Origin of the sequence: Nonomuraea sp. NPDC048882 (assembly GCF_040649755.1) — a bacterium.
GTDB classification, from domain to species: Bacteria; Actinomycetota; Actinomycetes; order Streptosporangiales; family Streptosporangiaceae; genus Nonomuraea; species Nonomuraea maheshkhaliensis.
In genome coordinates this window covers 57672-110597 of record NZ_JBEZGB010000029.1, presented here as the reverse complement: position 1 = coordinate 110597, position 52926 = coordinate 57672, and the positions used below count along the sequence as shown (strand labels likewise).

28 protein-coding genes (1 of these 28 cut by a window edge) are annotated in these 52926 nt (G+C 69.1%); 11 read left to right on the top strand and 17 right to left on the bottom strand.

Annotated elements, in window-relative coordinates:
• Positions 1–157: 157 nt before the first annotated feature.
• From AB0C27_RS52345 to AB0C27_RS52305, 9 genes are all read right to left on the bottom strand, one after another.
• Positions 158–1417 carry an arginine deiminase gene (locus tag AB0C27_RS52345; protein ID WP_357862152.1) on the bottom strand — a complete coding sequence of 420 codons (1260 nt, stop codon included), beginning with the start codon at positions 1415–1417 and terminating at the stop codon, positions 158–160.
• Between the two features lie 36 nt (positions 1418–1453).
• Positions 1454–2899: a basic amino acid/polyamine antiporter gene (locus AB0C27_RS52340; RefSeq protein WP_357862150.1), complete on the bottom strand. Its 1446-nt coding sequence runs from the start codon at positions 2897–2899 to the stop codon at positions 1454–1456.
• Positions 2892–4409, bottom strand: coding sequence for a Na+/H+ antiporter NhaC (nhaC, locus tag AB0C27_RS52335; RefSeq protein WP_357862148.1), 1518 nt, complete (start codon positions 4407–4409; stop codon positions 2892–2894). Before nhaC ends, AB0C27_RS52340 begins: the two co-directional genes overlap by 8 nt.
• Before the next feature lie 150 nt (positions 4410–4559).
• Positions 4560–5234, bottom strand: coding sequence for a M15 family metallopeptidase (locus AB0C27_RS52330; RefSeq protein WP_357862146.1), 675 nt, complete (start codon positions 5232–5234; stop codon positions 4560–4562).
• Positions 5235–5321: 87 nt separating this feature from the next.
• A complete protein-coding gene (locus tag AB0C27_RS52325) occupies positions 5322–8336 on the bottom strand; it encodes a BTAD domain-containing putative transcriptional regulator (protein ID WP_357862144.1) in 3015 nt (1004 codons plus the stop codon).
• A 131-nt stretch (positions 8337–8467) separates the two neighbouring features.
• Positions 8468–9886, bottom strand: coding sequence for a VCBS repeat-containing protein (locus AB0C27_RS52320; protein WP_357862142.1), 1419 nt, complete (start codon positions 9884–9886; stop codon positions 8468–8470).
• 68 nt (positions 9887–9954) lie between these two features.
• Positions 9955–11388: an FG-GAP-like repeat-containing protein gene (locus AB0C27_RS52315; RefSeq protein WP_357862140.1), complete on the bottom strand. Its 1434-nt coding sequence runs from the start codon at positions 11386–11388 to the stop codon at positions 9955–9957.
• Positions 11389–11671: 283 nt separating this feature from the next.
• A complete protein-coding gene (gene dnaE, locus AB0C27_RS52310) occupies positions 11672–15223 on the bottom strand; it encodes a DNA polymerase III subunit alpha (RefSeq protein WP_357862138.1) in 3552 nt (1183 codons plus the stop codon).
• 110 nt (positions 15224–15333) lie between these two features.
• Entirely contained in the window at positions 15334–16065 is a 732-nt protein-coding gene (locus AB0C27_RS52305) for a sigma factor (RefSeq protein WP_357862136.1), read from the bottom strand.
• A gap of 297 nt (positions 16066–16362) precedes the next feature.
• Here AB0C27_RS52305 and AB0C27_RS52300 point away from each other — a divergent pair, with 297 nt between their 5' ends.
• Positions 16363–16683 (top strand): cupin domain-containing protein, encoded by a 321-nt coding sequence (locus AB0C27_RS52300; RefSeq protein WP_326636598.1) that lies wholly within the window; start codon positions 16363–16365, stop codon positions 16681–16683.
• A gap of 60 nt (positions 16684–16743) precedes the next feature.
• On the opposite strand, the gene AB0C27_RS52295 is transcribed toward AB0C27_RS52300, so the two are convergent.
• Positions 16744–18186 (bottom strand): PLP-dependent aminotransferase family protein, encoded by a 1443-nt coding sequence (locus tag AB0C27_RS52295; RefSeq protein ID WP_357862134.1) that lies wholly within the window; start codon positions 18184–18186, stop codon positions 16744–16746.
• A 231-nt stretch (positions 18187–18417) separates the two neighbouring features.
• Here AB0C27_RS52295 and AB0C27_RS52290 point away from each other — a divergent pair, with 231 nt between their 5' ends.
• From AB0C27_RS52290 to AB0C27_RS52275, 4 genes are all read left to right on the top strand, one after another.
• Positions 18418–19644 (top strand): alpha/beta fold hydrolase, encoded by a 1227-nt coding sequence (locus AB0C27_RS52290; RefSeq protein WP_357862132.1) that lies wholly within the window; start codon positions 18418–18420, stop codon positions 19642–19644.
• A gap of 145 nt (positions 19645–19789) precedes the next feature.
• Entirely contained in the window at positions 19790–20740 is a 951-nt protein-coding gene (sigJ, locus tag AB0C27_RS52285) for an RNA polymerase sigma factor SigJ (protein WP_357862130.1), read from the top strand.
• 149 nt (positions 20741–20889) lie between these two features.
• Entirely contained in the window at positions 20890–22053 is a 1164-nt protein-coding gene (locus AB0C27_RS52280) for an FAD-dependent monooxygenase (protein ID WP_357862128.1), read from the top strand.
• A 16-nt stretch (positions 22054–22069) separates the two neighbouring features.
• On the top strand, positions 22070–22285 hold the full coding sequence (locus AB0C27_RS52275) for a hypothetical protein (RefSeq protein WP_357862126.1): 216 nt from the start codon (positions 22070–22072) through the stop codon (positions 22283–22285).
• Here the strand turns inward: AB0C27_RS52275 and AB0C27_RS52270 are convergent.
• From AB0C27_RS52270 to AB0C27_RS52260, 3 genes are all read right to left on the bottom strand, one after another.
• Entirely contained in the window at positions 22257–23855 is a 1599-nt protein-coding gene (locus tag AB0C27_RS52270) for a chitobiase/beta-hexosaminidase C-terminal domain-containing protein (protein WP_357862124.1), read from the bottom strand. The genes AB0C27_RS52275 and AB0C27_RS52270 overlap by 29 nt on opposite strands.
• A 128-nt stretch (positions 23856–23983) precedes the next feature.
• Positions 23984–27970, bottom strand: coding sequence for a ThuA domain-containing protein (locus tag AB0C27_RS52265; protein ID WP_357862122.1), 3987 nt, complete (start codon positions 27968–27970; stop codon positions 23984–23986).
• Positions 27971–28106: 136 nt separating this feature from the next.
• A complete protein-coding gene (locus AB0C27_RS52260; protein ID WP_357862120.1) occupies positions 28107–29087 on the bottom strand; it encodes a multicopper oxidase domain-containing protein in 981 nt (326 codons plus the stop codon).
• 612 nt (positions 29088–29699) lie between these two features.
• Between AB0C27_RS52260 and AB0C27_RS52255 the strand changes: the two genes are divergently transcribed.
• The 5 genes from AB0C27_RS52255 to AB0C27_RS52235 all read left to right on the top strand — a co-directional run bounded on the left by AB0C27_RS52255 (position 29700) and on the right by AB0C27_RS52235 (position 46022).
• A complete protein-coding gene (locus AB0C27_RS52255) occupies positions 29700–38765 on the top strand; it encodes a SpvB/TcaC N-terminal domain-containing protein (RefSeq protein WP_357862118.1) in 9066 nt (3021 codons plus the stop codon).
• A gap of 65 nt (positions 38766–38830) precedes the next feature.
• Positions 38831–39187 carry a hypothetical protein gene (locus tag AB0C27_RS52250; protein WP_357862116.1) on the top strand — a complete coding sequence of 119 codons (357 nt, stop codon included), beginning with the start codon at positions 38831–38833 and terminating at the stop codon, positions 39185–39187.
• 496 nt (positions 39188–39683) lie between these two features.
• On the top strand, positions 39684–42116 hold the full coding sequence (locus AB0C27_RS52245; protein WP_357862114.1) for a SpoIIE family protein phosphatase: 2433 nt from the start codon (positions 39684–39686) through the stop codon (positions 42114–42116).
• 73 nt (positions 42117–42189) lie between these two features.
• The gene (locus AB0C27_RS52240; protein ID WP_357862112.1) at positions 42190–43071 is read left to right on the top strand and encodes a TIGR03854 family LLM class F420-dependent oxidoreductase; all 882 of its coding nucleotides are present in this window, start codon (positions 42190–42192) and stop codon (positions 43069–43071) included.
• 221 nt (positions 43072–43292) lie between these two features.
• Entirely contained in the window at positions 43293–46022 is a 2730-nt protein-coding gene (locus tag AB0C27_RS52235) for a CARDB domain-containing protein (protein ID WP_357862110.1), read from the top strand.
• Between the two features lie 9 nt (positions 46023–46031).
• Here AB0C27_RS52235 and AB0C27_RS52230 read toward each other — a convergent pair whose 3' ends face one another.
• From AB0C27_RS52230 to AB0C27_RS52215, 4 genes are read right to left on the bottom strand one after another with little or no spacing between them, the layout of a single operon-like run.
• Positions 46032–48035, bottom strand: a complete 2004-nt coding sequence (locus AB0C27_RS52230; protein WP_357862108.1) for an ABC transporter ATP-binding protein — start codon at positions 48033–48035, stop codon at positions 46032–46034.
• Positions 48036–48050: 15 nt separating this feature from the next.
• The gene (locus AB0C27_RS52225) at positions 48051–48929 is read right to left on the bottom strand and encodes an ABC transporter permease (RefSeq protein WP_346102968.1); all 879 of its coding nucleotides are present in this window, start codon (positions 48927–48929) and stop codon (positions 48051–48053) included.
• Positions 48926–49885, bottom strand: coding sequence for an ABC transporter permease (locus tag AB0C27_RS52220; protein ID WP_357862106.1), 960 nt, complete (start codon positions 49883–49885; stop codon positions 48926–48928). Before AB0C27_RS52220 ends, AB0C27_RS52225 begins: the two co-directional genes overlap by 4 nt.
• A 3-nt stretch (positions 49886–49888) precedes the next feature.
• Positions 49889–51631 (bottom strand): peptide ABC transporter substrate-binding protein, encoded by a 1743-nt coding sequence (locus AB0C27_RS52215; RefSeq protein ID WP_357862104.1) that lies wholly within the window; start codon positions 51629–51631, stop codon positions 49889–49891.
• A 213-nt stretch (positions 51632–51844) separates the two neighbouring features.
• On the opposite strand from AB0C27_RS52215, the gene AB0C27_RS52210 reads away from it, so the two are divergent.
• Positions 51845–52926 carry the 5' portion of an ROK family transcriptional regulator gene (locus tag AB0C27_RS52210; protein ID WP_357862102.1) on the top strand. 55 nt of this gene lie beyond the right edge of the window, so only the first 1082 of its 1137 coding nucleotides appear in the window; its start codon is at positions 51845–51847; its stop codon lies off the right edge, out of view.

Sequence of the window (52926 nt, the reverse complement as noted above, 5' to 3'; positions counted from 1 at the left end):
GGTCGACGTGGTGCACGGCAAAATCACCAAGAAGCGCTCGTTCTACCAGGACACCGCACTCCTTCGCGACATCTCACTCGAACGCGAGGCGGCACTGACGCGGAAGGCCGCGGAAGCCTGATGGAAGCGCGTACGGCGTGATGATCGGCTGCGGCGTTCAGACGGCGTCCCGTTGGATGGGGCAGGTCATGCAGTGGGTGCCGCCGCGGCCCTTGCCGAGTTCGAAGCCCTCGATCTCGATGACCTCCACACCGTGCTCGCGCAGCTTGCGGTTGGTGAACTGGTTCTTGTGGTAGCCGACCACCACGCCCGGGGCCAGGGCGAAGAAGTTGTTGCCCGAGTCCCATTGCTCGCGGGCCTGCTGGTAGTCGTCGCCGCCCGTGGGCACGATGTCCAGGCGTGAGATGCGCAGCGCGTCCTGAAGGGCCTGGCGCAGGCCCGGCTCCCGGTGGACGTCCAGGGTGCCGCTCTTGTCGCCCGGCCGCAGGCTGAAGGCGACCGCGGCCTCCAGGAACGGCGGGTACGCGCTGGCCTTGTCGGCGTCCAGGAAGGTGAAGACGGTGTCCAGGTGCATGTACGAGCGGGCCTTGGGCACCTCGATGGCGATCACCCGCTCGGCGGCCCCCGCGGCGAAGAGCGACAGGGCCAGGTGCTCGATGGTGCGCGGGTTGGTGCGCTCGCTGATCCCGATCGCCACCGTGGCGTTGCCGATGGGCATCATGTCGCCGCCCTCCATGGCGGCGTTGCCGTAGGACTCCTCGTCGAAGCGGTCGTCCTCGCCCGCGTACGGGTACCAGTAGGCGAAGTCCTCGCCGGCGAACATGGGATGGTGGTGGTAGATGGTGGACTGGTTCATCGTCTCCAGCAGCCGGACGTGGAAGTACATCGGGTTGAGCGACACGCCGCCGTACAGCCAGGCCGCGGGGTCGCGCTGGTAGAGCGAGTTGGGCAGCGCGGGCAGGATGAACTCGCGCGGGTGGCAGGAGGCGGCCACCAGCGAGTGGCCGTCCAGCTCCGCCACCCCGAACTCCTCCTTGGTCAGGCCCCCGATGAGGTGCCTGGCCAGCTTGTCCCCCCGCCACCCGGCCAGGGTCTCGCGCACGCTGTCCACGAGGGCCGGGCCGACGGTGAGATGGGTGACGGCGTGCTCGACGGCGTGCTGCTTGGCCTCGAAACCGGCGTCCAGGGCCTGGGCGAGCAGCTCGTGGTGGTAGTAGACCTCGATCCCGCGCTCGCGCATCACCTGCACGAAGGCGTCGTGCTCGGCCTGCGCCTGCTCCACCCACAGGATGTCGTCGAAGAGCAGCTCGTCGTTGTTGGACGGGGTGAGCCGGCGCAGGCTCAGGTCCGGCCGGTGGACGATGACCTTGCGCAGGGTGCCCACCTCGGAGTGCACCCCGTAGGGCTGATCGGTCACGGTCGCTCATCCTTCCTTGCTGTGCTGCGGGCGGGTCTAGATCGTGATGCGGCCGGTGACCAGGCCGGCGATGCCGAGGAGGGCTCCGGCGGTGACGACGGCGAACAGGAGCAGTTCGGGACCGGAGAAGGGACGCAGGCCGCGTTCCCTGCGGGTGAGGACGAACAGGATGGTGCCGGGGGCGTAGACGATGCACGACAGCAGCAGGAACTTCAGCCCGGCCGCGACGATGAGGAAGGCGGTGTAGAAGGTGGCCAGCGCCGCGACCGCCAGATCCTTGCCCCGTCCGCCCGGCTCGGCGTCGTACGTCTCGCCGCTCAGCGTCAGGCGCAGCGCGTACCCGGCCGCCAGCAGATAAGGGATCAGCGACAACGCGCTGGTCAGCTCCAGGGTGAAGGTGAAGGCGTCGTCGGAGAACAGGGTGATGAACAGCACGGCGGTGATCAGGGCGCTGGTCATCACCAGGGCCGCGACCGGGGTGTTCCGGTCGTTCTCGCGGGTGAGGAAGGCCGGCATGTCGTCGTCCTTGGCGGCCACGAACAGCACCTCGGCCGCCATCAGCGTCCAGGCCAGGTACGCGCCCAGCACCGACACGATCAGCCCGACCCCGATGAGCCCCGCGCCCCAGGCGCCGACCACGGACTCCAGCGCACCGCCCATGGAGGGCTGGCGCAGCCCGGCCAGGTCGTCCTTGGGCAGCACGCCGTAGGACAGGATGCTCACCGAGGCGAACAGCGCCAGCACGGCCAGGAAGCCCAGCACGGTGGCCCGGCCGACGTCGGCGCGGCGGCGGGCGTAGCGCGAGTAGACGCTGGCCCCCTCCACGCCCAGGAACACGAAGACGGTCACCAGCATCGTCGCCCGGATCTGGTCGAACAAGGTCCCGGCGGAGTCCCCCGTGCCGCCCCACAGGTTCGCGCCGAAGACGTCCGCGCGCAGCGCGACGGCCACGATCACGACGAACAGCAGGATCGGTATGAGCTTGGCGACCGTGACGATCTGGTTGATCTTGGCCGCCTCCCGTACGCCGCGCAGGATGACGAAGTGGAAGGCCCACACTCCGGCCGTGGAGATCACCACCGCCGCGATCGTCGCGCCTTCGCCGAAGGCCGGCACCACCAGGCCGAGGGTGGACTTGATCAGCACCCAGTAGGTGACGTTGCCGACGCAGGCACTGGCCCAGTAGCCGAAGGCGGAGAAGAACCCGGGGTACTGGCCGAAGCCCTCCTTGGCGTAGGCGTACACGCCGGCGTTGAGGTCGGGCTTGCGCACCGCCAGGCTCTGGAACACGAAGGCCAGCATCAGCATGCCCACCCCGGCGATCACCCAGGCGATGACCGCGCCCAGCACACCGGTCGCCTGGGCGAAGTTGCGCGGCAAAGAGAACACCCCGGCGCCGACCATGGATCCGACCACCATCGCGGTCAGGACGGGCAGCGACACCGCGCGCGTGGCTCCGGTCTTCGTCGCGGTCTCATCCATCGTGCGGCCTCCCGTCCTCGCGCCGGCCTTCCGGAGGTACGTGTTCGATCCTGAAGCCGGTGAACCCGTACACGACGCTGAGCAGTGGACTGGCGATGTTGAAGAAGCAGAACGGCAGGTAGGCCAGCGTCGGCACGCCCAGCACCGCGCCCATGAACGCGCCGCAGGAGTTCCACGGCACCAGCGGTGAGGTGACCGTGCCGCTGTCGGCGGTCAGCCGCGACAGGTTCGTCGGCGCCAGGCCGCGCTTGGCGAACTCGGCCCGGTACACCCGCGCAGGCAGCACCAGCGCGATGTACTGGTCACCGGCGATGATGTTGAGCCCGAACGCGCTGGCGAACACCGCCACGAACAACCGGCCGGTGCCCTTGGCCGCCCGCACCATCGGGTCGATCAGCCGGTTGAGCAGCCCGAACTCCTGCAGCAGAGTGCCGAACGTGACCGCGCCGATGATCAGCCACAGCGTCGGCAGCATGCTGTCCATCCCACCGCGTGACAGCAGCCGGTCCACGTCCGCCAGGCCGGAGCTCTTCACGTACCCGTTGGCCATCGCCCGCCAGATCGCCTTGATCCCGGCCACGACCGGATTCAGCCCGGGCTCGCCGACGAACGCGCGGATCACCGCGGGCTGGGTGAGGATCCCCATGATCCCGGCGAAGACCGCCGCCGCCATCAGCGCCAGCGCCGGCGGCACCTTGCGCGCCGACAGCACGACCAGCAACACCAGCGGCAGCAGGTTCAGCGGCGTGATCCAGTAGATGTCGCCCAGAGCGTTCAGCTCGCTGCCGGTGTCGCCCAGGTCGGTCGCGGCCGGCCCCCACACCCAGCCGATCAGCAGGAACAGCACGAAGCCGATCAGGAACGCCGGGATCGAGGTCCAGGCCTGCCGCTTGATGTGCTCATAGACGTCGACCCGGACCATCTGCGCGGTCAGCACCGTGGTCTCCGACAACGGGGACAGTTTGTCCCCCAGGTACGCGCCCGAGATCACTGCGCCGGCGGTGATCGGCGCCGACACCCCCAGCATGGTCGCGATGCCCACCAGCCCGACGCCGATCGTCGCGGCCGTGGTCCACGAGCTGCCGATCGACATCGCCACGATGCCGCAGAGCAGCGCGGCGGCGGCGTAGTACCAGCCCGGCGACAGCACCTGGATCCCGTAGTACACCAGGGTCGGGATCGTCCCTGACATGTTCCACGTGCCGATCAGGGCGCCCACCGCCAGCAGGATGAAAACCGCGCTGGTGATCGACGACAGCGCGCGCTGCCCGCTGGCCTCGACCTCCTCCCAGCGGTTGCCGTTCTTCAGCACCACCAGCATCGCGACCATCGCGCACAGCACCAGCGCCACCTGGATCGGCCCGTCGAGCGCGTCCAGGCCGAACAGCGCCAGCGACCCGCCGATCAGCACCACCAGCGTGCCCAGAACAATCACCAGATCGGCCGCCGACGGCGGGCGCACCGACCTGCCCGTGTCCTGCCGCGTATCGCCTTCTGTGCTGTCGCTCATCGCCTTGTCGCCGGCGTGCCCGCCGTCCTCGCCTCTCGCCGTCCGCCGGTCTCACCCGGGTGGTGCGTTCACCGATCGTGTCCACGGGGACACCGCGGGACATGCTGGGCGATCTACCCCAACGGCCGTGGCGGCAAGGTTCGCGGCAGGTCAAGTTCGTTCTATGTCGGCCGTCAGGTCCTCGACGATGCCGTAGCGGGCATAGCGGGCCTGCGTGATGAACGCCCAGTAGCGCTCGCCGAAGGACCAGTGCCACCACTCCGTGCGGTAGTTGACGAAGCCGGCGGAAATCAGGGCGTCGCCCATGATGCGGCGGTTACTCCTGGCCTCGGGTGAAATGTCGGGCGCGTCGGTGTAGCAGTTCTCGTCGCTCTCCGGAGGTGTGGCGTTGACCGCCGTGCCCATGTCCAGCTCGACGCCGCCGGAAGTGCGCAGGGTCAGATCGACCGCGCCGCCGGTGGAGTGGGGGGCGACTTCGGGCGGAGAGACGTACCTGCTCGCCTCGATCCGGGCGCGGGCGTCGTCCCAGTCCGGATGCGCGGCCCGCTGGCGGGTGACGGCCGAGGCGAAGTAGCGCCGCTGCAGGGCGGCGGGGCGGAAGCCCTCGATGATCAGGAAGCGCAGCTCGCGCGGCAGTCGCGTCTGCGCGACGACCAGGCGGTCGGCCACGCTCTGCCGGACGTGCGCGTACGCACTCGCCTCGTCGGCGAGGCGCGGATCCACCCGGACGGCCTCCAAGGTACGCAGATCCACCAGTGGTTCCGCACATTCCTTGACGGGGACCTCGGCGATCCGCGAATCGGACAGGAACACGATCTCCCGCATGGAGCCCTCCGTTGCCGGCCATGGACGCTCTGACCTGAGACGTCAACGCCATGGTGCGGCGGTCTGCTCCAAAAACGCTGCAAACGATCAGTAGGGCTTGTCCTTCAGCAGCTCGTCGTACTCACGGCAGCCGTGTAATCGGAACGTCTCCAGCGCCTGCGACCAGATGGCCTCGGCGGTGACGTCGTCGCCGAACGCCCGGTGCACCAGCGCCAGGTCACGCTGGGTACGGGCCTGGAAGGGGCGGATCCGCAGCGTCTCCCACAGCCCCAGTGATTCCTCCAGCCGGCTCTTGGCCTCGTACAGCCGCCCCTCGGCCAGGTCGAGCTCACCGAGCGTGCGCAGGGTGCAGGCCTCGCCCCAGCGATCCTGCAGGGCGCGCATGGTGGCGAGCACGTCTTCCAGCGGTTGCCGCGCTTGGTCGTGCTTGCCGAGCCGGAGCCACGCCTTGGCCAGCGAACGGGTGCAGTAGGCCACCATCAGCCGGTCGCCGAGCGGACGGAAGATCTCCAGCGCCTGCTCGCACAGCTCCGCGGCCTTGTCGTGCTCGCCCCTGGCCCGGTGGTACAGGGAGATGCTGCGCAGGGTCAGCCCGGCGCCGCGGCGGTTGCCCACCTGCTGGTAGAGCTCCAGCGAAGCGGTCAGATCCGTCCAGGCCGCCGGATAGTCCCCGCGTTCCAGGCGTACCGTGCCCGACAGCCGTTTGACGTGCGCCAGGGCCGCCGTGTCGGCGAGGTCGTGCAGGAGCGTCCCTGCCTGAGCGAGGAAGTGCAGGGACTCGGCGAGATATCCCTGCTCGCGGCAGGCCTCGCCGAGCCCGGCGAGGGTGGTCGCCTCCCCCCGGACGTCCTTGGCGGTACGGAACAGCGACAGTGCCTGGCCGAGATACTGGCGGGATTCGGCGAAGGAGTCCCGCGCATAGTAGAGGTGGCCCAAGCCGGCCAGCAGGGCCGCCTCGCCCGGGACGTTGTCCATCCGCCTGGCGACCGAGAGCGCCGCGTCGTTCATCCGGCGCCAGGCCGCGAACGGGTCGTCGAAGATGTACTGGCTGCCTTCGAACGCCGCCGCCGAGACGGCGCAGGCGAGCTGGATGGCCAGTTCGTCCAGCTCCATGGCCGCCGCCAGCTCCACGCTGGCGATCAGGGCCTCTTCCTCGCTGCGGAACCAGGCGTGCGGATCGGCCAGCGCCGACCTGGTGGCCTCGTCGTCCACCGGACGGGCCAGGCCGGGCGCGGCGCGCATGGGGATCGCCCCGGTGGGGGCGGCCTGGCTCAGCCGCTCGATCAGCCACAACCAGCCGCCCAGGACCCTGCCGACCGTGGCCGTCAGCTCCTCCGCCGGCTCCTCCGCGTGCGCGCGTTCGGTGGCGAACAGCCGGATCAGGTCGTGCAGCCGGTAACGGGCCTGGCCGGCCGCGTCCACGTCCGCCTCCTCCAGCAGCGAGGCGTCCACGAGATGCTCCAGCAGCTGCTCGGCCTGGCGCGGGCCGGTCTCCAGCGCCGTCGCGGCGACCCAGAGAGGGAAGCCGGGCAGGCCGAGCAGCCCGAGCCGGCGCAGCGCCGTCTTCTCCGCGTCGGGCAGCATGGCGTAGCTGAGCGCGATGCTGGCCCGCACTTCCTGGTCTCCTGCGGCCAGTTCGTCGAGCCGGTGCTGTTCGTCTTCCAGCCGGTCGGCCAGGCGCCGGGCCGACCATTGACGTCGTGAGGCCAGCCGGGCGCCGGCGATGCGCAGAGCGAGGGGCAGGCCACCGCAGCGCACGACGATGTGCCGGGCCGCGTCGAGGTCGACGGTGATCCGCTCCTGTCCGGCGATCTGGGCCAGCAGCTCGACGCTGGCCTCGGGAGGCAGGACGCCCAGGTCGATGAGGGTGGCGCCGTCCAGTCCCGCCAGGCGGTTGCGGGAGGTGATGATCACGCCGCAGCCGGGACCACTGGGCAGCAGGGGTCGTACCTGCGCCTCGGAGCCGGCGTCGTCCAGCACGATCAGCTTGCGCCGGCCGGCCAGCAGGGTCCGGTAGTGGTTGACGCGTTCTTCCAGGGTGGAGGGGAGCTGCGTGCCGGGTGGCTGGAGTTCGCGCAGGAGGCGGCCCAGGATCTCCGCCGGGTTGGCCGGGGTGTGCGTCGTACCGCGTAGTTGCACGTGGAGCTGGCCGTCGGGGTAGAAGCGCGCCAGCTCGTGTCCGGCATGCAGCGCCAGGGCGGACTTGCCGATGCCGCCCTGCCCGCAGATCACGCAGACCGGCGTGGTGTTCGGCCTGGTGAGCCGGTCGCGTAAGGCGGCCAGCTCCTCCTCGCGCGCGGTGAAGTCGGGGGGCGCGGAGGGCAGTTGCCGGGGCGCGACGGTTCTGGCCGCGCCCAGCAGCGCGGGGTCGGAGTGCAGGATCGCCTCGTACGTACGCCGCAGGTCCGGCCCCGGCTCGATGCCCAGCTCCTCGATCAGCGCCCGCCGGCCCTGCTGGTAGATCGTGAGCGCGTCCGCCTGCCGGCCGGCCCGATAGAGCGCCACCATGAGGTCCCGGCGCAGCCGCTCCCTGATGGGATGGACCGCGACCAGCCGGGTGAGCTCGTCGATCAGCCCCTCGACCCCGCCGGCCGCCAGGTCGGCCGCGATCCGCTCTTCGAGCACCGCGAGCCGCAACTCCTCCAGCCTGATGGCGTCCGGGCGCAGGCCGGTGTCACCGGTCCCGCCCAGGGCCGGGCCCCGCCACAGGGCCAGCGCCGTACGGAAGAGGCCGGCCGCCTCCTGGTGGCCTCCCGTGCGCGCCGCCTGCCGTCCCTGCTCCACGAGCCGCTCGAAGACGTCCTTGTCCAGGGCGTCGGGTGGGATCTGCGCCAGATAGCCCACGCGATGCGAGGCGATGATCTCGGGGAGGCCCGCGCCGTCGAAGGCCCGGCGCAGCGAGGCGACATAGGTCTGCAGCACGCCACGGGCGGTCGGCGGCGGGTTCTCCTGCCAGATCGCCTCCATCAGCCGCTCGACGCCGACCGCGCGGCCGGCGTCGAGGAGCAGGGTGGCGAGCAGGGCGCGCGGCTTGGGGCCCCCGAGAGCGACCTGCCGCCCGTTGTGCCACACCTCGACCGGGCCCAGGAGCCGGAACTCCATCGGTTTCCCCCCACAGGGTTCGGCGGACCTTGAACCAAACCCTATGGGCACGGTGGTGAGGCTTTCCAGAGGCGGCGCCGGACAGCGCGAAGGACCCGGCCTGTGCCGGGTCCTCGCGCCTTTCTTTACGGTCAGGCCATGATCTGCGCGAAGCCGCCCCAGCCGTGGCCGACTTCCCGAGGCTCGCTACCCGTGTACGGCTGGCCGTTGTCCCGGACGAAGTTGTTGCTGTACAGCATCAACTTCCCGGCCGAATTCAGCGCCAGCAGATCCGTGAACCCGTCGCCGGTGACATCGGCGGGAACGACCTTCGAGAAACCGCCCCAGCCGTGACCGACCTCACGAGGCTCGCTGCCCGTATACGGCTGACCGTTATCCCGGACGAAGTTGTTGCTGTAGAGCATCAGCTTCCCGGCGGAATCCAGCGCCAGCAGGTCCGTGAAACCGTCCCCGGTCACATCCGCAGGAATGATCCTGGCGAAACCGCCCCAGCCGTGGCCGACCTCGCGAGGCTCGCTGCCGGTGAACGGCTGACCGTTGTCGCGGACGAAGTTGTTGCTGTAGAGCATCAGCTTCCCGGCGGAATCCAGCGCCAGCAGGTCCGTGAAACCGTCCCCGGTGACGTCAGCGGGAATGACGTTCGAGAAACCGCCCCAGCCGTGGCCCACTTCCCGAGGCTCACTCCCCGTGTACGGCTGACCGTTGTCCCGGACGAAGTTGTTGCTGTAGAGCATCAACTTGCCGGCGGAATTCACCACGAGCACATCCGTGAACCCGTCCCCAGTGACATCCGCAGGAATGGTCCGCGCGAAACCACCCCACCCGTGGCCCACTTCCCGAGGCTCACTCCCCGTGTACGGCTGACCGTTGTCGCGAACGAAGTTGTTGCTGTAGAGCATCAGTTTCCCGGCCGGGTCCACGGTGAGCAGGTCGGCGTACGGGTCACCCGTCACACTGTTGCCGGGCAACTCCGCGGGCTCCGACATCGACCACACCGCGTTCGCGATGGCCACACCGTCCGGCGTCTCTTCCGTGTACCTGTTGGGATAGGCGGAGACCTGCACCTGCTGGCAGACCTTGCCGATGGGATCGTTGCGCCAGTCGAACCGGAGCATCTTGCTGAGGAACTTGTTCGTCGCGTAGACCGGGTTCAGGATCTGGTCGACCGTTCCCCAGCCCTGCGAAGGACGCTGCTGGAAAAGCCCGACACTGTCGTCGGCGCCGTAGGTCAGGTTGCGGATGGTGGATTCGACGATGGTGGTGGTGATGGCGATCTGCGCGGCCCGGACCGGCAGGCCCCGGCTTTTCACGGTGGCGATGATGACGCGGGCGCAGGACACCCGGTAAGCCGTCATCGAGCCGCGCAGGTCACCGGGTAATTCTCTGTTCAACCGCGTCGCCATGCTGGCGTCGGCCGAAGTGGTTCCGTTCCTGTCGCAGGGCACGGTGTCCGCGGCGTGCGCGGGAGCCGAAGCCATCAAGGTGACGGGCACCGAGAGGCACAGGGAGACAAGCAGGCCGGTCAGGGATCGGATGAGGGCAGGTCGCATGGGTTGCTCCACGAGTGATGAGGAGGGCCCCGTGCCGGCCGCCTGGGCCGGCACGGGCGGGGAAGCGGTCAGGCCAGGATCTGGGCGAAGCCGCCCCAGCCGTGGCCGACCTCGCGAGGCTCGCTGCCGGTGAACGGCTGACCGTTGTCGCGGACGAAGTTGTTGCTGTAGAGCATCAGCTTCCCGGCGGAATTCACCGCGAGCAGGTCCGTGAAACCGTCCCCGGTGACGTCAGCGGGAATGACCTTCGAGAAACCGCCCCAGCCGTGGCCGACCTCGCGAGGCTCGCTGCCGGTGAACGGCTGGCCGTCGTCGCGGACGAAGTTGTTGCTGTACAGCATCAGCTTCCCGGCCGAATCCAGCGCCAGCAGATCCGTGAAACCGTCCCCGGTCACATCGGCGGGCATGATCTTCGAGAAACCGCCCCAGCCGTGGCCGACCTCGCGAGGCTCGCTGCCGGTGAACGGCTGGCCATTGTCGCGGACGATGTTGTTGCTGTAGAGCATCAGCTTGCCGGCAGTGTCCACGGTGAGCAGATCCGTAAATCCGTCGCCGGTGACGTCAGCGGGAATGACGTTCGAGAAACCGCCCCATCCGTGGCCCACTTCGCGAGGCTCACTGCCCGTGTACGGCTGGCCGTTGTCGCGAACGATGTTGTTGCTGTACAGCATCAGCTTCCCGGCCGAATTCACCGCCAGCAGATCCGTGTACCCGTCGCCGGTGATGTCGGCGGGAATGGTCCTGGCGAAACCGCCCCACCCGTGACCGACCTCGCGTGGCTCACTACCGGTATACGGCTGACCGTTGTCGCGGACGAAGTTGTTGCTGTAGAGCATCAGCTTGCCGGCGGCGTCCACGGTGAGCAGGTCGGCGTACGGGTCGCCCGTCACGCTGTTGCCGTCCCTCGGCTCCTCGGAGGTCCCTCCGACGGGAGCGCTGTAGCCCACGATGTCGATGTTGGAGCGGCTGTAGGAGTTGGCCTTGATCCGGTCGCCGCTGTTGCCCTCGATCGTGTAGACGGTGCTCCCGTTCGCCGAGCTCACGATGCCGACGTGGTCGATGTCGCCGCTCTGGTCCCAGTCGAAGACGATGGAGTCACCGGGCTGGGGCGTGTAGCCGCTGCCGCGGGTGTGCCACGTTCCGTACTTGACGCCGTAGTCCTTGAACGACGACGCCCATCCCGTGAGGATGCCGCCGCCGGTCTCGGGCACGTTGGCGTGCGGAACGCGGGCCCGCTGCCAGACGTATTTGACGAAGTCGGCGCACCAGTCGCTGTCGCGCCACTGGACGCCGTCACTCGACGGGCAGCCGCCGGCGGGCTTCCACGTACGGAAATAGCCGGTGTAGTAGTTGCAGCCGCTGCCCATCGGCGATTCGTGATTACGCGACGAGTTGCCGAGCTGATCCTGGGCCGCGGCGACGATGGCCGGGCGGGAGACCGCCGACGCCTGCGTCGCGGAGAGCGCGACCACGCCCAGGGCGACGACGGGAACCGCCAGCATCGAACGGAGGGTACGGGATAAGAACGCGGTGTGCTGTTTCATGCTGCGAAGCCTGCGCCGGGCTTCTGCAAACCCGGTTCAAACGCGCTTGAACGTCTTTTCCCGCACCCGGCCCGTGGAGACCGCCGCCCTGTCACGCACCGTTTCCACCGGCCATTCGCCCGTGGCAGCACCGGCGCCACTTGCGTCGCCGGCGCTGCCACGGAGGGCGCCTCAATGCTTCATTGGACGCCGGTTACAGCGATTTTCCAGCGGCGTGGGCGACCTTCTCCCATCCGCCGGTTCACAGGGAAAGCGCCTCCGGCCCGAGCAGCGCCTTGATGTCGGCGGCGAAACTCGGCTCGGCGTTGACCGGCCACTCCGGCAGCGCCATCACCATGACCTTGCCAGCCGGCCGGCGCAGGTTGACCTGCAGCGGCACCTGGCCCTGGTGCATCTTCAAGACCTGCCGCAGCTCGTCCAGCAGGGTCGGTGTGATGCGTTCCTCGCGCAGCAGCAGGGTGATCGGAGCGCCGGACTCGCTGACGCCGGACACGTCGATGATGGTCATCTCGTTCGCGAAGATGCTGATGGCGCCGTCGCGGTTGTTGATCTGGCCGCCGACCGACACCACGATGTCCGGCCGCAGCTCAGGCCCGTACAGCTCGTAGGCGCGGGGGAAGAACAGGCATTCCACGGCGGCGTCCATGTCCTCCACCGTGAGGATGGCCCATGTGTTGCCCGCCTTGTTCACCCGCCGGTCCACCTTCGTGACCAGTCCGGCCACGCGGACGTCGCCGCGGTCGTCGCGCCCGGAGTCGAGCAGGTCGACGATCGTGGTGTCCCGGTTGCGGGCGAGCAGCCGTTCGGTGCCGGCCAGCGGGTGGTCCGACACGTACAGGCCGAGCATCTCCCGCTCGAAGTCGAGCTTGGTCTTCTTGTCCCACTCCATGTCGGGGATGGCGATCGTGAACGCCGCGTCGTCGCCGGCGTCGTCCATCCCGCCGAACAGCGAGTCCTGGCCGTGGGCCTCGTTCTTCTTGATGTCGATGACGGACTCGACGGCCTGCTCGTGGATCATGAGCACGCCCTTGCGCGGGTGGGACATGGAGTCGTACGCGCCCGCCTTGATCAGCGACTCGATGACGCGCTTGTTGCAGGCGGTGAGCGGCACCTTGGCGAGGAAGTCGTTGAAGTCGGTGAAGCGGCCCTTCTCCGTGCGGGCCTTCACGATGCCGTCCACGACGTTCTCACCGACGTTGCGGACCGCGCCCATCCCGAACCGCACCTGCGTGTCGCCGACCGCGACGAAGTCGAGCTGGGAGTCGTTGACGTCCGGCGGGAGCACCTGGATGCCCATCTTGCGGCATTCGGCCAGGTAGACGGCCGCCTTGTCCTTGTCGTCACCCACGGAGGTGAGCAGGGCGGCCATGTACTCGGCCGGGTAGTTGGCCTTCAGGTAGGCGGTCCAGTAGGCGACGAGTCCGTAGCCGGCGGTGTGGGACTTGTTGAACGCGTACCCGGAGAAGGGCAGCATGACGTCCCACAGCGCCTGGATGGCCTCGTCGCTGTAGCCGTTGCCGCGCATGCCGGCCTGGAAGTTCGCGAACTCCTTGGCCAGGATCTCGGGCTTCTTCTTGCCCATGGCGCGGCGCAGCAGGTCGGCGCCGCCGAGCGAGTAGCCGGCCAGCTCACGGGCGACCGCCATGATCTGCTCCTGGTAGACGAGCAGGTGGAAGGTCGGCCCGAGGATCGGCTCCAGCGCCTCCTTCAGCTCCGGATGGATCGGCTCGATGTCCTGGCGGCCGTTCTTGCGGTGGGCGTAGTTGGTGTGCGCGTTGGCCGCCATCGGGCCGGGCCGGTAGAGGGCGAGCACGGCGGCGATGTCCTCGAACCGGGTCGGCTCCATCAGCTTCAGGAGCGAGCGCATGGGGCCGCCGTCGAGCTGGAACACGCCGAGCGTGTCGCCGCGGGCCAGCAGCTGGTACGTCTTGGCGTCGTCGAGCTCCATCGTCAGGGTGTCGAGCTCGACGCCCCGGTTCTGCTTGATGATCTTGATGGCGTGGTCGATGATGCCCAGGTTGCGCAGGCCCAGGAAGTCCATCTTGACCAGGCCCATGTCCTCACACGACGGGTAGTCGAACCCGGTGATGACGACGCCGTCCTTGTCCCGTTTATGCATGGGGATCAGGTCGAGCAGCGGGGTGGAGGACAGGATGACGGCGGCGGCGTGCACGCCGGTGCCGCGGATCAGCCCCTCGATGCCGCGGCCGGTGTCGATGACCTTGCGCACGTCGGGGTCGTTCTCGTACAGGGCGCGCAGTTCGGTGCCCTCGTTGTAGCGCGGGTGGTCCTCGTTGAACATGTCGGCGAGCGGGACGCCCTTGCCCATGACGTCCGGCGGCATCGCCTTGGTGATCTTGTCGCCCATCGCGAACGGGTAGCCGAGGATCCGGCTGGCGTCCTTGACGGCGGCCTTGGCCTTGATGGTGCCGAACGTGTTCACCTGCGCGGTGAACGCGCTGCCGTACTTCTCGGTGACGTAGGCCACCATGCGGTCGCGCTGGCGGTCGTCGAAGTCGAGGTCGACGTCGGGCGGGTTGATCCGCTCGGGGTTGAGGAAGCGCTCGAACAGCAGGCCGTGCTCCAGCGGGTCCAGCTCGGTGATGCGGGTGGCGTACGCCACGATGCTGCCGGTCGCCGACCCTCGTCCAGGGCCGACCGGGATGCCGTTGTCGCGGGCGTACTTGCAGATGTCGGCGACCACGAGGAAGTAGGAGGAGAACCCCATCGGGCCGATGACCTTCATCTCGGTCTCGTAGCGCTCCATCACCTCGGCGGGCACCGGCTCGCCGTACCGCATGACGAGGCCCTGCTCGCACTCCTTGCGCAGCCAGGACTCCTGTGTCTCCCCCTCGGGCACGTCCGGGTAGTCCGGCATCCGGTCCACCTGCTTGAACACGTCGCCGTAGTCGCCGATCATCTCGGCCACGAGCAGCGTGTTGTCGCACGCCTGCGGCAGCTCGGGAAACAGGCGGTACATGTCGTCGGCGGACTTGAGGTAGTAGCCGGACCCGTTGAACCGGAACCGGTTGGGGTCGTCCTTGTTCTTACCCACGCCGACGCACAGGAGGCTGTCGTGCGCGTCGGCCTGGTCCTCGGTCACGTAGTGGGAGTCGTTGGTGGCGAGCAGCGGGATGTCGAGCTGCTTGGCCAGCCGGAGCAGATCCTCGCGTACGTCACGCTCGATGTCGATGCCGTGGTCCATCAGCTCCAGGAAGTAGTTCTCCTTGCCGAAGATCTCCTGGTATTCGCCGGCCACCTTGACGGCCTCGTCGTACTGGCCGAGCCGGATCCTGGTCTGCACCGCGCCGGACGGGCAACCGGTCGTGGCGATGATCCCGGACGCGTGCTGCGAGACCAGGTCCTGGTCCATGCGGGGCTTGGAGTAGTAGCCCTCGAACGAGGCCAGCGACGACAGCCGGAACAGGTTGCGCAGCCCGTCGGCGTCCTTGGCCCACATCGTCATATGGGTGAACCGGCCGCCACCGGAGACGTCCTTGCCACCCTCGCCGTCCGCCACGCCGGTCTCCGCGCGCTGCCCCCAGAACACCGGCTTCTTCACGAACCGGCTGTGCGGCGCCACGTACGCCTCGATCCCGATGATCGGCTTGACCGGGGAACCCGCCGCGACCTTCTGGAACTCGTACGCACCGAACATGTTGCCGTGGTCGCTCATCGCGATCGCCGGCATCTCCAGCCGCTCGGCCTCCTTGAACAGCGGCTTCAGCTTGGCCGCACCGTCCAGCATGCTGTACTCGGTGTGCACGTGCAGATGCACGAACGACTTGCTCACCCGGTCCCCTTAACGCTCGCCCCGGCAGACTTACCGCACGAGCCTATTCCGTCTTGTGGGGCTGATGGGGCATCGCGGGCCCAGTCGGTCGAGAGGGACGCGGGCCCGCGTCATCGTGTCCGCGTTGTGTCCTGCGGGGGGTCCTCGTGTTCCTGCCACGCGCGGAGTTTTTCGGGATTCATCACGATCCACACGTCCTGGATGCTGTCGTCGCAGGTATGCAGCATGACGACCGCGGCCGTGGTGCCGGCCACGCGGACGACGAGCCCCGCCCCGCCGTTGATCGACGCCTCCACCAAGGTCACGTCGTCCTGCCCGCCGAACAGGCAGACGACGAAACGCGCGACCTGCTCGGCTCCGGTGACCGGCCGGACAGGTGCGCGTACCCGGCCGCCGCCGTCCGTGATCAGGGTGACGTCGGGAGCGAGCAGTACGGTCAACTCGCCGACGCCGTCCGTTCCCTCGCAAGCCCTCTTGAACGCCTGGACGATGCGGTCATACCGGTAGACGGGCACCCAGGGCGTCATCGGCCCGCCACGGGGCGCGCGTTCGCCAGGGTGACGGGATTCGGCCAGGAGGGGCGGACTCACCCTCGCCCCGTTCAGTCGTTCGAAGCACAGGCGGCTCGCGACGCTGGTGAGCCATGCGGTGGGCCAGCCGGCCTCGTCCTGCAGGTCCTCTGGCATCGCGTACCAGCGGGCATAAGTCTCCTGTACCACGTCCTCGGCTTCCCGCGCCGAGCCGAGCAACCGCTCAGCGACCGCGGTCAGCAGCCGCCGCTCGCTCACGATCGTGCTGATGCCCACGCAGGGCCGGCGCCAGGGCCGTCCGGGCTCAGACATGACGGACGGAACGACGGCGGACAGCCCGGGGGTGCGTGACGTTCATACCTCTACGACGACGTAGGGGCGTTCCTGTGTGAGGCGGACACCGCGGGAATCAGCCGGTGCGGTGTCCACAGGAGAAGGGCGGACCGTCCGCTCGGCTGAGGCAAGTGGTACAGCCAGGAAGCCGACAAGTGGACTAGTTCACTGGTCCGTTCTCCGCCTAGCGTCGATGGCATGGATCTGAAAAGCAATTCCGAACTCACTCTGCTTCTTGACGGGACGCCGCTCCAGCTTCCCGATCCTGCCCATGCGATGACTGTGCTCATCGAGCTGCCGCCCGGCGACTCCGGTTCCCCGCCACACCGGCACTCGGGCCCGGTTTACGGGTACATGATCGAAGGGGAGATGATTTTCGAGCTTGAGGGTGAGCCGGAACGGGTGATCCGCACGGGCGAGGCGTTCTGGGAGCCCGGCGGCGACGTCATCCACTACCAGGCGGCCAACAACCTGTCCGACCGGTGGAGCCGGTTCGTCGTGGTCATGTTCTGCGTGCCCGGTGAGCCGATGCTCAGCTACGTCGGCGACGAGGAGCTCGCGGCCCGCCGTGACCGCCGCGTCCCCCGTCCGTCCTGAGGCCGGCCGGCGGCCGTCCCGGGAGTGGGTGCCCGCTCGCGGCGTTCGCCGGTGGCACCCCTACCCGCTTGTTCCTGACAGGCCGCTGACCAGCGAGACCAGCAGGTCGAGTGCCTGACGCCAAGCGTGCTGCGGCGGTGTGGCGTAGCCGATGAGCAGGGCGGCGGGCCGCTCCTGGTCTGTCGGATACCAGTAGTCCGCCGTGTGCAAGCCCTGCAGGAGCAGGCCCGAGCGCTCCGCCGTGGCGACCAGTTCACGTTCGGCGGCTTCCGAGGCGAGCGGCAGTAGCGTGTGCAACCCGGCGGCGACGCCCGTGAGCGGTGCGTCGGTGACCACCGCAAGCCGTTCGGCCAGCTCCTGGCGGCGCCGCCGGTAAGCCAGCCGGGCCCGCCGTACGTGCCGGTCGTAGCTCCCGCGGGAGAGCAGGTCAGCGAGCACGAGCTGATCGATCACCGGTGGCGCCGAGCCGGTCTCTCGCACGGTCCGTAGCAGCGGGCCGCGCAGGGAGGCGGGCACCACCAGCCAGCCGAGCCGCACCCCCGGGGCCAGGGTCTTGCTGGTGCTGCCCGCGTAGATCACCCGGTCGGGTGCCAGCGGCTGCATCGCGCCAACCGGTTGCCGGCCGTAGCGGAACTCGCCGTCGTAGTCGTCCTCGATCACGTAGGCGTCGTTCCGCCGGGCCCAGTCGATGAACGCCGAGCGCCTCCCGGGCGCCAGCACGACGCCCCACGGGTGCTGGTGCGCGGGAGTGAGCAGCGCGAACCCCGCGTCATCCGGCAAGTGCGCCGGATCGGACCCGCCGGCGTCCACCGCCAGCGGCATCGGATCGATCCCCGCCGCGGCCAGCAGTTCGCGGTGCACCGCGAATCCCGGGTCCTCGGTGGCCGCGCTCCGGGCGCCGAGAGCACGGAAGGTGCGCGCGAGCAGCGCGAGCGCTTGGGTGAACCCGGCGGTGATCACCGTCGATCCGGCGCTCGCAGACACTCCACGGGTCCGCGAGACGTACTCGGCGACTGCCGAGCGCAGCACGGGCATGCCTGCCGGATCGGGGTAACCCAGCTGCTCGGACTCCATCGCCGACATCACCCGACGGACGCCGGCGACCCAGTCCGCGCGCGGAAAGGCGCTGACGTCGGGCCGGCCGGGACGCAGGTCGCCGAGGGCCGTGACGCCCGGCTCCGGAGGAGCGTGGTCGGCGGCCTGGCTGGTACCGGACTCCGGCAGCACGTCGGCCACCCGGGTGCCGGATCCGCGCACGCCTGTCAGCCACCCTCCAGCGATGAGCTGCGTGTATGCCTGGACGACCGTGCCTCTGGACAAGCCGAGGTCGGCGGCGAGGGTACGGGTGCCGGGCAGCCGGGTGCCCGCGGTCAGCCGCCCCCGTCGCACGGCCTCGCGCAGGGCGCTCTCCAGCGACCGTCCGGCCCCGCGGTCGCGGGTCAGGTCGAGATGCAGGTCGAGACCTGACCCGCAGTCAGCCTCATCGTCCGGCGAGTTTCGCACCTGCCGACCCCCTCTGGTCTCGCGTCGCATGCCCCCATCCGCGAGCGCCGGCGAGAACACCCAGCTTCCCACCACGGGGACGGACTGCCGCTACAGGCCTCTTCGCGTGTGGCCTCGCTCACAGTTCGAGGTGAATCATCACACCGGTCCCGTCCCTGTCGTCGAGACAGTCGTAGCCATCAGTACTCCTGGCCTGCCGCAACGGCCGGGAGCGATCGGGGAGTGTCATCGATGCAAGCAACGAAGTTTCGCAGTCTCGCCTTCGGGGCGGCCGTGACCGCGGCACTTGCCGCGGGAACGCCGCTCGCCGCCCAGAGCAGCGGCGAACAGACCGTGACCGCGCAGCGGCCTGCGGCGCAGGCACACGCGGCAACCGGACCCCAGGGCGCAGGGGAGCTGATCTCGGCCAAGGCCCTCGCCGCCTTGGACCCGGCGCTGGCGTCGGTGGCCGGACGGGCGGATCGGCTCACCTATCGCTCCCGGTCGCTGAACGGTGATGACATCGTGGTCAGTGGGGTGCTCCTCAAGCCGAAAGGCAAGGCGCCCAAGGGAGGCTGGCCCGTGGTGTCGTGGGGGCACGGGTCCTCCGGCACCAGCGACCAGTGCGCTCCGTCCACCACGGCGAACAAGGACGGCAAGGTCGACCTGTACGGCTACAGCGGTTTCATCGTCGAACTGCTCAAGGCCGGCTATGCGGTGGCCGCGACCGACTACGAGGGCCTGGGCACCCCTGGTGAGCATCCCTACATCGTGGCTGACAGCGAAGGCCGTGGCATGATCGATGCCGTTCGCGCCGCGATCCAGGCCGAGCCCTCGCTGTCGAAGTCGTGGTTCGCCGTCGGGCATTCCCAGGGCGGGCAGGCCGCCATCGCCGCCGGGGAACTCTCCAAGACCTGGGGCCGGGGCCTCGATTTCCGGGGCACGGTCGGGATGGCACCGGTGACCGACGTCGGTCAGGCCTACAACTACGGTTCGCCCGGCCCGGTGGACCGCGGCTTCTATCTGCTGGCGCTGCAGGGTTTGAAAACGCTGCACCCCGGCTTGCGGTACGACGACTACCTCGGCGACCAGGCCATGCGCATGCTGTCTGTAGCCGAGAAGGAGTGCACCGCGAAAATCTGGGAGTACTTCTCCACCGACCTCGGCGACAAGCTGAACGACTTCCAGTTCACGCCTCAGACCCCGCAGGCCGCGCTGAAGCTGCAGCCCTTGCTGGACGCGCAGAGCGTGCCTCGCGGAAAGACCCCCGGCCCGATGCTGCTGCTCCAAGGTGATCAGGACCCGTCCATCAAGATCGCGGTGACCAAGCAGGCGGCTCGCGACGCCCGCGCGGCCGGCACCGCGGTCAAGCTCCGCGTCTACCCGGGCAAGGACCACTACTCCGTGCTGACCCCGCACGACGAAGGCGGCGCGGCCACTGACGTCATCAACTGGCTCAACAGCCACAAGAGCCGATGACGGCCAGAGAGGACAGACGGATCGGGAAGATCCATCTTTGCCGCGGTCCTGGATGAATGCGGTGTACAGCGGCATAGCCTCGGTACACGGGGAGAAACAGTGATCTCGGGTGGTTCGCCACGTGAACCGCGGAAGGAGAGCCGTCATGCCACGCTACCGGGGGCAGGCCGCACTCCCCCTGACTTCGATCCTCGACGAACGCGCCACCGTGACGCCGGACGATCGCGTCACCTTGCTGAATCTCGCGTACAGAATGCTCGGCTCCACCCACGACGCCGAGGACGTCGTGCAGGACGCCTACGCGCGGTGGTATGCCCTCTCGGACGAAGCACAGCGCGCCATCCACTCGCAGATCGCCTGGCTCGTGCGGGTGACCAGCAGGATCTGCCTGGACCAGCTCAGCTCGGCCCGGGCGCGCCGGGAAAGGTACGTCGGCGACTGGCTTCCTGACCCTCTTCCCGGCGACGCCCGGTGGTCCAGCGCCGCGAAAACCCAGCAGGACGATCCGGCCGAGCAGGTAACTCTCGACGACTCCGTCAGTATGGGCGTACTCGTCATGCTCGAATCCGTGACTCCGGCCGAACGGGTCGCCTTCGTTCTGCACGACATCTTCAACCTGCCGCATCCTGAGATCGCCGACATCGTCGGACGTACTCCGGAGGCCTGCCGTCAGCTCGCCACCTCGGCCAGGCGGCACCTCCAGCGCGACCGGCGCCTCACCGTCAATGCCCATCAGCATCGCAGCGTCGTCGCCGCCTTCAAGAACGCCTGCGAGCACGGTGACTTCGACAGCCTGATCAAGCTGCTCGACCCCCAGGTGAGCGTTCGCACCGACGGCGGAGGAAAGGTCCGGGCGGCCCTGCGCCCGATCGCCGGCTCCGAGAAGGCGGCGCGCTATTTCCTCGGCCTGCGCGAGAAGAATTTCGCCCAGGAGATCACCGAAGAAAGCGTCAACGGCCGCCCCGGATTGGTCACCCACGCCAACGGCGGAATCAATGGCGTCATGGCCATCGCCGTCCACGACCGCCGCGTCACCGATATTTGGCTGATAGTCAATCCGGACAAACTCCAGGCCTGGCAGAGCTTCAATATGTGACGATTCAGCGGCGGCAATCGTGAGGTCGTTCGGCTATGAGATATGCCCTACCAGACGACTGCGAGAAATGGCCGCTCAGTTTCTATGCTGAAGAAATGAATAACGCACAGAGCCGACGCGCACTCATCGTCGGAATGGGAATCAGCGGTATGGCCACGGCGATCCGGTTGCGTCAGATCGGCTGGGAGCCGATCATCGTCGAACGGGCACAGCAGCGCCGAACGGGTGGCTACTTCGTACTGCTGTGGGGAGCGGGGCGCGCGAGCGCCGAGCGGCTGGGCATGGGGCCGGGCGTGCCGGACCACGGCGCCCCCGACACCATCCACTACGAGATCGACCGCCGCGGCAACCGGACCAGCACGGCCATCCTCGGCAACCTTCCCGGCGGTCCGCGCATGATGCTGCGGGGCGACGTCGAGAACGCCGCGTTCGAAGCGTTGCCCGGCGACGTCGAGATCCGCTTCTCCACCGTCCCGACAGAGATCCGGCAAGATGCCGACGGCGTCGCCGTAACCCTGCGCGACACCGCGAACGGCGACACCGTGACCGAGCGGTTCGGCCTGGTCGTCGGCGCGGACGGGCTGAGGTCGACCGTGCGCAGCCTGGTGTTCGGCCCGCACGAGCGCTACATGCACCGACTGGGCGGGATCACCTGTGCCTTCCAGCTCTCCAAGCCCCTGCCCGGCCTCGCGCAGGAAGACACCGCCGTACTGCTGGAACCGGACCACGACCGCGCGATGTGGGTGTTCGGTTTCCAGGACCGGATCCCCACGGTCATGCTCACGTACCGCACTGACGACATCGACTCCGAGTTCCGCCTGCCTCCGGCCCAGCGGCTGCGTCAGGTCTTCGGCGACCGCCCGACGGGCAAGCTGCTCGGCGCTGTCCTCGACGAGGCCGACAAGGTGAAGGACATCCTCTTCGACTCGGCCGAACAAGTACGGATGGACTCCTGGCATCGAGGGCGGGTGGTTCTACTGGGTGATTCGGCATGGTGCGTTACGCTCTACGCCGGAATGGGTGTCTCGGCAGGGTTGGTGGGAGCGGATCTGCTCGGCTCCATGCTGCAGCGGCATCCGGACGACCTCGAAACGGCGTTGACCGAATGGGAAGGCAAACTGCGACCGGTCATCACCGAGTGGCAGGGCACGGCCGAAGGGCTGCGTCGGTGGTTCAACCCGTCGGGCCGCCGCGAGAAACTGCTGCGCCTTTTCTGGACCCGGGGCGAGGACTGGCCCGTCATCGGCCGCTGGGTCCGGCAGTTTTTCATGCGCGGCAGAATGTCGAAGAATGCGGACGTCGCTGCGGTCTGAGCCCGGATCAGCTGCGGTGACCGAGCTTGTGCGGCACATCCCGGCCAAGGGCGCACGCATCTTCCAGGTGACGCGAAAGCCGGTGCTGCGAAAGCCGGTGCTGCGGAAGCTGGTGCTGCGGAAGCTGGTGCTCCGCCACGCGTTGCGGAGCACCAGCGTCCCGGACATCGTGCGGTCGGCGCGCATCGGCGACCGCACGCCTGCTACTCGCCGCCGGGTTCCACGATCATGAAGGTGGCCGTGCCCACCGCCATGTTCCCGGCCTTGTCGGTGGCCCGGTACGACAGCGTGTGCTCGCCCGGCTGGTCCACCGTCAGCGGCTTCGTGTACGCCGCGAACGGCTGGCCGTCGAGTGAGTACTCCACCGTGTCCAGCCCGGACCCGACGTCGCTCGCCGTCAGCTTGACCGTGGCCGAGCCGACGTAGTTCCACGCCCAGTCCATGCTGCCGGTGAGCGCGGCCGACACCTGCGGCAGCGTGGTGTCGTCCTCAGGACGCACCACGGTGAACCTCAGCGTCGCCACCGGCGAGGTGTTGCCGGCCTTGTCGGTGGCCCGGTACGACATCGTGTGCGCGCCCGCCTGGGTGACGGACACGGGGGACGGATACTCGGTGTAGGGCCCGCCGTCGAGCGAGTACTCCAGGGTGTCGACCCCCGACTCGGTGTCGTTCACCGAGAGCATGGCGGTCGCCGAGCCGACGTAGTTGCCCGCCGAGTCCTGCTGGCCCGACAGCACCGCCGAGACCTGCGGCGGGGTGGTGTCCCCTCCTTGCGAGGGCGCCACCGTGAACGTCGCCGTGCCCACCGGCGAGGTGTTGCCGGCCTTGTCGATGGCCCGGTACGACAGGGTGTGCGCGCCGGGCTGGTCGACCGAGAGGGGCTCCGTGTAGACCGCGTACGGCTGGCCGTCGAGCGAGTACTCCACGGTGTCCACGCCGGAGCCGGAGTCGGTCGCCGTGAGCGTGACCGTCGCCGCGCCCACGTACTCGCCCTCCTCGTTCCTGTCGCCGGTCACCTCACCGGTGACCTCGGGCGGCGTGGTGTCCTCCTCCTGCGGCGCCACCACCGTGAACGCCACCGAGGCCACCGGCGAGGTGTTGCCCGCCTTGTCGGTGGCCCGGAAGGTCACCGTGTGCGCGCCGGGCTGGTTGACCGACACCGGGGCCGTGTAGGGCGCGAACTGCCCGCCGTCCAGCGCGTACTCGACCGTGTCCACCCCGGACTCGGTGTCGCTCGCCGAGATCGTGACCGTCGCCGCGCCCACGTAGGCGCCGTTCTCGTCCTGGTCGCCCGCCACCTGCGCGGAGACCTGCGGTGCGGTCGTGTCCTCCTCCCCGCCTTCGGTGACGACGAGTTCGCCGACCATCTGGCCGTGACCGGGAATCACGCAGGAGAAGCGGTACTTGCCGGGGGTGAGGTTGACCTGGGCGGTGTGCCGGCCGCCGTTGGCGTCGACGGGGCTGGCGATGATGTTGAGGGTGACGTCGTGGTTGTAGCCGGGGGTGGAGGTGTCGAACGTCAGCGTGTGCGTCATGCCGGTGGAGTTGCCGGTGTCCGTGCTGTTCTCGAAGACGATGGTGGCGGGGCCCGCCGTCGCGGACTCCGGCACCGACTTGTACGCGGTCATGCTGTCGTCGGCGGTCCAGGTGAGCACCTGGTCCGCCGCCCGCACGCCGGCCACCTGTGTGGCGGTGGACTGCGTCCCGGACATACGGGGCTGCGTGGCGGCCTGGACAGAGGAGAGGAAGAGCGCGGGCAGCGCCACGGCGAGCAGCACCACGGCCAGGCGCGGCGCCGTCACCGCTCCGGACGCTCGACGTAAGGCCCTGATCACGAGAGAGGGGAGAGATTCGGCATGCATGTGTCGATGCACCTTTCCGAGCTGGGTGGGGTGCCGGGCGGGGTACGCTCCCCCGCCCGGCACCCGGCCTAGAGTTCGCGCACGCGGATGTTGCGGAAGTCGATCACGTCGCTGTTGCCGTGGTTCTGCAGCCCGACGAACCCGCTGATGAACTGGCGCAGGTCCGTGGGCGGGTCACCGGCGCGAGACGACTCCTTGCCCGGCGTGTTGTCGAACTCGTTGATCACCGTGCCGTTGCGGATGATCGTGTAGTGCTGGCCGACCACCCGGACCTCGTAGTCGTTCCACTGGCCCTTCGGGGTCGCCCCGGCCCGGCCCAGGCCGTTGGGTGAGAAGTTGTAGATGGAGCCCGTCTTCTGCGGCTCGCCCGTGTCGCCGTCGTAGATCTGGATCTCGTGGCCGCAGTAGATCGCGACCCACGCGGGCGACGTACGCGCCGAGCCGACCGTACCGCAGCTTCCTGCGGGACGCTGCTCCAGCGGGGTCCTCGGGTCCGGGAACCGGACGAAGACGCCGCTGTTGGCGCGGGTCGGGTCGGGCGAGCTGTCACGGAACTGCAGCCGGACCGAGAAGTCGGCGTACGCCTTGTCGGAGTACCACAACATGCCCAGACCACCCGAGCTGCGGATCGTGCCGTCCGGCCGGAGGTCGAACCGCCCGGACGGCGCCTGGGTCCAGCCCATCAGCGACGACGCCGTGCCGTCGAAGATGGACTCGTACCCGCTCACGTTCCCGACCTCCGACTGGCGGGCGGCGGTGCGCAGGGCCTCCGCCTCCTGGGCGGTGATGACGCCGTCCGCCAGGAGCTGGTCCGCGACGGTCCGGGCGTGCTTGACGAACTGGTTGTGGTTCTTCCAGGCGCGCTCGTCGTCGATCAGGTCGTTGATCGTGCAGCCGCCGGCGGCGACCTTGTTGCGCACGCCGGTGAGCGTGTCGAGGAACTGCACCGTCGGCCGGGCGTCGGGCGCGCCGCAGCCGACCGTGACGACGATCTTCCCGGTGGCCTGCTCGCCGTCGGCGTAGGTGACCTTCAGCGTCGCCTGGTAGGTGCCGAAGCCGGGGTAGGTGTGGGTCGGGGCGGGATCCGTCGACACCTCGCTGCCGTCGCCGAAGTTCCACTCCCACGCCACGCCGCCGGCCTGGGCGCTGGAGAACGCCATCGTCCTCGGGTCGGCGTTCTGCCGGGCGGGACGCGCCACGGCCGCGGCCGGGTCCGGCGTCGCCGGGCCGCCCTTGTAGGTGACGCGGACCAGCTTCTGGTTGGCGTGCAGGCTGAAGAAGCCGTTGCCGTAGTCGAGCAGGTAGAGCGCGCCGTCGGGGCCGAACTTGGCGTCCATCCACGACTGGATCTGGTTGGCGCCGACGCCGCCCGGGATGATGGTGCGCAGGTCCTCGGCGAAGGCCGGCCGGCCCGCCTCCCTGGCGGTCTCCGGGTTCACGGTCACGGCGATGCGGTTGTTGCTGTTGCCCTCGTCACCGATGAGCCACTTGTTGTCCCAGTACTCCGGCCAGGCGACCCCGCTCTCCGTGTCGGCCTGGGAACGGTGGTAGGTCGGCCCCGACATGACCGCCTGGTTGCCGCCCTTGAGGTAGGGCATGGTGAAGGTCTCCTCGCCCTGCTTGTACGTCGGGAGACCGCTGTCGTCGGACCGCTTCGGGTAGACCGGGCCGCCGCCCTGCGGCGAGTACCAGATCATGTTCTTGCGCGCCGGCGGGATGTCGACCAGGCCGGTGTTGCGCGGCGAGGTGTTCTTCAGGTTGTCGCAGTCGTACCAGCCGGCCGGCTGCGTGGCGTCGCTGTTGCTGCGGTCGCGGTAGGGCTGCTTGTCGCCCATGCAGTACGGCCAGCCCTGGTTTCCGGCCGAGGTGAGCACCGTCACGGTCTCGTACTTCGCCGGTCCCCACGTCTCGCTCGGGCCGAAGGCGTCAGGACCGACCCAGCCGGCCGTGATCCAGTCGTTCTTCTTGTCCCACTGCAGCCGGGCGATGTTACGCACGCCCATCACCCAGATCTCCGGGCGGGTCTTGCCGCCGCCCTCCTCCTTGCCGGTGAACAGGTTGCCCTCGGGGATCGTGTAGGTCCCGTCGGGCTCGGGGTGGATGCGCAGGATCTTGCCGTTGAGGTCGTTGGTGTTCCCGGCGGTACGGCGGGCGTCCTGGAACGAGGTGCCCTTGTAGTCCTGGGTCCAGTTGTTGCCGGAGTAACCGCTGGATCCGCCGGAGGAGTTGCTGTCACCGGAGCCGATGTAGAGGTTGCCGGACTCGTCGAAGGTCATGCCTCCGCCCGCGTGGCAGCAGCTGTGGATCTGGGTGTCCCATTGCAGCAGGTCCTTGCGGCTGCTCTGGTCGATCGTCTGGGTCCGCGAGTCGTAGTCGAACCGGGAGACCGTACGCTTGCCGATGCGCCGGTTCTTGTCGATCGACGCGTGCGGCATCCAGTACACGTAGATCCAGCCGTTCTCCGCGAAGTCCGGGTCGAGGGTGATGCCGACCAGGCCCTCCTCGTTCTTGACCAGCTCGTCGCCGCTGCCGCGGTTGCCCATGACGGGCAGCGTGGTCAGCAGCTTGACCTGCTTGGTCCGCGGATCCCACTGGTGGATGGTGCCGCAGCCGAGGCCCACCTTCGGGTCGTTCCAGTCGGGGATCGGGCCGGTGGCGCAGGCCGCCTTGCCGATGTAGAAGACCTTGCCGTTCGGCGCGACGGTCAGGCCGTGCGGCTCGCCGATCTGGTCCATCTGGCCCTGCGCGTTCGTCGTGGTCAGCCGTTCCACGGCGTAGTTGGACGCGATGGTCGCCTGGCAGTCGCCCCTGACGATGCCGGTCGCCCACCGGATGGCGCCGGCGAGGTGCGAACGGAACTGCGTGTCGCCGGTGTAGCTGGCCGCGGTGCCGCCCATGCCGGTGTAGAAGGAGCGGCCGCCGTCGTAGTCACGGCACCAGGAGACCGGATGGAACGCGCCGTTGCCGTCCATCTTCGGGTTGTAGGTCCACTCCTCGACCTGCGCGATCGTGTGGACCTTGCCCACCGGGTTCGGGTTCCAGCTCAGCCACTTGTCGGTCCGCGACAGGGTGAGCGGCAGCCCCTCGTTCGCCGGGTGCTGACGGTCGAGGATGTCCACGACGGCCTTCTGCGGCTTCGGCTCGGGGGGAGGCGCGGAGTCGGGCCCGAACAGCCGCAGCTCGGCGAGCTGGGTCAGCGGCTCACCGCTGTTCGCGGTGACGTCGAGCCGGTAGTACTGGTACGCCGTGGTGTTCTCGAACTCGTACTCCTTGGTCTGGAACCGCTGGGGGAAGGTCTCCCCGGTACGCCTGTCGAGATCCGTCCAGGTCGTCCCGTTCTGCGAGCCCTGGAGGGTCCAGTCCCTGGGGTCCCGGCCGGCGAAGTCGTTGGCCGACGTCAGCGCGTAGTGCGCCACCGCGACGGCCTTGTCCAGCTTGCCCTGCACCCACGCGGTCGGCGTCCTGGCCAGCCACTTGGTGTCGTTGTCCCCGTCGAACACCTTGTCCTTGGTCTCGTTCGGCGGGTTCTCCGCGCTCGCCGCGCTCTCCGTCACCTTCTCCGCGATGGGGAGGGCGCCGACGGGACGGGTGCCGATCAGCTCGGTGAACCAGGCCGAGTCCACCTGCGCGCGGGCGGCGTCACGGATGCCGACGAACCCGCCACCGCCCCTGATGAACGCCTGGAAGGCGGCGAGCTGCGCCTCGTCCAGGGTCACGCCCTTGGCGGACAGGAACACCACGCCACGGAAGCGGGCCAGGTTGTCGGCGGTGAAGACCGCCGGGTCCTGGGCCTCCTCGACGGAGAACCCGTTCTTCTTGCTCAGTTCCCTGATCGCCGTCGCGGCCGCCCGTACCGGGTCGTCCTGCTGCGCGGCCTGGCCGCTGAAGACCAGCACGCGGACGGGGACCTTCTTGGCGGCCGGGGCGGGGGCCTGGGCCAGGGCCGGCACGACGGCCGGGGGCGCCAGCCCGAGCACCAGGACGGCGACCGACAGCGTTGTCAGGACGCGCCGCCAGAAGCGTGATCGGAACGGTAAACGGTCTGTTCGACCCATCGTTGCTCCTCGGGATCGAGAGTGGCTCAGGACCTGCTGCGGACGCGTTCGGGGACATCCGCGGTCCGGGGTTTCGAGGTCTGCGTGGGGCATGACGGCATGGCACGTTCGGGGCCGGGCCGGTCGCGTGCGGCCGTCAGTGGCCCTCGTGACCGCCACCGGGCTGACCTGGCACGTTCCCGTTCGCGTCGGTCACCTTGAAGATGCCGGCCATCCCCATGTCGGAGTGGCTCTGGACGTGGCAGTGGTACATCCACGCCCCCGGGCCGACCCGCTCGCCCGCGATCACCTGGAAGCCGAACGACTCGGCAGGACCGGTGATCTTGGTGTCGATGATCCGGCTCGGGTCCTCCAGGCTCTCCAGCAGGCCGGTGCGGTTGTCGGCCCAGCGGTGCCCGTGGATGTGGAAGGTGTGGTAGAACTCGCCGTGAGTGATCACGATCCACTCCACCCGCTCGCCCACCTTGGCCACGAACTCCGGCGCCTGGTGCGCGGGGCGGTTGTTGATCATCATGTCGTTGAAGACGACGGTGAACGTCTTGTCCGGCTTGACGTCCTTCTTCCGGCGGACCACCAGCGGGCCGTAGAGGCCCTGCCGGATGCCGATCGTGCCGTGCGGGGTGCCCACCACGTGGTCGTGGTAGTGCCAGTAGCCCGCGCTGCCGGGCTCGATGCCGGCGCCGCCGCCACGCCGGCCCTGCGCGTGGGTGCGCCAGATGTAGGTGCGCCGGCCGCCGGGCTCGACCACGCCGTCGTTCAGGCGCGTACCGTCGCTGGACACGTCGTAGTCGACCCCGTGGACGTGCAGGCTCGCCGCCACGTCCAGGTTGTTGACCATCTCGATCTCCAGGGTGTCGCCCTCGATCATCTCGATGAGCGGCCCGGGGATCGTCGCCTTGCCGGGCTCAAGGCCGTAGCCGAGCTGGCCGTCCGCCAGCCGCTCCGCGTACAGGGTGATGCGGCGGACCGCGCCCATGGTCGCGCCGGTCGTGCCGGTCTGGATCGTCGCGGTCGGATTCGCTGTGACCAATGGTGCCAGCGCGGCAGCAGCCGCGGAGGTGGTGAAGGCACGCCGGGAGAGCAGGCTTTTCGCCAGGCCTCTGCCTACCTCGGTCATGGTTCCCCAATCGGTGACGCTTGCGTGAGGGTGACTTGCGGGTGCTCGGGAGAACGCGCTCGCGCGCGACGTCGGTTTTGGCCTGAACCGGTCGCGTCGTGATTGGTGCGGTTACGGGGGTAGTTAGACCGATCTTCGATCGAAGTACGCGCCTTTTTCGGCGAAATGTCAATAACTAGCATCGAAAAGAGTCAAAAGTTCCGACCGGCGCCGAGGCCTCCACCGCTGGCGCTCCCCCTGACCGCCGTGTACGGATTGTCACGGTCCCGAAGCGCAGCCGCACGCGGGGATGTGGCCAGGTGTGGCCAATTCGTGCGGTGTGACGCGAGTCTCGTCGGCGATCCAGCAGATGACGGGCCTCCCGGTCGCGCTACGTGACGGAGCGTGACGAAACTGGTGGCTGGACAGCGAGTGAGCATGGGTGTTATCGATGGGGCGCGGCACCGGTCACCTTATGCCGCCTTTATGCACCGCACCTGCATCCCCCTCGTTCCTCTCCCCCTCTCCCCCAGCCAATGTCCCGAGCTTGGAGTGGTGATTGTGATCAGTATGCGTTCACGCGCCTTATGCGTGATCACAGGGTTAGCCGTGTTAGTGCCAGGGCTGGCGTCGATGCCTCCCCAGCCCGCGGCCGCGGAGACCGTCGCCCCTGAATGCATCCCCGGCGCGCCCGCTCCGGCGCAAGGTCTCCAGAAGCAGCCCTCGGCTCCCTCCGCCGGCCCGCAGGCGGCCGTGCCGAAGCCGTTCACGACCATCGCGGACGGCGAGAGCGCCAAGACGATCACCCATGACGAGGCCCGGCTGGACATCGGCAGCGCGGCGCTGGACGAGCCGGCCGAGATCGGCATCACGCCGCTCAGCCCGGAGGAACTGCCGGTGCTGGGTGCCGGGATGGACAATGTCACCGAGGCGCCGCGGGCCGGTTACCGGTTCACGCCGACGCCGTTCGAGTTCGAGCAGGACATCACGATCAGCCTGCCGTACGACGAGGCGAAGCTGACGGCGGCCGGGCTGACCCCGCAGGACGTGCGGACCTTCTTCTTCGACGAGCAGGGCACCTGCTGGCGGCCCCTCGTGCGGGTGGCGATCGACACCGAGCAGCAGCTGATCGTCTCCAAGACCGACCACTTCACCGACATGGTCAACGCCACGGTGAACGCCCCCGAAGGCCCCGAGCAGGTCTCCTTCGATCCGACGAAGATCAAGGGCATCGAGGCCGGCGACCCGTCGGCGGGAGTGAACCAGATCGCCGCGCCGACGGCCGACAACCAGGGCGAGGCCCGGCTGTCGTACCCGATCGAGGTGCCCGCGGGCCGGGAGAAGATGCAGCCGCAACTGTCGGTGGAGTACGCGTCGGGGGCGGCCAACGGCTGGATGGGCGTGGGCTGGGACCTGGCGATGCCGTCGATCTCGATCGACACGCGCTGGGGCGTGCCCCGTTACAGCGCCGAGGACGAGACCGAGACGTACACGTTCGCCGGAGATCAGCTGACCCCGGTGGCGCACCGGGGAGCGGCGCGGCCACGTACCGCCGACAAGGTGTTCCACCAGCGGACAGAGGGCCGGTTCTCGCACATCCTGCGCAAGGGCGACTCGCCCAGGAACTACAGCTGGGAGGTCACCGACAGGTCCGGCTCCCGCTGGTTGTACGGCGGCGAAGGGGCGGTGCTGGCCGACGACTCGGGCAACATCTTCTCCTGGGCGCTGCGCGAGGTGCGTGACCCGAACGGCAACACCATGCGCTACCAGTACACGACCGTCGAGGACGCCGGCGTGGCCGGCGGCACGGTCGAGGGACGCGCGCTCTACCCGAAGAAGATCACCTACACCGGGCTCGGCGACGCCGACGGCCCGTACTCGGTGACGTTCCTGCGTGACAGGGAGCTCGGCGAGCCGCGCCGGCCGGACGTGTCGATCAGCGCGCTGGGCGGGTTCAAGCAGGTGACGGCGGATCTGCTGCGCCGGGTCGAGGTGCGGCTGGGCGACGACCTGGTCCGCCGCTACGACTTCGTCTATGCCCAGGGCGCGTTCGGCAAGCCGCTGCTGTCGAAGATCCAGCAGTACGACGCCGCCGGAAAGCTGTTCAACACCCATGAGCTGGGCTATTTCGACGACATCCGCGACGCCTCCGGCGCCTACACCGCGTTCCAGCGGGTGGAGTGGACCTCACCGGACGACGGCCTGTCCAACGGCCTGGTCAACGGGATCCGCCCCGGCGCGGGCGAGGCCGGTGCGCTGAACGGCAACACCTCCACCGGCGCGGGCGGCCACCTGTACACGGGATGGGGGCCGCTGCCGAGCAAGTCGAACTCGGTCGGGGTGAAGGCCGGATTCAGCCGCAGCTCCGACAAGGGCCTGCTGGCGCTGATGGACGTGGACGGCGACAGTCTGCCGGACAAGGTCTTCGAGGCCGGCGACGGTCACGTCTTCCGCAAGAACCTGTCGCGCCCCGGCGGCGAGCCCCGCTTCGCCGAGCAGACCACGCCGCTGCGCAACCTGCCGGGCCTGTTCGACCAGGACTCCAGTTCCCGTACGGTCGGCGTCGAGGCCTACCCGGGCGGCGGCGCGGTGCAGCTCGACTACGTCGACACGATCAGCACCACGAACCGCTACTTCAGCGACGTCAACGCCGACGGCATCACCGACCTGGTCAACGGGGAGAGCGTGCTGTTCGGCCGGATCGGCGCCGACGGGGTGCCGGTGTTCGGCGCGGCGGCCGACACGCCGGTGCCGATCGGCGGCAGCGAGGCGGACGCCGACGGCCTGCTGCCCGACTACTCCGAAGACCGCGAGCGACGGGAGCAGTCGTTCCCGCTGGTGGACACGTTACGTCGGTGGACCGCGCCGTTCGACGGCACGGTCGCGGTGACCGGCACGGTCAAGCTCGACGCGCCCGAGGGTGAGCTGCCGGCGTTCGCCGACCCCGACGGGGTGCGGGTGGCCGTGCAGCACGAGAACGACGAGCTGTGGTCGGCCAGGATCGAGGCCGGCGACCGTGACGAGCACACCCCGCAAGGGGTGGACGCCATCCAGGTGAGCAAGGGCCAGCACCTGTACTTCCGGGTCGGTTCGGTGCACGACGGCGCCGCCGACCGGGTCACCTGGAACCCGACGATCACCTACACCGGCCTGCCGGAGACCTCCGACGCCAACGGCCTGCCGCTGACCTCCAACACCGCGGCCGACGACTTCACGCTCGCCGGGCGCGCGGCCACCGTGACGGTCCCCAGGGACGGCACCCTGACGCTGGGCGGGGCGCTGACCAAGAGCGCCGCCACCACCGACGACCTCACGATCCTGATCACCCGCGCCGGTACGCCGGTCTTCCAGCAGCAGGTCCCGGCCGCCTTCACCGGCGAGGTTCCGGTGAGCGCGACGGTGCCGGTCACCAAGGGCCAGGCGCTGACGTGGCGGATCAAGACGGACACGCCGATCGACGTGACCGCGCTGAAGTGGACGCCCACGGCGGCCTACACCGAGACCTCGCCGGTGCCGGACGAGTTCGGGCAGGAGTTCGCCGCGCCGTACGACATCGACACCTACACCGTCTCCAGCGCAACCGCCCCGCCGCAGCCGTACCCAGCGTCCGGCGGAACGCTCACCGTCACCCCGCAGCCGGTCGCCGCCGACGGCGCCACCGGCCAGGTGATCTTCTCGGTCAAGAAGCAGGGCGCGCTGCTGGCCAAGCAGAGCGTCACCCTGGGCGCCGAGCCGGTGCCGCTTCAGGTCGAGACCACGGCGGAGGACAAGCTGTTCTTCGAGTTCACCGCGCCCGCAGGGCTGCTGAGCGGGGCTTCCGTGCTGGTCGGCGGCGTCGAGGAGGCCGCGACCGTGCACAGCCCGGCGCCCGAGGGCGTGTACGGGCGGCCGTACCGCGGCTGGGCCTATGTCGGCTACAACGGCAACGGAGACCGGGCCACCCGGCCGATCAGGCAGGGCGACCTGGACAGCATGGAGGACCTGCAGTCCGAGCTGCCCCAGGACGTGGACGTGGACCGCGACCGGCCTGAGTTCGAGCAGGACCCGCGGGTCACGCCGCCGAACGCGATCCTGTTCGTGGCCGAGCCCGACCGGAACAGCTGGGCCTCGGGCGCGGACCTGACGGTCTCCGGTGCCACGGTGACCAGTTCCCGGCTGGGCGGGCAGTCGATCGGCCTGCCCACGGCCGCCGACGTGTCCGGCGTACGGGCGGTGCCGCGCATGTCCCGCTCCCAGCAGATCTCGGTGACCGGCAGCGTCGGCGGCGGGGTCGGCAGTGTCGGCGGCAGCGTGGCCACCGGCACCTCCAGCGGCGAGCTGGACTACTTCGACATGAACGGCGACGGCTTCCCCGACGTGGTCGGCGCGGGCGGCATCCAGTACACCGACCCGTCAGGAGTGCTCGGCCGCACGCGCGGTGACACGCCGGGCGGCACGGTGCGCTCCTCGGACAACCGCTCGGGCAACGCCAGCGCGGGCAGCGCGGCCAAGACCATCACCACCGGCCGCGGCGACGCCGCGCCGAGCGGGACGGCGACGGCCAACACCTCGTCGTCCGGCAACGACATGCCGCCGCTGGGCATCGGCGGCAGCTTGGGGACGGGCACCTCGGACGCCGAGTCCGACCTGCTGGACATCAACGGCGACGGGCTGCCTGACCGGGTGTTCGAGGACGGGCGCGCGGCGCTCAACCTCGGCTACCGGTTCGCGGCGCCGGAGCCGTGGCCGGGCGGGCCGCTGAACGACGGCGGCAGCGACAACGCCGGCGTGAACATCGGCTTCAACACCGACTTCTACGGCTTCGCCGGCGGCGCGTCGCTGAACCAGGGCGACAGCACCACCTCGGCCACGCTGGCGGACGTCAACGGCGACGGCCTGGCCGACCGGGTGTTCGCGGGCTCGCCGATCAGGGTGGCGATCAACACCGGTGGCGGGTTCACCGCCCCTGTCGCCTTCGGTGGCAGCCTGTCCGGGGTGAGCGGCGACGTCAACGCCCGGCTGGGCGCGGGGGCGTACTTCACCATCTCGATCCCGATCGCGTTCGGCATCGGCGGGTTCATCATCATCAACCCCGGCGCCGACACTTCGACCGGCGCTTCGCGTGCCTCGCAGCAACTGCGGGACATCAACGGCGACGGCTTCGCCGACCACCTCGCCTCCGGCGCCGACGACCAGCTGACGGTGGCGGCCAACCAGACCGGCCGCACCAACCTGCTCAAGACGGTCAAACGCCCACTGGGCGCGACGATCGAACTGGACTACGCGCGGGACGGCAACACCTACGACCTGCCCAGCTCCCGCTTCGTGCTCAGCTCGGTCAAGACCGACGACGGCCTGGCCGGGGACGGCGAGGACGTCCAGCACACCACCATCGGTTACGCGGGCGGCGTGTACGACCGGCTGGAGCGGGAGTTCCGCGGTTACGCCACGGTGACGACCCAGGGCCGGGACCGCAACGGGGCCGTGTACCGGACCATCACCGCCACGTACGACACCAGCAGCCACTACACCCGCGGCCTGGGCACGCGTACGCTCACCGCGGACGGCGCGGGCAAGCCGTTCACCGAGGAACTGCGGACGTACGAGCTGCGCGACGTCGCCACCGGCGCGGCCGGCGACCCCGCCAGCACCAGCGCGGCGATCTTCCCAATGCTGGTCAGGACCGACGAGCGCTGGTACGAGGGCCAGGCCCAGCCGGGCAAGCAGACCCGGGTCGAGCTGGTCTACGACAAGCACGGCAACATCATCAAGACGACCGACCACGGCGAGAGCGGCGGCGCCGACGACGTGATCACCACGGTCGGCTTCGCGGACTGCACCGCCACCCACATCCTCGACGCGGCCGACAGGTCCGAGGTGCGCGGCGGCGGCAAGGTCATGCGGCGCACCGACGCCGACATCGACTGCGCCACCGGGAACATGACCCGGCACCGGGCCAAGCTGGGCGACGACAAGATCGCGGTGACCGACGCGACGTACAATCCCGGCGGCACGCTGGCCACCCTGACCGGGCCGGCCAACCACAAGGGGCAGCGCTTCAAGCTGACCTACACCTACGACGAGGTGACCGGCACCTACGTCACCTCCATCCAGGACAGCCACGGCTACACCTCCACCGCCGGCTACAACCTGAAGTTCGGCCGGCCCGAGACCACGGTCGACATCAACGACCAGCGGACGGTCCACACCTACGACGACGCCGGCCGCGTCGCCACCGTGACCGGGCCGCACGACCACGAGGCCGGCAGGCCGACCATCGCCTTCGAGTACCACCCTGAGGCGACCGTCCCGTACGCGGTCACCCGCCATCTGGACCGAGCCTCGGACGGAACGGTCAAACCCGACACCATCGACACCGTCACCTTCACCGACGGCCTGAACCGGGTCGTGCAGACCAAGAAGGACGCCCGGATCAACGGCACCGACGGCATGACCGTCTCAGGCCGGGCCGTCTACGACGAGTTCGGCCGCGTGGCCGAGCAGTACTACCCGGTCAACGAGGCCAAGGGCACGGCCAACACCAGGCTCAACACGACCTCCGACCGGGTGTACCCGACCACGAACGAGTTCGACGTGCTGGACCGGACGGTGCGCACTGTGCTGCCCGACGGCACCGGCAGCTCCACGGCCTACGGCTTCGGCGACGACCGCTCCGGCACCCGGCAGTTCTCCACCGCGGTGACCGACGCCGAGGGCAACACCAAGGTCACCTACACCGACGTACGCAAGCAGCTGACCTCGGTGCGGGAGCCGAACCCGGTCAACGGCGGCCCGCCGCTCTGGACCAGCTACGTCTACGACCCGCTGAGCCAGCTCACCAAGGTCACCGACGACCAGAACAACCACACCACCTCGGCCTACGACGACTTCGGCCGGCGCACGACCGTGACCAGCCCCGACTCGGGGCGTACCGGCACCGGCTACGACCTGGCCGGCAACGTGATCAGCAAGGTCACCGCGAAGCTGGACGACCGGGACAAGAAGATCTCCTACGAGTACGACTTCAACCGGCTGGTGAAGATCGACTATCCGATCTTCAAGCACAACGACGTCCGCTACACCTACGGAGCCCCCGGTGCCGCCTACAACGGCGCGGGCAGGCTGACCAAGATCGAGGACGCCGGCGGCGTGACCACCCGCCAGTACGGGCCGCTCGGCGAGATCGTCTCCGAGACCAAGGTCCTGCCCGGCTCCGGCCACCACGACAAGACCTTCACCACGGGCTACCGGTACGACAGCTTCGGCCGGGTGCTCCAGCTCACCTATCCCGACGGGGAGGTGCTGACCTACGGGTACGACTCCGGCGGCCAGGTGATCTCGGCCACCGGGGTCAAGGGCGCGCACACGTACCCGTACCTACGTGACCTGCTGTACGACAAGTTCGAGCAACGCACGCGGGTGGTGCTGGGCAACGGCACGTCCACCACGTTCAGCTACGACGCCGCCGACCGCAGCCTCGCGCTGCTCAGCTCGACCCTGCCGAGCGGGTACGAGTTCCAGCGCTACCGCTACAGCTACGACGACGTCGGCAACATCACCCGCCTGCAGAACGACACCAACATCCCCGACGGCTCCACCACGCCCAAGCTCGGCGGGCCGTCCACGCAGACCTACGTCTACGACAACCTCTACCGGCTGACCCAGGCCACCGGCCAGTACACGCCGGACATCCACCGCACCAACACGTACGCCTTCCGCCTGACATACGACACCGTGCACAACATCGTCGGCAAGCAGCAGCGGCACGCCATCGTCGCCAGCAACGGCAGCGAGCAGGTGCAGCAGAACACCACCTACTCCCACGTCTACAGCTTCGGCTCCCGCCCGCACGCGCCGGCCGAGGTGGGCCCGGACGAGATGAAGTACGACGCCAACGGCAACCTCGTCAACCAGGAGTCCGACCAGCACGGCCGGCCCCGCCGCCAGCTCATCTGGGACGAGGACAACCGGCTGGCCTGCGTGCACGACACGACCAAGAACGACACCCAGCCGCAGGACCCCTCGGCCTGCGACGACCACCGCAAACCGCCCACGGTCCGCTTCACCTACGACGACCAGGGCCGGCGGGTGGTCAAGGACAGCTCGCAGATCACGCTGTACCCGAACCAGAACTACACCGCCCGCAACCAGACCGAGTTCAAGCACGTCTTCGTCGGCACCACCCGGATCGCCACGAAGACCACCAAACCGCCGTCCGTCTTCGAGAAGGACCAGTTCTTCTACCACGGCGACCAGATCGGCTCCACCACCTTCGGCACCGACGGCAACGGCCGGCTGGCCGAGCATCTCAACTACTTCCCCGGCGGCGAGACCTGGGTCGAGGAGAGCCCGGGCCAGTTCAACCCGTACCAGTTCACCGGCAAGGAGCTCGATCCCGAGACCGGCTACTACTACCACGGGTCGCGCTACTACGACCCCCGCATGGGCCTGTGGAAGTCCCCTGATCCGATCATCGACGACTACCTCGACGGCGAGGGCAACGACGGGGTCTACAACCCGGGCAACCTCAACCTGTACGGGTACGGCTACAACAACCCGGTCCAGAACTCCGACCCCGACGGCAACCTGGTCTTCCTCGTCCCCGCGGCCATCCTGGTCGGCAAGGGCGTCATGTGGGGCCTGACCGCGTACAGCGCCTACCAGGGCGCCAGAGCGGTGGCCGGTACGGTCAGCGACGTCGCCGAGGGCCGCAAGACCTGGCAGGAGGGCGCCGCAGAAGCCGGCCTGGCGGTGGCAGAAGCGGGCGCGGAGGCCGCACTCGGCAAGCTCAGGGTGGTCGAACGCGCCGCCGAGTTCGTCGGCAACACCGGCGTCGGCCGGCGAGCCGCCGACTGGGTGTCCGACCGGGCGGGCGACGTCGCCCAGAGATTCCGCAGAACCGACACCCCCGGCGGCTGCACCCTCAACAGCTTCGTCCCCGGCACCCAGGTGCTGATGGCCGACGGCACCGCCAAGCCCATCGAAGAGGTCGTCGTCGGCGACAGCGTCCTGGCCACCGACCCGGAGACCGGGCGTACCGAATCCAGGCTCGTCACCGGCGTCATCACCGGCGACGGCGAGAAGAGCCTGGTGAAGGTCACCGTCGACGTGGACGGCGACCGGGGCGACAGGACCGCCGACATCACCGCGACCGATGGTCACCCCTTCTGGGCCTCCAGCCTGGGCCGCTGGATCGACGCCGACCTGCTCCGGCCCGGCATGTGGCTGCGCACCTCGGCCGGCGACTACGTCGAGGTGGACGCGGTCAGCGAGTGGAGCGCGCCGCGCCGCGTGCACAACCTGACCGTCGACGGCCTGCACACCTACTACGTGCTGGCGGACGCCACCCCGGTCCTCGTCCACAACATCAACTGCCTCAACCTGCCCGACAGAATCCCCCCAGGAGAGTGGCGCACCGTCGGCGACCTCAACGCCAAGGGCGGCGTCTACGCCCTGGTGGCCCCGAACGGACAGGTGGTCAGAACCGGCATGGCCACCGACCTGCGCGACCGGCTCGGCAAGCACGGGCGCGCCTTCCCCGACCTACGTCAGGTGGTGCTCTACCGGACGGACGACCTGAACGAGAGACACGGCCTGGAGAAGCTGGTCGAGAACTACTACAAACCCATCCTCGCCAACCGGGCCGCGGTGGGCGACGACCACGTCAACCTGACCGACTACCTGCGAGCCGCCCGCGACTTCCTGGCCCGCAACCAGTAACCCACCGAACCCACCGAACCCGCAGCCCCGGCAGGCCCCACGACGGCCCTGCCGGGGCTGTACGAATGGTCAATCTCGAACAGATGCCGGCACAGGCTTCCTGGAGGACCGTGAAAAAGATCATCTGGTCGGCGACACTCGCGGTGTCGATCGTCGTCCTCACCGCCTGCCAGCCACCCGTCAGCCGATGGGTGGAGCTCCAGAACCGCACCGGCGAAACCGTGACGGTGAAATGGCTCGGCGACGTGATCCACAGCCGGCAGGTTCCCGCCGGAGAGTCGGCCCGGATCCCGGTCGTGTCAGGCGGTTGCCTCCGCAGGGGAGCCGAAGACATGCTCGTGGCCGACACGGCCGGCGGCCGCCATTTCACCTTCGGCCCACCCGCCTGCGAAGGCGGCACATGGACACTGCCTGCCCGCTGACCTCTCCCCACGCGCCCCTGCGCCTGCCGCTTGCGGGTGCGGTGAGGCCATCAACCGCGCGGGCTTGGTTCGTTTCAGGGTTGGTGGCCGCCGAACCAGCTGAGCAGTCCCCACAGTGTGGCCCCGCCGGCGGCGAGCCCGTACAGCAGGGCTGACGGCCACGTGGAACCGTCCGCGATCATGAGAGCCGCGGCGATACTGATGACTGCCGCGGTCGCCACCGTTATCAAGACGACACGGTCAGGATTCATCGGCCGCTCTGAACGGTCAGCACCAGAGAGGTCGAACGAACGGGGCAGTGCACATGGACTCCTTGCGTTGATGTCGCGCCAGGCCATACCGGAGCCGGAAGGCGACTCCCTGAGTCCAAGAAAGCCAGAGTCCTCGGGCGTTGCGCCACACTGCAACACCACCGCCGCGGGGTTGCAGACAGTTGGCAACGCCCGGGAAGGCGCAACTGACGGGAAGGACGTGACCGAACCCGGATGATGGACAGATGAGCGAGATTGCCCGCCGTCCTGTTGCGTTAGCTCCATTGAGCCCCGGCCTCAGCCCACAGACGATGGCCTGGGTAACAGAACTGCGTGCGCAGTTCACCGCGTTGGGCATTTCGATCTGCCTGTTCTCCCGACTTCATCCGATCGACAAGGGCACCGTTTCCCGGTACCTCAGCGGTAAGCGAGTCCCCACTGACCGATGGTTTCTCGACAAGATCCTGGCTCTGCGTACAGCCTCGGGTGAATCAGTGACAGAGGAAGTCCGCGAACACTTGACCAACCTCCAATTGGCGGCTCTCCAAGTGGCGCATCCCCACGAATACCGCCTCAGGAAGGCGACGGATGAATTGGACATCGCGGTCACGCGCTGGAAGGAGGCGGAACGCTATGCCCAAAACTTGGAACAACAGTTGAATGAGCGCACTCACGCCCTCGAGGCTGTGCTCGGCGAGACTGATCGGCTTCGGGTCGCGTGGGACCACGACCGCGCTCAATACCTCGAAGAAATCGATCGCCTGACCGAGCAACTGGCACTCGCCCGCGGCAGAGCCTTCCAAGCTGAAGATCGTGTTCAGGAGATGGAGGCTCTTCTGAGTCAGCTGGAGACCCAGCAGCCCGATGGGGGCGGATCCGCCGCTGACGTCGTTGACGATCAGGTCAGCTGGCGGAGCGCGACTGCTTACATGGCAGCCGCGCAGTCGCAGGTGGTGTGGATTACCTCGCCCGCCGGAGTCGCCATCGAGGACGCCCCACAGTGGCGTGCCATCACCGGCCAGGGCCTGGAGGAATACCTGACCGACACCTGGCTGGGCGTCGTGCATCCCGAGGAACACCAACGAACCGAGGACGCCTGGCGGGAAGCCCGGCGTGAGCACAACGTCTTCGAGTGGAACTGCCGAGTGCGGACCAGGGCCAGCGGTTACCGCCACTTCGAGGTGCGCGCCGTGCCGATCATCCGCCACGGACGACTGGTGGAGTGGATCGGTGTCAACACCGACGTCACCCGACAACGCGAGGCCGAGGAGATGCGCGGCAGGCTGACCGACCAGCTCGGCGCCGCCACACTGCGTACCGCGCGGTTGCAGGGCGCCACGGCCATGCTGGCGGAAGCGCTGACGGTCGAGCAGGTGGTGCAGGTGATCATCGACGTCGGCCGCACCGCCCTGGCCGCCGACCGCTCGGCGGTCGCGCTGCTCGACACCGACCATGCCGCGCTCAAGCTGATCAACGGCGAGGGCGCCATAGGCGACGAGATCCCGCTGTCCTACTCCAGCGTGATGACCATGGCGGTCAACCGCCGCCGGCCCGTGTTCGCCGAGTCCCCCGAGTCGCTGAAGGCCCAGCTGCTCGAAGCGGGCGGCGACGAGGAGGACCTGGCCTGGTTCCTGGCCCACAGCGACGAGCGCGCCTGGGTGGGCCTGCCGCTGCTCGCCGCGGGACGTGCCCTGGGAGCGCTCCGATTCTCCTTCACGCGCCCGCAGAAGATCTCCCGCGAGGACGGCGTCTTCCTGGAAGCGCTGGCCAGCCAGTGCGCACTGGCGGTCGAGCGGGCCACACTGTTCGAGCGTGAGCACCGCACCGCCGAGACACTGCAGCGCAGCCTGCTGCCCGACGACCTGTCGGTGGTCAAGGGCCTGATGCTGGCCCAGCGCCTCCGCTCGGGCAGCCGCCACGTCCAGGTCGGCGGCGACTGGTACGACGCCTTCGTGCTCCAGGACGGGCGCGTCGCGGCCGTCGTCGGCGACGTCATGGGCAAGGGCGTCGAGGCCGCCGCCGGCATGGGCCGTATCCGCAACGCTATACGGGCGCTGGCGCTGACCAACCCGCCGCCCGCGGCCGTGCTCACCGGCTTGGACCAACTCCACCAGTTCGAGGGCGACGAACAGATCACCACTCTGGCCTATATGCTCGTCGAGCCCACCACCGGCGAGTGCACGCTGGCTCTCGCGGGCCATCCGCCTCCCTTGCTGATCTCGCCGAAGGGGACGGCAACTTTATGTGACGTTGAACCCAGCCCTCCCCTGGGTTGGCCGAGTCCCCGCGGGCAAGTCCGCTTTCTGATACCTGCTGGCCATACTGCCGTTCTTTATTCTGACGGACTCGTAAAGAGCAGGAAGCGCGGGCTCGATGCCGGACTCGCTGAACTCTGTGCGGCTGCGAGCATGGCCCCGAAAAACGTTGTGAAAATGCCAGACTTACTGCTCGACTACCTCATCGCCCAAATGCTGTCCGTATTCGGACAGGATGATGACGTTACTATGCTCGCGCTTCACGTTCCCGCTCCCGCTCCCGAAGACCCATGCCGACCCGATGACCGCGCGTTCATGCCGACCTATCCTGTCGCCGGCACCGTCTATGTGGGCAGCCAGACAGGTCACGTGGACAGGCGAGCCCTGCTGTCCGCCCTCCGCGCCGAACCCAGCGGAGCTTGACCGGCACATCTGGTGAACACGGGGCGTTCGGCGTGAACCGCCTTGGCCAAGCAGACGAGCAGATAATGAGCGGATGAAGGTACGTATCGGGATAGCGCCGCCCCCTGGAGACACCCCCGGCCACCTCGCCGGGCTCGCCGAGCGGGCCGAGGATCTCGGGATCGACTCCCTGTGGCTGTCGGAGATCGTCCACGGGCCGTCCGTCGAGCCCATGGTCGGCATGGCCTACACCCTGGCCGCCACCCGCAGGCTGAAAGTCGGCACGGGGGTGGCGATTCTGCCGGGCCGTCACCCGGTGCGGGTGGCCAAGCAGCTCGCGTCTCTGGCCGCGCTCGCCCCCAAGCGGGTGCTGCCGGCGTTCGGGCTGACCCCGGCCAGGCCCGCCGAGCGGGAGGCGTTCCCCGTTCCCGGGCCGCGCGGTGCGGTGTTCGACGAGTCGCTCGAACTGCTCAGGCTGCTCCTGCGGCAGGAGAAGGTGACCTTCCACGGCGAGTTCTTCACGGTGGAGAACGCCGGGGTCGGCCCGCTGCCGGCCAAGCCGCTCGACATCTGGGTCGGCGGCAGCGGAGAGCGCGCCCTGCGCCGGGCCGGGCGGCTCGCCGACGGCTGGCTGGCCAGCTTCCTCACCCCTGACCAGGCCGCCGCCGGACGTACGGCGATCGCGGCGCACGCTGCTGAGGCGGGCCGCGAGATCGAGGCCGACCACTACGGCACCAGCCTCGCGGTGGCCGCGACCGAGATCCCCGCCACCGCGATCGACGCCATCGCCAGGCGCAACCCGGGCGCCGACCCCGCCGAGATCGTCCCGATCGGCTGGGCCGCCGCCCGCGACCTGATCGAGCGCTTCGTCGCGGCCGGGATCACCAAGTTCGTCGTACGGCCCGCCGCACCCGTGCCCTCGGCCGAACGCTGGCTCGACGAGTTCGCCGACCACCTCATGCCGCTGCAGAACTGAGCACCGCCGCGGCAACCAGACCCGCCCGTTCATGGCCCAGCTCAGAACGCTCGCCGTGACCTGGTCGAAGAAGTATGCGCAGGCGACGTTCTCGTCCTTGAATCGCTGCATTCGACGCTTGGTGTCCCGCTCGAACCAGAATCTCTGCCAGCCGTGCTGTTGTTGGACCTGAGTAGGGGCTACTCAGGTGATCCGGGTCCGACTGGCCGACACTCGCGGTCATGCGCACCCTTCTCGCCCTGCTCCTGATCATCGCAGCCGGCTTATCCGGCGTGCCCGCCGCCCACGCCGCTCACACTGCTCACACCGCCGCCGGAACGGTCAGCGCGGACTGTACGTTCCTGGACCCTTCCCCCGTCGCCGTCCGGGAGGGCGAGGGACCGCGGATCCGGATCACCTACCTGAACAGCAGCGACGAAAGCGCCTGGTTCGAGTCGATGGTGGAGGCGAACTTCCACTACTGGCATCCCACCGTCTTCCACCGCCAGCTCCTGGCCAAGGAGACGGGGCTGGTGCAGGCCGAGATCAACCTGCCCCCGGCGTACGGCCAGGGACCGGGCGAGACGACGGGGCTGCGGGTGAAGATCACCTCGTCGCAGACCGGCGACACGACGATCGGGACCTGCGGGACGATGCTGCGCGTCCGGGAGGCCCCGGACGGCGATCAGGACGGGCTGCTGGACTCCTGGGAGCGCGACGGCATCGACTACGACGGTGACGGCACCGTCGACCTGGCGCTGAACGCGGCACCGTACAACGCGGACCCCGGCCGCAAGGACATCTTCGTCGAGCTGGACTGGATGCGATGCGAGACGACATCCTGCAAGCGCCCGCGCGAGCTGTCGGACGCGGCGATCAGGCAGGTCGTCGACGCGTTCGCCTGGCGGGGCATCACCCTGCACGTCCTCAAGAGCGAGCAGATCCCCGAGACGGAGGACATCTCGTTCGACACCAAGGCTCCCGGGACCTGGGACGACTTCGACGACCTCAGGACCGGCTCCGAGGCGTACACGTGCGACGGCGCCTTCGGTGACGTGCTCGACCGGATCTCCCGCAACTGCGAGAACATTCTCGGGGCCAAGCGGCTGGTCTTCCGGTACGCCGTCTCCGCGCACGGGCTGACCGGCAAGGGTACCCAGTCGGGGCAGGCCGAGGTCGGAGACGACACGATCGACCGGGTGAACGGCTCCACCCTGGCCGGCATCGCGCTGCCCGGCGGCAACGACTTCGTGATCACCCTGGGCCTCTGGGACGGCAAGGAGATCAACGATCGGGAGGGCCAGGTCTCGGTGGAGGCCGGGACCTTCATGCATGAGCTCGGCCACACGCTGGGCCTGCAGCACGGCGGCGTCGACAGCTTCAACTGCAAGCCGAACTACCTCAGCGTGATGAACTACACCCACCAGTTCGCCGGCGCCGACAACCCCGGCAGGCCGCTGGACTACCAGGAACACGAGCGCGCCCATCTCGAAGAGGACGGGGGCCTGGACGAGACGAGCGCCGCCGTCCCCGGCACCGGCAACCGCACGGTCGTCTACGGCGTGGGGGGCAAACTGAAGACCACGGACGGCGGTCTCGCGGTCGACTGGAACGGCGACGGCAGGAACGAGCAGGGTGCGACCGGCGACGTCAACCACATCGATCTCAAGGGCGACACAAAGTCCTGCCCCGCCTCCCCCGGCCAGCGGCTACGCGCGTGGAACGACTGGGAGCACCTGAACTTCGACTTCCGCAAGAGCCCGATGTTCCCCGACGGCGCGCACAAGGGCGTGCTCGGCAGCGGCACCACCGAGATCACCGAGGAAGCCGCCGAGGCGCTCAACCCGCACATCGACCTGACCGTGGCCAAGACCGTCGACAAGGAGCAGGCCGCTCCGGGCGAGACCCTCGGCTACACGGTCACCATCGGCAACAAGGGGCCGGCGACGGCCACCCGGGTGTCGATCGACGACATCCTGCCCGGCGGAACGCGGATCACCCGTTCGCTCGCCGACCTGCCCGCCGGCGGCTCGGCCAGGGAGAGCTTCAGTTACACCGTGCCGTGCGGCACGGCGGACGGAACTGTGCTGACCAACACGGCGACGGTCGCGGGCGTCAACGCCGCGGGGTACGCCGAGAGCGGGACGATGACCGACAACACCGCCACCGCCGCCACCACGGTCCGCCGCCCGGCCCTGACGGTGCAGGCCGGCGTGACGGGAGGCGATCCCTTCGCGTACACGATCAGCTACCGCAACACCGGAGGCGGGCACTCGAAGGACGCCGCGCTGACCGCCACCCTGCCCGAAGGTCTGTACTACGAGCCGACGCCAGAGACGCCGCCCGACGCCGTCACCCGCGACCCGGACGGCACCACCACGCTGCGCTGGAACCTGAGCGCGGTCGCTCCGGGAGCGTCCGGCGCCGTCACGTTCGACGCCCGGCCCAGCCTGCTGCTGGAGGAGGGGACGACGGTGACCGTGCCGGTCTCGCTCTCCTTCGGCGACGGCGGCGACTGCCCCTACGCCCCGGCACAGGCCACGGCGCAGACGCGCATCACGCTCCCGGCCGCCACGCGCGACCCCAGGCCGCTCGCCGTCTGGACGCTCTTCCCGTCGCTGCGCACCCCCGAGGCGCTGGCCCGCGTCCAGGCGACCGACCAGCGCTACGACACCTCACCCGCCGACGGGCGGCTGACGCAGGCGGAGTTCGCCCACGCGGTCGGGATACCGCTGCTGCAGCCGCGCGCCCTGCGCGCCGAACTGCTGGCGACCTACCTGAACCTGGCCACCCGCCGGATCCACGCGAGCACCGCCATCCACACGCCGCAGTCCGTCGCGCTCGGACTGGAGACCGTGGGCGACGCCGTACGGCACGCCCAGGCCACGCTGACGCAGCCGGTGGGCGCCCGCCACATCACGGCCACGCTGCTGCTCACGGAGATCAACGCCGGGCTGGCCGAACGCTGGTGAGCCACACGGTCAGGAGGCGGCTGCCGCCGCCTCCTGGCGGAGCGGGAAGTGGCAGGCGACCTGGTGCGTCGCGCCCGCCAGCGGCGGCTCGGTGGCGCAGATGTCCTGCGCCAGGGGGCAGCGCGTACGGAACCGGCACCCGGTAGGCGGGTTGACCGCGCTCGGCAGCTCCCCCCGGATGGCCGAGCCCGCGCCGGCCGTGCGCCCGGGGTCGGGCGTGGGGACGGCGTCGAGCAGCGCCTGCGTGTACGGGTGCCGCGCGGCCCGGACCACCTGGTGAGCGGGCCCCACTTCGACGAGCTTGCCGAGGTACATCACCCCGATGCGATCGGCCATGTAGTCGACCACGGACAGGTCATGGCTGATGAACACGTACGACAGGCCGAGGTCGCGCTGCAGGTCGCGCATGAGGTTGAGCACCTGCGCCTGGACGGACACGTCCAGGGCGCTGACCGGCTCGTCGGCCACGATGAGCCGCGGCCGCAACGCCAGCGACCTGGCCAGCCCAATGCGCTGCAACTGCCCGCCGGAGAACTCGTGCGGGTAGCGCTCCAGCGACCGCCGCGGCAGCCCCACCTGGTCGAGCAGCTCGCTCACCCGGGCGCGGCGCGCGCCGGAGTCGCCGACCCGCTGGATCTCCAGCGGCTCCGTGAGGATGGAGTCGATGCGCATGCGCGGGTTCATGGCCGCGTAGCTGTCCTGGAACATGAGCTGCACCTGCCGGTGCATGCGGTGACGGGCGGCTCGGTCGAGGGTCGCGACGTCGGCGCCGTCCACGACGATCTCGCCGCTGGTGGGCGGTTCGAGTCCGGCGACGAGACGGCCGACGGTGGACTTGCCGCACCCGGACTCCCCCACGATGCCGAGCGTCTCACCCGCCTTGACCTCGAACGAGACGCCCGCGACGGCGCTGACTCTGGCCGCGGCCCCGCGCAGGCCCGAGCCGCCGGCGTCGTACTCCTTGACCAGGTCGCGCACGGTGAGGATCGGCTGGGAGGCGCCGGACGTGCTCGGCTCCCGTTCGGTGGACGGCGCGATCGTGGTGCGGTCGGTGACGGGGTGCAGACAGGCGAACGCGTGCCCGTCCCCGGTGAGGGTGACGTCGGTGGTGCGGCATTCGTCGGTGGCGAAGCCGCAGCGGGGCGCGAAGCGGCAGCCGGTCAGGGGCCGCGACAGGTCCGGCGGCAGGCCGGGGATGCTGTAGAGCCGGCCGCTTCCGGCGGACTCGGGCAGGGCGCGCATGAGCGCCTCGGTGTAGCGGTGGCGCGGCGCGCGGAACAGCTCGGCGGTCGTGGCGGTCTCCACGACGCGGCCGGCGTACATGACGGCGACCCGGTCGGCGCGGCCGGCGATCACCCCGAGGTCGTGCGTGACCAGGATGACCGCCATCTTGAACTCCTCGCGCAGGTCGTCGATGAGTTCGAGGATCTGGCGCTGGGTGGTGACGTCCAGAGCCGTGGTGGGCTCGTCGGCGATGAGCAGCCGCGGCGAGCGGATGAGCGCCATGGCGATGACCACGCGCTGGCGCATGCCGCCGGACAGCTGGTGCGGGTAGTCGTCGACGATCTTGTCGGGCCTGGGCATGCCGACCCGGCGCAGGATCTCGATCGCCCGCTCGCGCGCCTCCGCCCTGCCGACGCCCTGGTGGACGCGTAGCGGCTCGGCGACCTGGGCGCCGATGCGCATGGTGGGGTTCAGCGAGGTGAGCGGGTCCTGGAAGACCATGCCCATCTCGACGCCGCGGACCCGACGCAGCTCCTGGGCCTCCAGGCCGCGCAGGTCGCGGCCGTCGAAGAGGATCTCCCCGCCGACGACGCGGCCGCCGGTCGGCAGCAGGCCCATGATCGACAGTACGGTCATGGTCTTGCCGCTGCCCGACTCGCCCACGATGCCGAGCGTCTCGCCCTGCCGTACCTCAAGATTGACGTGGTCGAGCGCGTGCACGGCGCCACGCCGCAGCGCGATGTCGGTGCTGAGGTCACGCAGCCGCAGCAGCGGCTCATTGGGGGCCATGTACGGTTCCTCCTGCTAACGCCGCCGGAGGCGGACCTCGAAGACATCCCGCAGCCCGTCGCCGATGAAGTTGAAGGCGAGGACGATGAGGATGATGGCGATTCCCGGCGGGTACAGCAGCCACCAGTGGCCGCTGAAGGTGTCCGACAGGCCGTCCGACAGCATGCCGCCCCAGTTGGCCGCGGGCGGCGGCACCCCCAGGCCGAGGAACGACAGGTAGGCGACGTACAGGATCGCGTCGGCGACCTGGAACGTCGCGTTGACGATCACCGTGCCGATGGCGTTCGGGATGATGTGCCTGCGCACCGCGCGCCCGCCGGTGCCGCCCATGCCGCGCATCGCCATCACGTACTCGCGGGTGCGCAGTGAGAGCGCCTCGCCGCGGACCAGCCGGGCCGGGCCGAGCCAGGCGAAGGCGCCGATGATGACGATGAGCATCGGCACGGTCGGCGTGACGATCGAGGCCATGAGCATGAACAGGAACAGCGCGGGGATCGACATCATCGCGTCGACCAGCCGCATCATGACGGCGTCGACCCAGCCGCCGGCGAACCCGGCGATGGCGCCCCAGACGGTCCCCACGACCGTGGCCAGCAGGCCGGCGGCCAGCCCGACGACGATGGAGGTCTGTCCGCCGAGCATCATCCGCCCGAGCTGGTCGTAGCCCACGCCGTCGGCGCCGAGCGGGTGCCCGTCCGTGCCGGGGGCCAGGAAGACCTTGGTCAGGTCGGTGTGCACCTGGTCGGTCTGGTAGAACAGCGGCCCGAGGAAGCTGAAGCCGGCCAGCAGGACGAACAGGCCCACGCCGGCCAGGGCGAGCCGGTTCTCGGCGAAGACCTCAAGTCCCTGCCGCCACATCCCGCGTACGGGCTCCGCCTCTTCCTGGGTGGTCATGAGCGTGCCGCCTTCAGCCGTACGCGCGGATCGACCGCGGCGTAGAGCACGTCGGCGACGAGCGCGCCGATCACGGTCGCCACCGAGATGAGCAGCGTGACGCCGAGCAGGATCGGGTAGTCCCGCTTGAGCGCCGCCTGCCAGAACAGCAGCCCCATGCCCGGGTAGTTGAACAGCCGCTCGACGACGAGGGCGCCGCTGAACAGCGCGGGCAGGTACATGCCGAGCAGGGTGATGACGGGGAACAGGCCGTTGCGCAGGGTGTGCCCGACGATGACGCGGCTCTCGGAAAGGCCCTTGCTGCGGGCCGTACGGACGTAGTTCTCGTTCAGGTTGTCGACCATGGACGAGCGGATGTAGCGGGAGTAGACCGCGACGGTGAGGATCGCCAGCGTGAGCGTGGGCAGCACGAGCCCGGCGGGGTCGGCCAGCACCTCCGCCATCGTGAAGCCCTGCGGGGCCTCGGGCGGCAGCACCGGCCACACCTGGGAGAACAGAATGATCATCATGAGACCCATGAAGAAGATCGGCGTGGCGTACGCCAGCAGCGACAGCCCGTTGATCGTGTAGTCGGGCCAGCGGTTACGCCGTACGGCCTGGATGACACCCAGCGGGACGGCCACCACGACCGCGATCAGCGTCGAGCCGAGCGACAGCAGCATGGTCTTGGGCAGGCGCTGGGTGATGGCCTCGGCCACCGACTGGTTGAGCTGGAAGGAGTAGCCGAGGTCGCCGCCGACCAGCCGCCGCAGGTACAGCGCGTACTGTTCCCACAGCGGCCGGTCGTACCCCATCTCGTGGTTGAAGGAGGCGATCTGCTGCAGCGTCGCCTCCTTGCCCAGGATGGCCCTGGCCGCGCCCCCGGGCAGCAGGTGCAGGATCACGAACGTGATCAGCGTCACCAGGATCACGATGACCAGGGCCTGGCCCAGACGGGCGAGGAGGTAGCGGGTCAAAGGTCAGCTCTTCCAGGACCAGTCTTGGAAGTACATCAGGTTCATCGGGTCCTGCGGGTCCACGCCCTGGAGCTCGGACCGGTACGACGAGATCTGGTAGACGGGGTTCGGCATCCAGAGCACCGGCAGGTCCTTGGCCAGGAAGTCGTTGTACTCCTGAAGGGCCCCGGCGTCGGCGGAGAACTGCGCCTTCTCGATGAGCTCGTCGGCCTCGGGGTTGCTGTAGCTGCCGAGGTTGACGGGGGCGTCGGTCTGGAACAGGCGCTCGCCGGAGGCGAAGGCCGGGTAGTACCAGCTGCCCTGGGAGCCGAAGAACGACATGTCCCAGTCGCACTTGGACTCGTCGGGCTTGCAGGCCGGGGTGACCGCGACGGAGTCGGGCACCTCCTTGATGGTGAGCTGCACGCCGACCTTCGCCATCGCCGACTTGATCTCGGCGAACATCTTGGTGGTCGCGGAGAAGCCCGACTGGCTGGTCACGGTGAAGTCGAGCGGGGTGCCCTTGGCGATGCCCTCACCGCACAGGGCGGGGTCGGCGCAGGAGGTCTGCCCGTCGGGGGTCACCGTCCAGCCGTGGCTCTCCAGCAGCTGCTTGGCCTTGGCCGGGTCGAACGGGTAGACGCAGCCCTGGCCGGCCGGCGAGCCCTGCTTGGCGGGCACAGGACCGCAGGTGGGCGCGGCCATGCCGGACCAGATGACCTTGCTGATGGTGGGCTGGTCGATGAGCATCTGCAGCGCCTGGCGCAGGTACGGCTGCTTGAACAGCACCCCGGTCTTGGGGTTGTTGAAGTTGAGCTGCAGGTAGGTGATCGACCATCCGTACCAGGGCGAGGTCTTGTAGCCCTTCGACTCCAGGTAGGACTGCTGCGACAGGTTCGCGGGCGGGATGTAACCGTAGTCGATCTGCCCGGCGCGCAGCACGTTGAACTCGGCGTCGTCGCCGGTGAACGGCCGCAGCACGATCTTGTTCAGCTTCGGCTTGTCGGGGCCCGAGTAGGCGTCCTGCTTGGCCAGGACCACCTCGCCGCTGGGCACGTAGCTCTCCAGCTTCCACGGGCCGCTGGTGGTCTTCCACAGCGGGTTCGTCGCGTACGACTTGGGGTCCTTGGAGGCGGCGGTCAGCTCCTCGAAGGTCTTCTTGGCGTCGCCGCCCTTGTCCCAGGCGTGCTGGGGCAGCGGCACGATGCGGTTGAGCTGGTTGCCGACGAACCAGGCCGCGTTGTACGCCTTCTTGGTGGTGAAGGAGAAGGTCTTGTCGTCCTTGACCTTGAAGGCGGAGATGTTGTCGGGGAAGCCGCCCGGCCGGTACGACGCCCACTTGTCCTTGTTCGTGGTCACCAGATCCCACCAGAACTGAATGTCCTTCGTGGTGATCGGCTTGCCGTCGGACCAGGTGTTGTCCTTGAGCGTGATGGTCAGCGTCTTCCCGCCGTCGCTCACCTCGGGCGGCTCGGCCAGCGAGCGCTCCGGGTTGATGTTGTCGGGGCTGGATCCGTCGAGCTTGTAGCTGTACAGCTTGCGGTACAGGGCGGTGCCGAAGATGTCGTTCTCGCCCTGGGTGAAGCCGGGGGCCGAGATCGGCAGGATCCAGTTCGGCGTGCGCAGGGCCACGGTCACCGTGTCCTTGGCCTGTGCGCCGCCCTGCTGCGTGCTGCCGCCTTGCTGTGAGCCGCTGCCCGCGCTGCAGGCGGTCAATCCGAGCCCGACGGCCACCACGCCGCACACGATGCGGGTTCTCGTCCCCATGGTTCTCCTCGTCGAGACGTGGACGTGCCCTTCAAGGGCTCTTCTGTCCTTCAGTTCGGAGAATGTATAGAGGGACAAGTAGTAAGTCAATGCGAAAAATCAGCTTTGTTCGGCACACTTATTTCGAGGTAGAGTCCGCGACGGCGGCATCTTCCGATGATCGTCTTCGTGCTCGATGATGAGCATCCGTGGTGCTCGTCTGGGAGGAGAGGCATGTCGGACCCCGCTAGTCTGCGTGAGCAGGCCCTGAGCCTGCTGGCCAGCGGCAAGGCCGCTTCGCGCGCGGATCTGGTGGAGACCCTCCAGGTGGCTCCCTCGACGGTCTCCAGCGTGGTCCGCCGCCTGCTGGAGGAGGGCACGATCCTCGAGGAGGGCGTGGGCGTCTCCACCGGCGGCCGCCGTCCGAGGATTCTGCGGCTGCGCCAGGACGGAGGCGTGTTCGCGGTGGCCGAGCTCGGGGGCCGCCACGCCCGCGTCGGCCTCTGCTCCCCCTCCGGAGCTCTGCTGGCGGCCGAGGAGTTCGCCGTCGACATAGGGGCGGGGCCGAAGGCGATCTTCGACAAGGTCGCCGCGGCCTTCGACACCGTCAGGACCGCCCACGCGCCCGGCCGCCGGCTGCTCGCCGTCGGCATGGCCCTGCCGGGACCGGTGGACTTCCCGCACGGCCGGCTCATCGGCCCGGCCCGCATGCCGGGCTGGAGCGGGTACGACGTCCAGAACGACCTGCGCCGGCGCTTCGAGGTCACCGCGGTCGTCGACAACGACGCCAAGGCCGCGGCGATCGGCGAGCACGTCACCCGGGGGGAGGCCGGCGACATGATCTACATCAAGGCCGGCACCGGCATCGGCGGCTGCCTGATCAGCTCCGACCAGATCTACCGCGGCGGGCGCGGCCTGAGCGGCGACGTCACCCACGTGCGCGTGGCCGACAGCGGCGAGCGCGAATGCTCCTGCGGCAGCCGCGGCTGCCTGGAGACCGTCGCCAGCGGCGCCGCACTGGTGCGCGAACTGGCCGGGCGCGGCCTGCCCGTGGCCAGCACCCGCGACGTCATCGACGCCGTCGACAACGCCGACCCGGCCGTCGTGACCCTCGTCCGCCAGGCCGGCCGGCTGCTCGGCGTGGCCGTGTCGGGCCTGGTCAACTTCCTCAACCCCGACCGGGTCGTCCTCGGCGGCGTACTGTCGAGCCTGGACGTCTACGTGGCGGCCGTCAAAGGCATGCTCTACGAACGTTGCCTGCCCCCGCTGACCCAGTCGTTGTCCATCGAGGCGAGCGTCGCCGGCCCCGACGCGGC

What these genes read in the sequence shown, in the direction of transcription:
- nhaC (WP_357862148.1), bottom strand. Translation starts at nt 4,409, where the DNA reads ATGAGCGACAGCACAGAAGGCGATACGCGGCAGGACACGGGCAGGTCG.
- AB0C27_RS52250 (WP_357862116.1), top strand. Translation starts at nt 38,831, where the DNA reads ATGGTCAATCTCGAACAGATGCCGGCACAGGCTTCCTGGAGGACCGTG.
- AB0C27_RS52290 (WP_357862132.1), top strand. Translation starts at nt 18,418, where the DNA reads ATGCAAGCAACGAAGTTTCGCAGTCTCGCCTTCGGGGCGGCCGTGACC.
- AB0C27_RS52340 (WP_357862150.1), bottom strand. Translation starts at nt 2,899, where the DNA reads ATGGATGAGACCGCGACGAAGACCGGAGCCACGCGCGCGGTGTCGCTG.
- AB0C27_RS52330 (WP_357862146.1), bottom strand. Translation starts at nt 5,234, where the DNA reads ATGCGGGAGATCGTGTTCCTGTCCGATTCGCGGATCGCCGAGGTCCCC.
- AB0C27_RS52235 (WP_357862110.1), top strand. Translation starts at nt 43,293, where the DNA reads ATGCGCACCCTTCTCGCCCTGCTCCTGATCATCGCAGCCGGCTTATCC.
- AB0C27_RS52255 (WP_357862118.1), top strand. Translation starts at nt 29,700, where the DNA reads ATGCCTCCCCAGCCCGCGGCCGCGGAGACCGTCGCCCCTGAATGCATC.
- AB0C27_RS52320 (WP_357862142.1), bottom strand. Translation starts at nt 9,886, where the DNA reads ATGCGACCTGCCCTCATCCGATCCCTGACCGGCCTGCTTGTCTCCCTG.
- AB0C27_RS52225 (WP_346102968.1), bottom strand. Translation starts at nt 48,929, where the DNA reads ATGACCACCCAGGAAGAGGCGGAGCCCGTACGCGGGATGTGGCGGCAG.
- sigJ (WP_357862130.1), top strand. Translation starts at nt 19,790, where the DNA reads ATGCCACGCTACCGGGGGCAGGCCGCACTCCCCCTGACTTCGATCCTC.
- AB0C27_RS52240 (WP_357862112.1), top strand. Translation starts at nt 42,190, where the DNA reads ATGAAGGTACGTATCGGGATAGCGCCGCCCCCTGGAGACACCCCCGGC.
- AB0C27_RS52230 (WP_357862108.1), bottom strand. Translation starts at nt 48,035, where the DNA reads ATGGCCCCCAATGAGCCGCTGCTGCGGCTGCGTGACCTCAGCACCGAC.
- AB0C27_RS52215 (WP_357862104.1), bottom strand. Translation starts at nt 51,631, where the DNA reads ATGGGGACGAGAACCCGCATCGTGTGCGGCGTGGTGGCCGTCGGGCTC.
- AB0C27_RS52245 (WP_357862114.1), top strand. Translation starts at nt 39,684, where the DNA reads ATGAGCGAGATTGCCCGCCGTCCTGTTGCGTTAGCTCCATTGAGCCCC.
- AB0C27_RS52305 (WP_357862136.1), bottom strand. Translation starts at nt 16,065, where the DNA reads ATGTCTGAGCCCGGACGGCCCTGGCGCCGGCCCTGCGTGGGCATCAGC.
- AB0C27_RS52315 (WP_357862140.1), bottom strand. Translation starts at nt 11,388, where the DNA reads ATGCTGGCGGTTCCCGTCGTCGCCCTGGGCGTGGTCGCGCTCTCCGCG.
- AB0C27_RS52325 (WP_357862144.1), bottom strand. Translation starts at nt 8,336, where the DNA reads ATGGAGTTCCGGCTCCTGGGCCCGGTCGAGGTGTGGCACAACGGGCGG.
- AB0C27_RS52260 (WP_357862120.1), bottom strand. Translation starts at nt 29,087, where the DNA reads ATGACCGAGGTAGGCAGAGGCCTGGCGAAAAGCCTGCTCTCCCGGCGT.
- AB0C27_RS52300 (WP_326636598.1), top strand. Translation starts at nt 16,363, where the DNA reads ATGACTGTGCTCATCGAGCTGCCGCCCGGCGACTCCGGTTCCCCGCCA.
- AB0C27_RS52280 (WP_357862128.1), top strand. Translation starts at nt 20,890, where the DNA reads ATGGCCACGGCGATCCGGTTGCGTCAGATCGGCTGGGAGCCGATCATC.
- AB0C27_RS52265 (WP_357862122.1), bottom strand. Translation starts at nt 27,970, where the DNA reads ATGGGTCGAACAGACCGTTTACCGTTCCGATCACGCTTCTGGCGGCGC.